Source organism: Streptomyces sp. NBRC 110035, assembly GCF_000829695.1.
Lineage (GTDB): Bacteria > Actinomycetota > Actinomycetes > Streptomycetales > Streptomycetaceae > Streptomyces.
The window spans coordinates 198926-256596 of sequence record NZ_BBNN01000027.1; the positions used below are offsets into that span (position 1 = coordinate 198926).

Here is a 57671-nt window from a genome sequence, read left to right on the forward strand (position 1 = left end):
GCCGGCGAGTTGAACCGTTCGGGGTAGTCGGACAGGTCCCCACCTACCCCCCCCGATGAGCCGGCAGGAACACGCCGTAATCGATCGGGTTCACTCAGTACGGTACGGCGGCAGCCACGGTTGCGCAGCAAGTCCGGGAAACTGACTGCGGAGGAATCGGCTCCGCTGGTCATCTCCACGGCGAGGTCGCTCTTGCACCGGCCCATGCTCCAACGACGCGCTGTTAGCATCGCTCGACCGCGGCCATCCGGGTCGGCCAGGAAACCCGAGCCGACACCTGAACCGCCCCGGCTTCGGCAAAAATCTCATGTGGCGGTGGTGACCTGGCCTCGTGTCCTGCCCGCCGAACCGTGCTGACCGTGGTTGCTTGGGGACGTGATCAGCAAAGTCCGCGCCCGCGTCCTGCCGGCCTCCCAGCGCCGCTCGCTGGACGAACTGAATCAGGACCTGGACCTGTCGACCGGCGACACCACGTCCAAGCGCTCGGCCTTCTGGACCATACTGACCCTGTCGTCGGTCATCGCGGCCGGCGGAGTGCTCACGGACTCGGCGGCCACCGTGATCGGGGCCATGATCATCGCGCCGCTGTCCACGCCGATCATGGGCATCGCCCTGGGCTCGGTGCAGCGCCGCCGGACCGGATCGGCCAGGACCGTCCTCCTCGCGTGCCTGGTGGTGATCGCCATCGGGACGATCATGTCGGTGACCCTGCCCCGTGGCTACGACCTGCTGTCCAACGGCCAGATCGCGTCAAGGACATCGCCCGGCCTGATGGATCTGATCGCCGCCCTGGCGACCGGCTTCGCCGGCGCGGTGGCGCTGGCCCGCCGGGACGTGGCCGCCGTGCTGCCCGGTGTCGCGATCGCCATCTCCCTCGTACCGCCTCTCGTGGTGGCGGGGGTGTGTCTGGGACAGCTCTCGGGCTGGCTGGCGCTGGGTGCCCTGGTGCTGTTCGTGTCGAACCTCTTCGCCCTGGTCTTCGGGGGCATGGTGGTCTTCGCCTCCCTCGGCTACGGTGTGGAGGCCGGCAAGGCGGCCGGACGGCCCGCCCGCAGCGCGTACGCCGCCATGGTCCTGCTGTTCACCGTGGTGTTCGTGCCGCTGACGGCCAACACCGTGCTCACGTTCCTGCTCAACTCATGGACCGGCACCACCAGGGACGCGGCGGAGCGGTGGCTCGCCGACGAGCCGGGCGCGTCCGTCACCAGCGTCGACGCGACCTCCCGGACCATGTACATCCACGTACGCGCGCCCGGAGAACTCCCGCCGGTCACATCTCTGCTCGACGGACTCGAGGGACGGATCCCGGACGGGATTCCCGTCGTGGTGGACACGTCACGTGGCCGGCGCATCGATGCCGGGGTGGTGGGCGGCTGAGTGTCGCACCGGCATGTACGCCGCGGGGCACTCCTGAAGCGGGCGAAGCCGCGGAAAGGACGCCATCCGCAGAATCGAGGAGCTGCGCGTCCGGCTGACCCGCGCGAAGGACTTCGCCGCCGCCCTCCGCGCTCGCCTGGATGCCACAGAGTTCACCTATCCCTGAATTCAGAATCTTGTGTACTCTTAGGATGTGCTGACACTCGCTGCCGACATCGAGGTGCTGGCCCGGTTCGGCCGCGCCCTCGCCGACCCCCTGCGCTGCCGCATCCTGCTGGCCCTCCGCCGAGCCCCCGCCTACCCGTCCGACCTCGCCGACGCCCTGGACGTCTCCCGCACCCGGCTGTCGAACCACCTGGCCTGCCTGCGCGACTGCGGCCTGGTCGTCACCGTTCCCGACGGCAGGCGCACACGCTACGAGCTCGCCGACGAGCGTCTGGGCCACGCGCTCGACGACCTGCGGGCAGCCGTCGTCGCCGTCGAGACAGACAAGAGCTGCCCGGACGCGGACAAGAAGGGCTGCTGCTGAATGACCGCGGTGTCCCTCAGTCCCAGCCCTGCCCGCCGTGACAGGCTCACCCGGCGCATACGCCTGCTCGTCGCCGCGACCATCGCCTACAACGTCATCGAAGCCGTAGCCGCGATCACCGCCGGCACCCTGGCCTCGTCGACCGCCCTGGTCGGCTTCGGACTCGACTCCGTCATCGAGGTCTCGTCCGCCACAGCGGTCGCCTGGCAGTTCTCCGCCCGCGATCCCGCCGTCCGCGAAGCCCGCGAGCAGCGCACCCTGCGGATCATCGCCGTATCGTTCTTCGCGCTCGCGGCCTATGTCACCGTCGACGCGATCCGCGCGCTGACCGGCACCGGCGAGGCCGACCACTCGATTCCGGGCATCGTCCTCGCCGTTCTCTCGCTGGCGATCATGCCCTTCCTGTCGGCGGCGCAACGCAGGGCCGGCCGCGAGCTGGGCTCCGCCTCCGCGGTCGCCGACTCCAAGCAGACCCTGCTGTGCACCTACCTCTCCGCCGTGCTCCTGGTCGGCCTGCTGGCCAACCTGCTGCTCGGCTGGTCCTGGGCCGACCCGGTCGCGGCCCTCGTCATCGCCGTGATCGCCGTCAGGGAAGGCCACGACGCCTGGCGGGGGAAGGGCTGCTGTGCGCCCACCCCTCACGTCCCCGCCGTGAGTACGGCAGCAGCCTGCGGCTGCGCCAGGGGTTGCGATTGCTGCTGAACCGTCGCGAGGGCGCTCGGGCTGCACCGGGCCGCCCTTGTTGAGCGCGCCGGGTAGGTGACCGCCGGCGTATGCGCCCGGGGTGCGCACGTCGACGGGGGTCGGTTCGTGCGGGCGGGTGCGCGCCTCGTCGGTGGCGAGGGTGGTGGGTGCGGTCATAGTCGGCCGCACCCACCGGCAGTACGCCGGCGAGGATCTTCTGGAGGGTGGCGCCGGAGATCTCCGCCGCGAGCCGCTTGCCGTCCCGGGCACCCAGGATCGCGGCTCCGGTGAAGGGTCCGATGATCTCCCGGTGGAGTCCGCCGGCGGTGCCGGTGCGAGCGACGAGGGCGGCCGGCGAGCTGACCGTGATGACGAGCGACGACCACCGCGACCGGGCGGAGGATCCGGGGGGCGACCACCGACGAGGGCGGTCGCGGAGGTGGCTGCCCGCAGGCCGCCGGCGCAAGCGAGGACCAGCCGCGATGTGACCGTGCGGTCACACAGTGCTGCATCGGCCGTCCCTTCGGCGTACAGGACGCGGGTGCCGCCCCGGGGCAACGCGAGGTCACGTCGCGTAGCCCCGCCGCGGGCGGATGGGCCGAAAGGATTGCGAGCGGGCTGTTTCCCCCATGCCGGGGGCCTCGTGACCGAGTACCTGGGGGTGGTCACGCTCGTGCCACCCGTCCCGCCCCCCATCCCGTTCCACGCCGATTCCACGTCCGCTCCCGGGGAGGACGATGTGGCTCTGTCGGCGCGTTGCCGCGTGACCTGCGAGGAACGCCGCTGCTGCCCACGCTTGAGGCAGTACGTACTACGGGCGACGCCGGGGACAGGTGGCGGTGTGAACGCACGAAGGATCGACTATGAGGCGGTCTTCCGGGCCATGCCGAGCGTGGTTGCACTCTTCATCGCGGATCTGGTGTACGCCGATGTCAATGAGGCGTTCCTGCGCAGCATGGGGCGTACCCGGGGCCAGGTGCTGGGTCGTTCCCTGTCCGATGCCTTCCCGGACAATCCGGGTGATCCGTCGGTGACCGGGATGCGTAACCTCGAGGCGTCGCTCCGGTGGGTGGCGGCCACGGGAGAGCGCGATGCCATGGCGTTTCTCCGTTACGACGTGGAGCGCTCGGACCGGCCCGGAGTGTGGCAGGAGCGTTACTGGAGTACGGTCAATGTGCCTGTGCTCGGCCCTGACAGGCAGGTGGAGCTTCTGCTGCACGCGGAGGAGGACATCACCGAGCTGATCCGAATCCGCAGAGGTGAGGATCCGGCCACGGCTGTGGGAGCCGAGCTGTACACCCGGGCCCAGGAACTGCAACAGGTCAACCAGCGCCTGCGTGAGGCGCACGTCCGCCAACGCCGGGTTGCGCTGATGCTGCAGGAGGCGAGGCTGCCCGACAGGGAGTGCGCGAGGCAGCACGGTGCGGCGGTGCGCTACAGGCCGGCGGCAGGACCCCTGAACATATGCGGAGACTGGTACGACCTGCTCGACCTTCGGGACGGCCGCACCATGGTGGCCGTCGGCGACGTCGTCGGACAGGGCCTGGAGGCCGCCGGTGTGATGGGACAGCTGCGCAGTGCCCTCAGTGCCGCTTCCCTCATCGCGACCGGACCCGCCCAGGCGCTGGAAGCCCTGGGACTGTACGCCCGCACCGTCGACGGCGCGGAGTCGACCACGGCGCTCCTGTGCGTCATCGACCCCACTCGCCGCACCATTGCCTACAGCAGTGCCGGTCGCCTTCCGGCGGCCCTGCTGCAACCCGACGGCACCGTGGACTTCCTCGACCGGGCCACCGACCCGCCGCTCGGCGCGCGCCCTGAGCACAGCCCCCGCCCCCAGGCCGAGACCACCTACCCCACGGGCGCCACCCTGGTGCTGTACACCGACGGACTGGTCGAGCGCCGCCGCGAGGACATCGATGCCGGTCCGACCCGGCTTGCCGGCTCGCTCACCCGCCACCAGGGCGCACATCCCGAAAGGCTCGCGGACGCCCTCCTCGCCGATCTGACGCCACCTGCGCACGACACCGACGACATCGCCCTCGTGGTCCTCCCTCTGTGACGGATCCGGCAGCCCGGCAGGCGTCGCCCGTTCGTTGACGACGACCCCACGTTCGTCCGGGTCCTGGGCATGCCGGCCACCCTCGCCGGCCGTCGGTGCGCAGCGGGTGACCGTGGTCGTCACACCCTCGACCGGGTGCCGCCCCCGACGCTGTCAGCCGTGAGAGGGCCTGGGAGTTTCCGGGCGCTCCGCTCGGACGGGGACCGCACCGGGGAGGGGAATCCTGTCGTCGGCGAGGCGGTGGCCGACATCGGCCCGCACCGGTGAGTACGGCGTCCCGGCCGGCGGAGCGAGCGCATACCGCGGACACACCGGCGTCCGGGCGCGGCGGACGCCGGTCAAGCGGGCGGGTCGGCTCCCGTATCCGCCTTCCGGGGCACGACCCGGATCCGCGGGACGCGGCGGCTCCACCCGAATCCGAGCCGATGGTCGCCGGCTCTGATCAGGAGGAGGCCGGTCGCCGTCGCGGTGACAGCCGCCACCGCGCCGGCCGCCCCGAGGCCGGCCCGGGCGCCGTACGTGTCGGTGATCAGGCCGACCACCGGTGCGCCGAGAGGCGCCCCGCCGAGGAGGACCATCATGTACAGCGCGGTGACCCGGCCCCTGAAGGTCGGGGCGGTCGAGGTCTGCATGGTGGCGTTGGTGGTGACGTTGACGACCATGGCGAACAGGCCCATGGGGACCATGAGCAGCGCGAAGCTCCACAGGGTCGGTGCCACGGCGGCCACGGTCTCCAGCGCGCCGAAGGCCAGCGCGGCGAGGAAGGGCAGTCTCCGCCGTGCTCTCTCGTGCCGGGCGGCGAGCAGCGCGCCGGCCAGGGAGCCCGCCGCGACCAGGGTGTTGAAGAGACTGTAGGCACCCGCACCGGCGTGGAAGACGTCGTCGGCGAAGGCGGTGAGGTGCACGGGGAAGTTGAGGGCGAAGGTCCCGAAGAAGCCGACCAGGACGATGGGCCAGATCAGGTCGGGGCGACCGGCGACGTAACGCAGGCCCTCGCGCAGTTGCCCCTTTCCGTGCGGGGCGCGCTCGACGGCGTGCAGTTCGCGGCGCCGCATCAGCATCATGCAGGCCAGCGGTGCGGCGAACGAGACGCCGTTGAGGAGGAACGCCCACCCCGTACCGACGCCCGTGATCAGCAGGCCCGCGACGGCCGGCCCGATCAGCCGGGCGGACTGGAAGTTCGCGGAGTTGAGGCCGACCGCGTTCCGCAGCAGTCCCGGGCCGACCAGCTCGGAGAGGAAGGACTGCCGCGCGGGGTTGTCCAGCACCGTCGCGAGGCCCACGGCGAACGCGGCGGCGTACACGTGCCAGACGTTGACCAGGTCGGTCAGGGTGAGGACGGCGAGCACGAGTGCGGTGAGGGCCATGGCCACCTGGGTGGCGACGAGTATGGGGCGCTTGGGCAGACGGTCGACGAGAACGCCACCGTACAGGCCGAAGAGCAGCAGGGGCAGGAACTGCAGGGCTGTGGTGATACCGACGGCGGTCGACGAGCCGGTGAGACCGAGGACCAGCCAGTCCTGGGCGATGCGTTGCATCCAGGTGCCGTTGTTGGAGACGACCTGGCCGAGGAAGAACAGCCGGTAGTTCCTCACCTTCAGGGAGGACAGCAGAGGCGCCCTGGGGGAGAGGGGGCCGAACGGACCGCGCGTGTCGGGTGCGGGGGCGGAACCGGTTCCGGGTTCCGTAGTCAATCGGGTTCGCCTCCTGGTCGTCGTCCGTCGAGAGTCGGCGGGAATTCGGCTCCGGCTCCGGCACACGGCTCCGGCGCCACCGGGGACGCCGACGGCTCGCCCGTGAACGGCGAAGGCGGCGGCCGGGCCCGCCCGTCGGCGTCGGCGCGGCAGTCGGTCACTGCCCCCTCGGGCGGGGCGGCCGGGCGCGTATGCGGGTGCCGTGGTGAAGAGCCCCGGGTCCGGTCGTGGCGAGAGGACCCGATACGGCTACGTGACCGGGGACATCGCGGGCGCCGAGGTCGAGTCGCGGACCACCAGGGTCGGGCGGTGCAGGATGGACTGACCCGTCTCACCGCCGTCACCGCCCATGACCTGGCGCAGCTTGGCGAACGCGGTGGCCGCCATCTCCTCCACCGGCTGGCGCACCGTGGTGAGCGCGGGCATGGCCATGCCCGCGAGCATGATGTCGTCGTAGCCGGTCACGGAGACGTCGCGGCCGACCACCAGGCCCGCCTCCCTTGCACCCGCGATGACGCCGAGCGCGCACATGTCGTTGACGGCGACGATCGCGGTCGGCGGATGGGGGGCCGAAAGCATCTCCAACGCGGCGGCACGTCCGAGTTCTGCGGCGTTCCGGTCGTCAAAATCCACCGTGTCGGCTCCCGACCACACGATGCCGGCCGACCTGGGGAGGCCGGCGGCGTCGAGGGCCTGCCGGAACCCGCTGTAGCGCTCGGCCCGGTTGACGCTCCCGATCGAGCCGGACACGAAGGCCAGTCGCGTGTGCCCCAGGGCCAGCAGGTGTTCTGTCGCCAGGCGCATGCCGAGAACGTTGTCGGTCCCGATGTTCACCGCGCGGTGCGGATCACCGGGCTGGGCGGTGCGGTCGAAGGCCACGAGTCCGAGCCCGGCCTCGACGGTGGGCTTCACGTGGTCGAGTGAGGGAAGCGACGAGCACAGGACGACCCCGCCGATGCCGTCGCCCCAGAGTTCCTCCACATAGCGACGCTCCCGGTCCGGGTCCCGTTCGCTGTTGCACAGAAGCATGTAGAAACTCTCTGCCAGTGCCGCCGCTTCGAGATGCCGGGCGAACGTGCCCCAGAACGGATTGGCCACCGACGGCACGATGAGGCCGAGCATCTGGATCCGCCCGGTGCGCAACTGCCGGGCGGCGCGGTTGGGGCGGTAGCCGAGGCGCCGGATCGCCGACTCCACCCGGGACCGTGTCTCGGGCAGCATCTTGCCGGTCCGGCCGTTGAGCAGGTTGGAGACCGTACTCGGGGAGACCCCCGCTTCCCGTGCCACCTGGTAGATCGTTACCCCGGCCACTGACCCTCTCCCTGTGAATCGGAAACCAAATGTTTCCGTTGTGTTGACAGCCCGTACTGCCGTTCCTAGTCTCGTGCATCGAAACACCAGTAAATCGATGCACTACTCAAAACGCAAGTTCGTCACCCGCTCAGTACGTACCTCTCAGTCGGGAGTCCCCTATGCGCACACCTACGTCGCCCCTCTCCAGAAGAAGGCTCCTCGGACTGGGCGCCGCCACCGCGGCGGGTGCCGCGCTGTCCGCCTGTGGCGGCCCCGCACCTCAGAAGGAGGGCGGCGGTGACGCGTCCCTGCGGCTGCTCACCCCGATCTTCGACCGCGCGGACGGACAGAAGCTGCTCACCTCGCTGCTCGCCGACTTCAAGAAGGACCACCCGGGCGTCAGCGTCCAGGTGGACTACACCGAGTACGGAAAGCTCAACGAGAAGCTTGCCACCTCGATCGTGGGAGGCCGGCCCTACGACGTCATGCTGATGGGCGTCGGCTGGATTCCGCCCTTCGTCGAGAAGGGCGTGCTCGCCGATCTCGGGACGAGCCAGTCCGAACTGGACCGCCTGTACAACCCGCGGGTGGTGCAGCCGGGGATCTACGAGGGCAAGACGTACGCCCGCCCCATCCTGCTCGACACCCGGATAGGCATCTACCGCAAGGACATCCTCGCCGAGGCGGGGATCGACGCGCCGCCGAAGGACCTGACCGAGCTGAAGGAGATGGGGAAGGAGCTGACCGTCCGCAAGGGCGGCAAGCTGACGCGGGCCGGCGTGGACATCCTCAGCAACGACCTGCGCCAGACCTACCTTCCCGTCATGTGGGCGCACGGCGCCGACCTGTTCGCCGACGGCAAGCCCGTCTTCGACTCGGACGAGGCCGTGGACGCCCTGCAGTGGATGGTCGACATCATCCGCACGGAGAAGATCGAGGACTACGGCTTCACGCAGAAGGGAGCGGTCGTCGCTCCCCTGGTCCAGGGCAGGGCGGCGATGATGGTCGGCCACAACGACATGTGGCGGCAGGTCTCCGAGAGCGCGCCGGAGCTGATCGAGGAGGACAAGATCGCCGGGTTCATGCTGAACCAGCAGCGTCCGGCGCTGTTCCAGGGCGGCACGCTGGCCACCATGTCGGCGAAGACGCGATATCCCGAGCAGGCCAAGGACCTGGTGGAGTTCCTTTCCGGGGAGAAGGTGTCGCCGCAGGCGGCCGAGCAGCGCGGCAACATCCCGGCGGTCCTCAGCGCGGCGGACTCCGACTACGTGAGGAGCAACAAGCTCGTCGCGTTCGCGGTGGACAACCTGGACCACGCCTTCTCCGAGGGTGGGGTGCCGACCTGGCTGGAGATCCGGGAGGAGTTCAAGCCGGCTCTGGAGAGCGCCCTGCTCGGCAAGTCCAGCCCGGCCGACGCCCTGCGGGGGCTGGCCGAGAGCGCCGAGGCCATCATCGCCAAGGGTGCGTGACACCGGTGCCCAGCCATCCGGCCGTGGAAACGGCACGTCGACGCAGGCCGACAGTGCATCGATCTACTGAATTGGCCTCGGCGTCGCGGCAGGACGCACGGCCGCGGCGCCCGCGGAAGTTCGGACGGGAACGGCGCCGGGTCGCCCTCCTGCTGCTGGCGCCCTCGGTCATCCATCTCGTGTGGTGGATCGGCATCCCGGTCCTGGCCACCTTCGCCCTGGCGTTCACCGACTACGACATCCTCGCCGGCACGGTCACCTTCAACGGTCTGGACAACTTCCAGGAGATCTTCGGCGACCCGACCTGGAACGCGTCCATCTGGCATACGGTCGTCTTCACCTTCTTCACCGTGCCGGTGGCCATGGCGATCGCGGTCGTCCTGGCGCTCCTGCTCAACGTGAGGATGCGGGGGTCGGCCTGGTACCGGACGGCGGTCTTCATGCCGCACGTCACCGCGACCGTGGCGATCGCCCTGGTGTGGATGTGGATGTTCGAACCCCGGCTCGGTGTCGTCAACACCATGCTCGGCTGGGTCGGCATCGACGGGCCGGCCTGGCTGGCCGACCCTGACTGGGCGCTGACCGCAGTGATCGTGGTGAGCATCTGGAAGGGCATCGGCATCAAGATGCTCATCTACCTGGCCGCCCTGCAGGCCATGCCGAACGACGTGTACGAGGCGGCGAGGATCGACGGCGCCTCACAGGTGCGGCAGTTCTTCTCCATCACCCTGCCGCTGCTGAAGCCGGCGACGTTCTTCGTCCTGGTGGTGTCGATCATCGACTCCTTCCAGGCGTTCGACCAGCTGTACGTGCTGACGCCCGACGGAGGGCCCGGCAACTCGACGACGGTCATGACGTACGAGATCTACCGCACGGCGTTCAAGGAGTTCAACATGGGCGCGGCCTGCGCGCAGAGCGTGGTGCTGTTCGCCTTCCTGCTGGTGCTCATGCTGATCAGCCGGCGTCTCACCGGAAAGGAAGACGATGTCCGCTGAGAAGCTCTCGGCCGGCGCCGCGCCCGTGAGCGCCCCGGGTACGAGCAGACCGCCGCTCGCCCCGCGTCTGCGGCGCCTGGCCCTGCACCTGGTACTCATCACGGTGTCCGTGGTGATGGCCATCCCCTTCCTGTGGATGATCGTCACGTCGCTCAAGACCGACCCCGACCTCGCCTCCTATCCCCCCGGGCTGCTGCCCCGCATCTGGGACTGGGACAACTATCCGGAAGCTCTCGAGTACGCCCCCTTCGGTACCTACTTCCGCAACAGTCTGTTCATCTCGCTCGGGCACACCGTACTGAACCTGGTACTGGCCTCCATGGCCGGATACGCTCTGGCCCGTATTCCGTTCCGGGGCAGCACCGTGGTCTTCATGGGTGTCCTGGCCACGATGATGATTCCGACCTACACCAAGATCGTGCCCCAGTACCTGATCGCCAAGGGCATTCCGTTCTTCGGCGACAACGACTACCTGGGCAGGGGCGGCCACGGCTGGCTCGACTCGTGGTGGGGTCTGATCATCCCCGGCGCGCTCACTCCGTTCGCCATCTTCCTCTTCCGGCAGTTCTACCTCTCGTTGCCACGTGAACTGGAAGAAGCCGCCCGCATCGACGGCATGGGGGAGTTCGGCATCTACGCCCGGGTGATGACGCCCCTGGTCAAGCCGGCCATCGCCACCGTCGGCCTGCTTACCTTCGAAAGCAGCTGGAACAACTTCCTGTGGCCGCTGATCATCACGACCGACACCGACCTGCGTGTCATCCAGGTGGGACTGTCCGCCTTCCAGCAGGCCGACCAGAACGCCTGGGCCTACATGATGGCCGGCACGACGCTCGCCACGGTCCCGATGGTGGCGCTGTTCCTGCTCGCCCAGCGGTACTTCGTGCAGGGGTTTGCCAACTCCGGCATCAAATAGCCCTGTTGCCCTGTCTCGGACATATCGGATCCGACTTACCGACCGGAGATCTCCTCATGCCTTTTGACCTCACGGGGCGCCGCGCACTCGTCACCGGTGCCGGGCACGGCATCGGCGCGGCCATCGCGCTCGGGCTGGCCCGAGCGGGTGCCGACGTGATCGTTCACCACGGTCGCTCCGCCGACTCGGCGGAGCGCGTCGTGGCCGACATCAGCGCGCTCGGACGGAAGTCCACCGCCGTCGCCGCGGATGTCACGGACGCGGCCGCCGTCGACCGCCTGGTCGACGAGAGCGTGGCCTTCCTCGGCGGCCTCGACATCGTCGTCGCGAACGCCGGCCATCTCGTGGGACGGGTTCCCGTGGCCGACATGACCGAGGAACACTTCCGCAGCGTGATCGACGTCAACCTCGTCTCCGCCTTCCGGACGTGCCGGGCCGCCCTGCCGCACGTGCGGGAAGCCGGACGCGCGGGACGCATCGTCCTGATGGCCTCGCAGGCCGCTCACGACGGCGGCGGTCCCGGCGCGACGGCCTACGCGGCGGCCAAGGCAGGGGTGGTCGGCTTCGCCAAGGGGCTGGCCAAGGAGGTCGGCGGCGCCGGGGTCACGGTCAACGCCCTCGCTCCCGGATACATCGGTGAGACCGCCTTCCACGGCACGTTCACCGCGCCCGAGGCGCAGCGTGGCATCGTCGCGAAGCTGCCCATCGGCCGGGCGGGCACCGTGGAGGACGTCGCGGGCACGGCCGTCTACCTGGCCTCGGACGAGGCCGGGTACGTCACCGGTGCGACCTTCGACATCGGTGGTGGTGCATGGCCGCGCTGACCGTTCCGCGGGAGCCCGGCGGATGGTGGCATGCCTACGTCTGCCCGGCACACGGCGTGGAACTCGACCACGGTGACCTGCTCGGCGGCGTCTTTCCCGCCGGCGGCGCCGCCTGCCGCTACGGCTGCCGCCTGGACACCGACGCCGTACGGGGTGCGTGGACCGTACTGGCGCACCAGGAGATCGCCCGGCGCCTGCGGAACCTGGCCGCCGGCCCGCCCGACGAACGCCGCGAGGCCGTGGCGGTGCTGCGCCGGTACGCGGAGCTCTACGCCGGCCTGCCGCGCACGCACACAGGTGGTGACGACTGGATGCTGCGCGGACGGCTCTTCCACCAGGCGCTGACCGAGGCCATCTGGGCGGTGAACATCGCCCACGCGGCGCGCACCCTCGCGGCGCACACCGATGACCCAGGACTGGACGAGTTCGTCCCCTTCCTCGAATCGCTCCGGGAAGCGGCCGGAGCGGCGCGAGGTGAGCTCCTCCGGAAGGGGGATGCCCGTTCGAACTACGCCGCCTGGCTCGCCGCCGCGGAGATCTCCTGCCGCTGCGCCGCCGACCTGATCGGCGGATCGGAGCCCGACGTGATCGGCCTCGCACAGGAGTACGGCCTCGTCGCCCACATGCGGACAGCGGTCCACCGGGACGGCTGGGAGTGGGAGGCGAGCACCTACTACCACCTGTTCGTCCTGCACGCCTACCTGCTCGCGCTGCGCGGCGCCCGTCCGGAGCGGATGCCTGACGACATGGCGGCGGTACTGGGCGCGATGGTCTCGGCGCTCGCGGGCGTCGCCGCTCCGGACGGCACGCTGCCGGCCCTGCACGACGGCCCCTACCGGCGCGAGGCACAGGCGGCGGAGATCAGCGAGGTGGCCGCGCTGGCCGCCCAGCTGTTCGCGGGCGCCCCGCTGAAGTCCGTCGCCCGGGCCGCCGAACGTGACTCGGCCGCCCCTCTCCCCGGGGACCTCGACGGGTGGTTCGCCGGGTTCCCGCTTCCCGCGCTGCTGCCGCGGCACACCTTCCCCGACGCCGGGTTCGCGGTCTTCCGGTCGGCGGGCGTCCACGCCCTGCTGGACGCCGGACCGCACGGCGGCGGACACGGGCACCAGGACAAGCTGTCGCTCTACCTGTACGCGGACGACGGCACCGCCTGGCAACCGGACCCCGGACAGGTCCCGTACGCCCACCGGAACCTGCGCAGGCACTACGCGAGTACGGTCGCCCACCCCACCTTCCGGGTCGACGGGACGGAACAGCGCCCCTGCGACGCCGTCCTCGACGGCGACACCGGCCGGTGCGAGCAGGCGTACGACGGCGTCACGGCGACACGGCGCGTCGTCACCGACCGGCGCTACCTGCTCGACATCTTCGTCCTCGAGGCCGCCACCGAGCGCCGGCTCACCGCCCAGCTGCGTCCGGGCACCGATCTCGACGTCGTGGCGCAGGGGCCCGACCGGGCCCGCACGGTCTGGGGCGACGGCGAGTCCGCCGTGCTGACGGGTTGCCACGCCTCGCGCCCGCAGGCGGAGTTCACCGTCGTCACCCATCCCGGGCCCGCCGATGACCCGGCGCTGAGCAGGCAGGGCGTCGACTGGTCCCTCACCGGCCGGCGCGCCGTGTTCGTGTCCGTCTACCAGTCCGCCGAGACAGCGCCCCCGGTCCGCCGGGTGAGCCTGTCCGAACGGACCGTCCACATCGATCTGGCCGACGGAACCGTCGCCACCCATCCCATCGGAGCGTGAGAACGCATGCTGCTTCTCGAGGGACGACTCGACTCACTGCGCGGCGAGCTGAACGGCACGCACGCCGCCCAGTGGCGGCGGCTGCACGAGCAGTGCGACTGGTACCGCCGCCAGAACCCGCCCACGGAGCACCCCGAGGCGAGCATCACCTACTTCGGCCCCGCCGCCGCGAACCTGGCGCTCGCCTACCGGCTCACGGGCCAGCGCGGATACCTGGAGGAGGCGTGGCGCTGGATCTCCACCTGCGTGGCCTTCCCCCACTGGGGGCGCGCCCACATGCCCGACCACGACCTGGACGCGGGCTGGCTGCTGCACGGCCTCTCCCTCGCGTACTCCTGGCTGGGAGAGGACCTGGAGCCGGAGCGGCGTGAGATCCTGCGCGCCAAGCTGGAACTCCAGGGCGAGCGGCTGCACTCCTTCGCCGAGGAGACCGCCGGCCGCTGGTGGTCGAGCGCGTACTGGCAGAACCACAACTGGATCTGCTGGACCGGTATCGCCACCGCGGGCTACGCGCTGGGACGCTCCGAGTGGAGCAAGGCCGCCCGGACCAACCTGGAGACCGTCCTCAGGATGCTCCCCGAGGACGGATCGGACTCGGAAGGCGTCGTCTACTGGCGGTACGGAGTGCCGTGGCTCGCCATCCACACCGACCTCGTACAGCACCAGGAGCGCGCCGATCTGTGGTCGGCCGGCGGATTCCTGCGCAACACCACGCGCTGGCGCCTGCACCAGAGCGCGCCGGGCTTCGAGGAGAACATCGACCACGGCGACTGCCACGACCGGCGCAGCGGCCACAGCGTCGCCCTCTACTACCGCCTGGCCTCCGCTTACCGGGACGGCACGGCGCAGTGGCTGGGGAACCTCGTCGCGGAGCGCCACTTCTGGCGCGAGGCGTACGAGTCGGGTGTACGTCCCGGCGTCATGCCCGAAGCCTTCCTCGAACTGCTCTGGTACGACCCGCGGGTGACACCCGTGGCACCGGACCGGGAGCCCGGCACCGCGTACTTCCCGGACCTGGGGCAGATCACCACGCGCACCGGCTGGGACAGCGCCGCGACCTGCGTCAGCTTCAAGGCCGCGCCCGGCGGCGGCCACCGCGCCTGGGACGAGGGGCACCGGCTGAAGGCCGCGGGCGGCTGGGACGCGATGAGCGCGGGCCACCACCACCCCGACGCCGGCGCCTTCGTCCTCCACTCGCACGGCGCCTTCCTCGCCGTGGACGAGGGCTACAGCAACCACAAGCGAGCGGCCCACCACAACCTGGTCCTGGTCGACGGAGAGGGCTGGGCGGACGAGGGCCGCTACCACGTGTACGAGGGGATACCCGAGGAGCGCCGGGCGCGGATGCGTGACGTGCTCGCCCAGGACGGATTCGCCCACGCCACGGCGGAGTCCGCGGCGATGTTCCCCGAACGGCTGGGCGTACAGCGCGTCGACCGTACGCTGGTGGTGACGCCTCTGGGGCGCGTGGTCGTCCTCGACGAACTCGAGGCCGCCGCACCTCGCGCGTGGACGTATCTGCTGCACACCGACTGGCCCACGACCCAGCTGGACCCCGACGGCTGGCGTCTGGAGTCCGGGCCCGGCAGCGCGCGGCTCACCCGGCTGCTGCCCACCGACGCCACGGCAACGTGCAAGCGCACCGAGGTGGAGGCGAACCCGACCTCCAGCACCCCCAGTCTCAAGGTCAGCAAGACGCTGCACACCCTGAGCCTCACCACCCCCAGGACCCGTACGGCCACGTTCATGACCGTCCTCGACAGCGCGGGTTCGCTGGATCCGCTGCCGGGCCCGGCCGTGCTCATGCCGTCGGACCAGGGCCATGCGGTCTCCGTCGGCCAGGGGGACGAGAAGGAACTGATCCTCCTGGCCCCCCGCGCGGGGATCATCGAGACGGGACGGGTGAGCGCCGACGCGGCGGCGGTCGTCCTCTCCGGCACGCGGGTCGCCGCTGTACGGGCACGCCGCGTCGACATCGACGGCGCCGTGGCGCTCGGGTCCGACGAGCCGTTCACCGGCGTACTGCCCACCGAGACCACCGGCGCGTAGGGAGCACACCATGAAGGGCTGGGAGCGAGGTGCACTGCGCGCCATGGAGTTCGTCGCGCAGCCGGCGCTCGCGGGCGCGGCGTTCTGCCTGCTGGCACTCGGCGTCGTCACCTGGCTCCCGGCCCTGGCCGCCGCGGCGGTCGCGTTGCAGGACTGGCGCGGGGACGGCGGTGGGCGACCGTTCACCAAAACTCTGCGTGCCTTCCCGCGCTGCTGGCGCGTCCTGTGGAAGGACGCCCTCGCGGCCAGCGCCCTGATCGCCCTCCTGGCGACGAACTCCCTCTTCCTGCTGGGCCGGGCAAGTCCGGCCGCCTGGACCCTGCTTCCCGTCCAGCTCGCCCTGCTGGCCGCTCTGGCGGTCTACGCGCTGTCACTCGCCGCCTCGGCCGCGGTCGGCACCGAAGACGGGTTCCGCCGCCGGGCGGCCGTCCTCGCCTTCGCCTCGCCGCGACGCAGCCTGGTTCTGCTGCTCGCCCTGGTGCTCGTGCCGCCGGCGATGCTGCCCGTTCCCTTCGGCCCCCTGCTGCTCGGGCCCACCGTCCCGCTCCTCCTGGCTCTGTCCCTGTACGCACCCCTGACTCCGAGGAAACCAGCATGAGACTCATCCGGTACATCGCGTCGGCTGCCGCCCTGTTAGCCGTGACAGGGACGACCGCGCCCGCGGCGTCCGCCGCCGCGCCCCGGGGCGGACACGACATCTACGTGTCGCCACGCGGCAGCGACACCAACCCCGGCACCCGCCGGGCTCCCTTCGCCGGCATCCAGCAGGCCCTGGACGTGGCAGGGCCCGGGTCGACCGTGCACCTGGCACCGGGGCGCTACCTGCAGGACTTCGTCAGCCGGAGCCCCGACGTCACCCTCACCGGGCCCTCCTCCGCTGTGGTCCAGGGATCCGGTGAGGGTCGTGCCATCGGGGAGATCCAGCACGACCGCGTCCGGCTGACGGGATTCACCATCGACGGCCTGATTGGTGATGCCGGCGAGAAAACCGGCTATCGTAAGAAGCTCTTGTATGTCATGAGCCTGACACCTGGAGACGGTGTCGACGGCCTGCGCATCACCCGGATGACCTTCCGCAACGCCGGCGAGGAGTGCGTACGGCTGCGCTACCTGGTCACCGGCGCCGAGGTCGCCCACAACCGGATCACCGGATGCGGGGTGTGGGACTTCCGCTTCGCCGACGGCGGCAAGGTCGGCGAGGGCATCTACCTGGGGACGGCGCCCGAGCAGCAGGGTATGAACGGTGCTCCCGACGACCGGCCGGACGTGAGCCGGGACAACTGGATCCACCACAACACGATCGACACCCAGGGCAACGAGTGCGTGGACATCAAGGAGAACTCCACCGCGAACCTCGTCGAGAGCAACGACTGCACAGGCCAGCTGGACCCCAACTCCGCGGGTCTGGACGCGCGCGGCAGCGGCAACACGTTCCGGGCCAACCGCTCGTACGGCAACGTCGGTGCCGGGGTCCGGGTCGGTGGTGACACCCCCACGGACGGCACCGGCAACAACATCGAGGGCAACGTCCTCCTCTCCAACTCTGCGGGGGGCATCAAGTTCCAGGCCACCCCGCAGGGCCGGGTGTGCGGAAACACCCTGGCCGACAACACCGGCGGCGACGCGACGGGCACGTACGGCAACGAGTACGAGCCGTCGCGTCCCTGCTGACCGCAGAAGAAGACACTCGACACAACCCCACGAATGAGGGAAAAAGACATGAGTATCACCCGCAAGCGCACTCTCGCCACCACAGGCGTGGCCGCGCTCTCCGCCCTGGCCGCCCTGACCCTCCCGCTCGTCACGGGCGGCACCGCCGTCGCCGCCGCCCCGTGCGACTATCCCGCCCAGCAGCTCAACCTGACCAACTGGAAGGTCACCCTGCCGACCGGTTCGAGCGGCTCGCCCACCGAGGTCAAGCAGCCCGCGCTCGCCACCTACTCGGCCAGCCCCTGGTTCACCGTGAACTCCAAGTGCAGCGGCGTCCAGTTCCGGTCGGCGGTCAACGCCGTCACGACGCCCAACTCCAGCTACGGGCGCGCCGAGCTGCGTGAGATGGCCGACAACGGCACCAGCAACGCCTCCTGGTCGGCCACCTCCGGCACCCACACCCTGACCTTCAGGGAGGCGTTCAACAAGCTCCCCAACGACAAGGACCACGTCGTCGGAGCCCAGATCCACGACGGCGACGACGACGTCACCGTCTTCCGCCTCGAAGGCACCAGCCTCTACATCACCAAGGGTGACACCACCCACCACAAGCTGGTGACCAGCAACTACAAGCTGAACACGGTCTTCGAGGGCAAGTTCGTCGTCAGCGGCGGCCAGATCAAGGTGTACTACAACGGCGTCCTCCAGACGACCATCGCGCACACCGCGTCCGGGAACTACTTCAAGGCCGGGGCGTACACCCAGGCCAACTGCGGCAACTCCTCCCCGTGCAGCAGCTCCAACTACGGGCAGGTGAGCCTCTACAAGCTCCAGGTCACCCACAACTGAGAGACGGGGCGGTGCCGGGCCTCGGACTAGGAGGCCCGGCACCTCCCGGCACGGTACAACGAGCGGACCCGGTCTCCCACGCCGCCCGCCCGTCCGGGAGCGGTCGCTCCCGGACGGGCTTCCCCGCGGCCGGCGGGGCGCGGCCTCCTGACGGCCCCCTCCGCCACTGCACACCATCCGCGATCGGCCGCGCGCGGGCCGGTCCCCGAAGCGAAGCATCCACTCCAGAACAGGACATGAAGCGGAAATGACCAGTGCCGACGACCCGGCGCCCGCACGGCCGGAATGCCCGATCACCGCGGAGATCACCTCCCGCGGTCTGATCGCGATCCTGCGCGCCCCCACCGCCGAGCACTTCCCGGCGATCGCCGACACGCTGCTCGACGCAGGGATCCACGCGATCGAGATCACCCTCACCACTCACGGCGCCCTGCAGTGCATCCGCGAGCTCACGGCCGCCTACGGCCGGCAGGCGCTCATCGGTGCGGGGACCGTCCTGACCGCCGGCCAGGCGCGGAGCTGCGTCGATGCCGGTGCCCGCTTCCTGGTCTCGCCCGTCGCGGCGCCCGAGGTCGTTCGAACGGCCCGCGCCGCGGGCGTGGCCGCCTACCCCGGTGCGCTCACACCCACCGAGATCCACGCCGCCGGCCGTACCGGCGCGCCCGCTGTGAAACTCTTTCCCGCCTCGGCCGTCTCGCCCCGGTACGTCTCGGACCTGAGCGGTCCGCTTCCCGGCGTCCCCCTCATCCCCACCGGCGGCATCTCCCTGACCGGTATCCCGGCATGGACCGCGGCCGGAGTCGCCGCCGTGGGCCTGGGCACGCCCCTGATCGGCACGGCGGCGACGGAGGGCGTCGACGACCGCCTCGCGGCCCGCTGCCGACAGGCCCTCGCGGCCGTCTCCGAAGGCAGGGCCGCCCGATGACACGCTCCCCGGCCACCCCCGCACAGCGGGACGACGGCGGCCTGCTCACCTTTGGCGAGACGATGGGCCTGATCACCGCGACGACGATCGGCACCCTGGAGTACGCACGCGACTTCACCTTCGGTATCGGCGGTGCCGAGAGCAACGTGGCCATCGGCGCCGCGCGCCTCGGGGCCCCGGTCACCTGGATCGGCCGGGTGGGGAGCGACGCGGCCGGAGATCTCGTCGGACGCCGCCTCAGGGCGGAAGGCGTCCGGACCATGGCGGTCCGGGACCCCTCGTTCACCGGGCTCATGGTCCGCCACCACCGTGCCGCCACCGTGGTCCACGTCGACTACCACCGTGCCGGATCGGCCGGCTCCCGCCTCACCTCACGCGACATCCCGGTCGACACGGTCCGCCGGGCCGCGATCCTGCATCTCACCGGCATCACCCCGGCCCTCAGCCCCTCCGCCCGCCAGGCAGCCCGGGACGCGGTCGCCGCGGCGAAGGCGAACGGCGTACGCGTCAGCATCGACGTGAACCACCGCAGCAAGCTCTGGGACGCGGACACCGCCCGCCGCGAGCTGCGCCGGTTCGTCGCGGAGGCCGACATCGTCTTCGCCGGGATCGAGGAAGCCCAGCTCGTCCTCGGTTCAGTAGCGGACGATCCCGAACCCCTGGCCGTGGCCCTGGCGGCGACGGGGCCGGGCGAGGCCGTCGTGAAGACCGGTGCCCGGGGATGCACCGCTCACATCGACGGCGCGATCCACGAGGAACCGGCACTGTCCGTCCCCGTCGTCGACACCGTCGGGGCCGGCGACGCGTTCGTGGCCGGATACCTGGCGGAACATCTGCGAGGAGCCGGCCCCGTCCAAAGGCTCCGGACAGCATGCGCCATGGGCGCCTACGCCGTGTCCGTCCCCGGCGACTGCGAACTGCTCCCGACCCGCGGCGAACTGGAGACCTTTCTGAGGACCGGAGACATCCTGCGATGAGCGGATGCCCGTGAAACCGAGCACCCGCTCGGCTCCCGCCGAGACGATCAGCCCATGAGCCGACGCCCGGTGACTCTGCACCGGATCGTGTTCACCGACTGGCAGGCCGTTCACGCGTGGGCCGGCCTCCCCGACGCCTGCCGCTTCCAGCCCTGGGGGCCGAACACCGAGGAGCAGACCCGTGATTTCGTGAGGGCCTCGGTCGAAGCCTGGGCACACGAACCGCCGCGGAGGCTGGCCCACGTGGCGCGCGTCGGGAACGCCGTCGTCGGTATGGGGGTGTTGCATGTCCGCAGTCACACACAGCGCCAGGGTGAGATCTCCTACGTCGTGCACCCGGGGGTGTGGGGGCAGGGCATCGGCACGGAGATCGGGCGGTCGCTGCTCTCGCTGGGCTTCGACCGGTGGGGACTCCACCGGATCCGCGCCACGTGCGACCCCCGGAACCAGGGATCCTCCCGGGTGCTGACGAAGCTCGGCATGACGTACGAGGGGCGCCACCGGCACACGGCGTGGATCCGGGACGGATGGCGGGACAGCCTGGTGTTCGGCATCCTCGAAGAGGAATGGCGTGCCGGAACCCGGAGCGGTGCCGACGCCGGCGCGCAGCAGCCGCCTCCCCCTGCCCCGGGTACCGGGGGAACCTCAGTACGAGCCGAGTCGAAAGGTGGTGGCCCGCGATGAGCGGTGGACCTCCCAGTCGCGTGCGGCACGCTACCGCCCGCACGAGGTCCTGAGCCGGTGCTCACGCACGGAGTCGACGGCACCCCACCGCAGCGTGACTACCGCCGCCCTGCACTGACCAAGAAGGTGGTGCGCTACGGGGAGGGAGGTGCGGCTGACGCCCACCGAGTGGCACCCGCGTGAGAATCTCGTCGAGGCCGTCGACGAACGGGCGCGCGCCGAGACGGTCCCGGCGCGCGCCACCGGGGGAAGGATCACGCTCGATCGTGGGTGCGGCCCGTTAGTTGGGGTCGCGCTCGAAGAGCGACTTCGACCAGAAGTAGCCGAGGGCGGACAGACCCACGCACCAGGCGATGGCAAGCCACCCGTTGTGACCGATCTCGGTTCCGAGGAGCAGTCCGCGCAGGGTCTCGATGGCGGGGGTGAAGGGCTGGTACTCGGCGATCGGCTGGAACCAGCCCGGCATGGTGTCGGCCGGGATGAAGGCGCTCGAGATGAGCGGCAGCAAGATCAACGGCATGGCCATGTTGCTGGCCGCCTCGGCGTTCGGACTGGCCAGCCCCATGCCGACCGCGATCCAGGTGAGCGCCAGGGCGAACAGCGCGAGCAGTCCGAACGCCGCCAGCCACTCCAGCACCGTCGCGTCGGTGGACCGGAAGCCGATGGCCGCGGCGACGGCCCCGACGAGGACCAGACTGATGAGCACCTGCAACACGCTGCCGATCACGTGCCCGATGAGCACCGAGCCTCGGTGGACCGCCATGGTGCGGAAGCGGGCGATGATGCCCTCGGACATGTCGGTGGAGACGGACACCGCGGCCCCGATGACGGTGCTGCCGATGGTCATCAGCAGGATGCCGGGAACGATGTAGGCAATGTACTCGGAGCGGTCGGCGCCGCCGATGCCCGCGCTCATCACGTCGCCGAAGATGTAGACGAAGAGCAGCAGCATCATGACGGGCGTGAGCAGCAGGTTCAGTGTCAGGGACGGATAGCGCCGGGCGTGCAGCAGATTGCGGCGCAACATCGTGTTCGAGTCGCGGACCACGAGGGACAGGGCGCTCATCGGGCAGCCTCCTTGTGCTTGTCGGTGCCGCCGGTCAGGGCGAAGAAGACGTCGTCGAGGTCGGGGGTGTGCACGGACAGCTCGTCCGACTCGATACCGGCCGAGTCCAGCCAGTCGAGAAGGGAGCGCAGTTCGCGCTGGGTGCCGTCGCTGGGGATGCGCAGGACCAGCGCGTCGTCGTCGCGGTTGGCCTCGTGCAGCGTGGCGACGGCGGTCTGGTAGGCCGCCGGGTCGGTGAAGCGGAGCCGGACGTGCCCGCCGGGGATGAGCCGCTTGAGCTCCTCGGCGCTTCCCTCGGCGGCGATCTTGCCGTTGTTCAGCACGGCGATGCGGTCGGCCAGTTCGTCGGCCTCCTCCAGGTACTGGGTGGTGAGGAAGACGGTGACGCCGTCGGCGAGCAGCTCGCGGATGATCTGCCACATGTTGTGCCGGGAGCGTGGGTCGAGGCCGGTGGTGGGTTCGTCGAGGAAGATGATCCGCGGGTCGCCCACCAGCGTCATCGCCAGGTCCAGACGGCGCTTCATACCGCCGGAGTAGGACGAGGCGGGCTTCTTCGCCGCGTCGGTGAGGTCGAAGCGCTCCAGCAGTTCCGCGGCGACGCGCCGGCCCTCCTGCCGGGGCAGATGCTGCAGGTCGGCCATGAGGAGCATGTTCTCCTCCCCGGTGATCAGGCCGTCGACGGCGGAGAACTGCCCGGTGACGCCGATCGCGGCGCGCACGGCCTGCGGCGCGGTGGCGATGTCGTGCCCGCCGACGCGCAGCTCACCCGCGTCGGCGGTGATGAGCGTGGAGAGGATCTTGACGGCGGTGGTCTTGCCCGCGCCGTTCGGCCCGAGCAGGGCGAACACGGACCCGGTCGGGATGTGCAGGTCGATGCCGTCGAGGACGGTCTTGTCACCGAAGGACTTGCGCAGCCCGACGGCCGAGATCGCGGCCGGGGGCGGCACACCCTCACCCTTCCTGGACGTGGGCATGACAGAAGAAGGCATGGAGCGCTCCCTTTCGGAGGCTTTCGTAACAGGGGATGAGCGGGGGCGGGTGGTGCTCAGGTCCGGGCGCGGCGGATGTCGATGTTGCCCCAGTTGGACCGTGCGTGGACCCGGACGGTCTCCTCGGCCTCCTCCGGCGCGTCGGAGGAGGACAGCGTGTTGCGCACCTGCCCGCGCTTGGAGCGGACGTCGAGCCAGGCGGCGGTGCCCTCACGGATGCCGACCTCGATCGGGCCGTTGGAGGTCTCCAGGTGAACGGTGCCGTGCGCGACATCGTTGACGCGGAGGTGGCCGTTGGTGGTGGTGCCGGTGACCGACGACTCGACACGCGCGATGTCGACGCCACCATTGACGCCGTTCACGCGCAGTTCGCCGGTCGCGGCGTCGACGGTGATGCTGCCGTGGGAGTTCTTCAGGACGGCGGGCCCGTCCACGACTCCGATGCGCAGGTGGCCGGAGTTGGTGGTGATCTCGGCCATGCCCTCGACCCGGTCCACGGTGATGGAGCCGTGCGCGGCGGACAGCTGGAGCGGTCCGGTCGTGTCGAGCCGGACGTCGCCGGCCGAGGTCTTGAGGCGGACCTCGCCCAGTCGGCCCTCGCCGAGCACCTCGGCACTGGCGCCGGAGACGTCGATGTGCGAGCCCGTGGGCAGTTCCACCGTCACGTCGACGGTGCCGGAACGCCCGACGAGGTTGGCCTTGGGGGTCTTGATGGTCAGAGTGCCGTTCGCATAGGAGACCTCGGTCTGCTGCACCACCCGCGCGTCCTGGTCGCGCTTGGGGTCGCGGGCCTCCACCGCGACGACGGTGTCGGTGCGGTCGCCGGCGGTGAACCTGATGGATCCGGAGTAGACGTGGGCCGTGACCGAGATGGGCTCGGGCGTGTCGAAAGAAGGCATGGCGGTACTGTCCTCGTGGGTCGTCGGGCCGCCCCGCTGGTGGGACGTGGTGTGGGTGGTGCGGTGCGGACGCGAGCGGGGCTAGCGCACCCAGCCCGTCAGGCTCTGTCCGACCGTGCGGGTTTTTTCCGTGGTGCGTATCGGGGTGCCGCCCTCGACCGCGCCGGCCACCGCCCGGACCAGCCAGGCGTTGACCGAGAGGCCCTCGCGGTTCGCCGCCTCCTCGGCACGCGCCTTGAGGTGGGCGGGCAGACGCAGGTTGATGCGGGCGGGGCCACCGCCCTCGCTGTCGGCCGGCACCGGTGCGACGGGTGCTTCGACGGTCTTGACCGGTTCGGTGGTGTCGTCGGCGGGCGGGGGTGTCACGACGAAGTCGGGCTCAAGACCGCGCAGCCGTACGTCGACCGAGCCGGGGGCGAGCTCACGCGTGATCTCGTCCATCGCGGCGGACAGGACGTTGAGCAGGGTCAGGCGGGTCGCCGACTCCAGCGGGGCAGTGAGACGCTCGGCGAGCTCGCGAGCTTCCTCCCCTCCGGCTTCGGCGGCCACCGCGAGTTCGCGGCGGAGGTTGTCGACATACGGGCTGAGGTCCATGCCGTTAGCATGGCACCACAATGGTGCCGCGTGCAAGCCTGAATGGCACTACAAGGGTGACAGGCCTCGGAACGAGTGCCCTTTCCGTGGTGCGGAAAGGCGCACGGCGCCCTGATGGCGCCACCCGGTGATGCGGGCGCTCCCGCGTGGGTGGCTCGCCGGGTGGCGTCGGATGGCGCCGCATGATGCCATCCGTGTCACCTCGTGACGTCAGAGCGGTACCGCGGGCCGGCGGCGGACCCGGCACGGTCGTGGAGGGGGCCGAAGAGGTGACGGACCGGTGCGATCGCGGGTCAGCGCGATCGCACCGGTCCAGGGTGCGACAGGGGCGACGAGTACCGTCCGGGCCCGCCGCTCACCGCCGCTTGCGGGCAGGAACCACGTAGCGGGCGTAGACGAGGTCCCGCACGATGTCCTCGCCGCCCTCGACGATGGCCACGTACCGCATGTCGCGGACCAGCTTGCCGATCGGATGGTCCTGCGTGTAGCCGAGACCGCCGAACAGCTCCGAGCCGGTCGACACCACCTCCCAGCCCGCCTGGCCGCAGAAGAGCTTGGCGGCCAGCGCGGAACGGAGCGTGCCGACCCGGTGCAGGCCGGTCCCCCCGTTCGCGGCCGTGACGAGCAGCTCGTCGAACTCCGCCGCGGCCGCCCGGCACTGGTTGCGCATCACGTCGATCAGCGTCTCCATCTGCCCGAGCTTCCCGGCGAACACGGCGTTCTCGGTGAGCGGGGCGCCCCTGAGTTCCTTGCCGGCCGCGTAGTCCATCGCCAGGTCCCGGACGCGCCTGGCGATGCCCACCGCGCAGGCGGCGATCAGGATGCGGCTCGCGTTCAGACTCGCCTCGAGGATGCGCAGGCCGCTGCCGTGGAGGCGGTGCGTGGCGGGAACGGCGCAATCGTCCAGACGCACCCGGTAGGTTCCGGCGCCCCGGACGCCCAGCAGGTCCCAGCGCTTGACGATCTCGACCCCGGGCGTGTCGCGCGGTACCGCGACGACGGCGAAGTCCGCTGCGTCGTCGGCGGACCGGGCGAGGACCAGCAGCAGTCCGGCCGCGTCGGTGTTGGTCGAGAAGTACTTCTCGCCGCTGAGCACCAGCCGGTCACCCTCCGTGCGGAAGGTGGTGGTAATCCTGACCAGCTCGCTGCCGGCCTCCTCCTCACTGCCGAGCACGGCGATCCGTCCGCCCTCGGTCACCAGCGACTCCAGGGCCGGGCGGGCCAGCTCCTCGCCGCCGAAGTGCTGCAGCATGACGCCGCCCAGGACCGGCAGGAAGGCGCCGAAGGCGAACCCGGCGTCACCGTAGGCGAGTTCCGACACGACGTCGACGCTGTCCGTCACGGACAGGCTCAGCCCTCCGTACTGCCGGGGCACCCACCAGTTGGCCAGCCCGAGGTCGTGCAGCCGGGCCGCCTCGGCCGTGGGCTGCTCTGGCAGACCGTCGAAGTGCTCGTCCTTCCCGGCCAGCTCGGCCGCGGCGAAGTCCCGTACCCGGGCGAGCAGTTCCGCTGTCATGGCATCTTCTCCCTTCGGGCCGGTCAGACCGGGTTCACGTGGTACATGGGGAAGTACGAGGTGATCCTGCCGTGGGCGTAGTCGTCTGCCAGTTCCGGCACCCGGTCGAAGTCGTAGACGACCTCCGAGCCCTTCGGCGCGATCCAGCCCTCGGCCTCCTGGAAGTCGCGGATGGCGGGCGATTCCTGCAGCTGCCACACGTGGGTGTTCACGAGGATGTGGCGGCTGATGGACTCGGCGCCCCGCAGATGGGTCAGGCGCATCCCCGCCTTCCAGCCGCAGGTGGTGACGACCCCCGCGCGGGCCAGCGAGGCCAGGGTGATGTCGTACAGGGGCTGGCCGATGTTGTCCACGAAGATCGCGACCCCGTGGCCGTCGCTCAGCTCGTCGACCAGCTCCCCGAACCTGCGCACCGAGTCCCGGCGCCGCTGGTGGCGTTCCCGGTCCGTGCGCTGCTCCCGGGTGGGCAGCGAGAGGTCGGGGAACAGGCGGCGGTCCACCGGGGTGATCCCGTTCTCCCGCAGGAAGGCGACACGCTCGTCCGAGCCCGCCGTCATCGCCACCCGGAACCCGGCACGCTTGGCCAGCAGCAGTTCGGCGAAGGCCACACCGCCGCCCCAGCCGAACACCAGGTGGTTCGCCGGGTCGTCGGCCACCTGGGTGTGCCAGCAGCCGTAGGCCTTGTGCCAGTTGTCCCAGGCCGTGTAGTAGCGCCCGTACGTGGCCCACTGGGCCAGCGAGTACGGGGTGCCGTCGGGGATGGGCAGCAGCACCCGCACGTCCATCTTCGACTGCTTGGCCAGCAGGCCGATGGTGTGCGGGGCGTCGTAGGCGTAGGCGAGTTCGGCGCAGCCGAAGCGGTCGAGCTTGCCGAACGGCATCAGCATGCACAGGTCTCCCTCGCGGACCGGGGTGTCCCGGCCGCCCGCGTTCACCTGGAGCACGCGTACCACTCCCATGTTGCCGACGACCACCACGTCCTCGCCGCGGCTGCTGCACACGTCGATCGGTGAACGGGCCAGCGCGTGGTCGACGTTGGCCTCCCAGGAGCCGAGGATCGGCTCCACCAGGGCCTCTCCCTCCTCCAAAGGGCCGAAGGTGAACACGTCGCGCCGCAGCGCGCTGCCGGGACTGCCGTCGTGAGGGCCGGTCATCGCGCCGGAGCGCAGGACCCAGGCATCGGGCGAGTAGATGACAACCTCCTGAGTTCGAGTACGGGTTCGGGACGGGCGCGGTCAGCGGGCCGCGGTGCCCGGCACCCGGTAGTCCACCGCGACCCCGCCCCACGCCTCGCCGGCGCCGTAGGCGACGGCTCCGAGCCGGCCCGAGGCGGGCAGGGAGCCGGAGTCCAGCTCCTCGGCGAAGGCAAGGGGGATGGAGGCGGACGACGTGTTGCCGGAGTGCTCGATCCGGTTCACGAAGGGCACGCCGAGATGGGTGGTGAAGCCGCGGACCTGCTCCAGGATGCGGCCGTTGGCCTGATGGCCGACCAGGACGGTCGGCGCCGGGCCGTGGTCGAAGAGGTACTGCGCGGACTCCGACATGCGGCGCACGGCCCGGTCGTACACCTGCATGCCGTCCAGGTGGATGCCGCCCTCACCGGTCTCCCGCATGAGTGCCTCCTGCGAGCCGTCGCAGCCGGCGACCTGCCGGAAGGGCGCGAACGGTGCGCGGTCCTCCAGCAGGACGGCCGCGGCGCCGTCGGCGAAGATGCACGCCGTCTGCCGGTCCGTGCGGTCCACCAGCCGGGACATGGCCTCCACCGAGCACACCAGAACCGACCGCGCCCGTCCGGACTCGCAGAGCGAGAGCCCGGTGACCAGTCCGTAGACGAACCCGCAGCAGGCCGCGTTCATGTCGAAGGCCAGCACCGCGGAGTCGAGGCCGGCCTGTCGTGCCACCTGCTGCGCGATGCCCGGGACGCGCTGGCGCACGGAGGTGCTGACGACGACCAGGGCGCCGATCGGCGAGGGGTCGGACAGCCGGGTCACGATCGGCGCGCACGCCTCCGCGGCGACGTCCGCCAGCGGCGTCCCGTCCGGCAGCCACGAGCGGGACGCGATGCCGCTGCGGCGCCGGATCCACTCGTCGGTGAGGCCGATCGACGCGAAGTCGTCGTTGGTGACCGTCCGTCCGGGCTTGGCCGTGGCGACATCGACGATGCCGGCGCTCACTGCCCGTTCGCCAGCTTCACGAAATAGCTGCTGAAGTCGTCCAGGAAGGCGAAGGCCGCGGTCTCCTGCAGGTCACCCTTGACCTGGAGTTCACGCTCCAGCTGCTGGTGCAGCTCGACCAGGTCGAGGGAGTCGAGGTCGAGGTCGGCGACCGGCCGGGTGAGGTCGTCGGGCCCCAGCGCCGGGTCGCGCTCGCGCAGTTTGGCCAGCATCGTGTCCGCGATACGGTTCTCGATGTCACTCATGCTCGTTCTCCGTTTGGGGGGAATGGCTCACAGGGCCGGGGTGTCGGGCTTCTCATGCGGGGCCGGGCTGCCCGGCCGCCAGCCGGTACAGGGGCTCACCGGACTTCAGGACCGTGCCGGCCGTCGCGGAGTGGGCCGTGACCCGTCCCGCGAGCTCCGCCACGATCTCCGTGCTGGCCTTGTCGGTCTCCACGACCGCGATCACGTCCCCCCGCTCGACCAGGTCGCCGACGGTGGCGACCCACTCGATGAGCAGGGCCTCGCCGAGGCCGTGGCCGAAGCTGGGAACGTACATGTCCACCGGGGAGTCGGTCATTTCGTCATCACCAGCACCTCGTCCGTGATCTGCTGCACACCGATCAGGTAGTCCTTCTCGAAATCCGCCGGAGGATAGGCCCGACGGGCAGGAGCCAGCCGGCGGACGGGAGCGCGCAGGACACCGAATCCGTGCTCGGCCACGAACGCGGCGATCTCGGCGCCGATGCCGACGTCCTTGGACCCCTCGTGCACGATCAGCAGCCGCCCGGTGCCGGCGACGGACTCCATCACCGTGTCCATGTCGAGCGGGGCCACCCAGCGCAGGTCCACCACCTCGACGTCCGCAGTGGGGGCGAGGGCGTGCGCCGCCTGCAGCACCTCGTGGGTGACCGCGCCGAAGGCGGCGATCGTCAGGTCCGTGCCGCGCCGCACCACCCGGGCCGCGGTCGGCGACTTCGCGGGCCGGGCATCCCGGACGGGCGCGTTCCGCCGCCAGTACAGGCGGATCGGTTCGTACACCACCACGGGCGAACCGAGCCGTACCGCGTACCGCAGGATCTGGTCGGCGTCCTCGCCCGTGGACGGGCACGCCACCGACAGTCCCGGAACGCGGGCGAACAGCGCCTCGTTGGACTCGCTGTGGTGCTCGACGCCCCGGACGCCGCCGCCGCTCGGGATACGCACCACCAGGCTCGGGCTGACCTGCCCGTTCCACCGCTCGCCGATCCGGGCCGCCTGGGTCACCAGCTGGTTCACCGCCGGATAGGTGAACCCGTCGAACTGGATCTCGCAGACCGGGATCAGCCCGCTCATCGCCATGCCGACCGCCTGGCCGACGATCGTGGACTCGGCGAGGAGCGAGTCGCGGACCCGGTCCGCTCCGAAGCGGTCCCGCAGGCCCCGGGTCACCCGGAAGACGCCCCCGAGCCGGCCGATGTCCTCGCCGAGCAGCAGCAGGGCGGGCTCCTGGTCGAGCAGGCCGGCGAGGGTCGCGTTGATCGACTCCGCCAGGGGCGCGGACGCGGTGTTCATCACGTGTACTCCTTCATCAACTGCTCGCGTAGCAGCCGGACTTCCGCCTCGACGCCGTCGAACCACGTGGCGTCCACCAGGCCCGGGTCCCGCAGCCGGGCCGCGTAGGCGGTCACCGGGTCCGCCGCCCTGGTCTCCGCGATGTCCTCGCCGGAGCGGTAGATCTCCTGGGCGTCGGAGGTCGAGTGGCCGTGCATGCGTGCCACCTGGATCTCCACGAGGCAGGGCGAGCGTTCGGCGCGGACGTGGGCGGCGGCCCGCGAGCAGGCGGAGAAGACGGTCTCCGGATCCCTGCCCGGGATCCGCACCGCCTCGATGCCGAAGCCCCGGGCGCGCTCGGCCAGCGAGGTGCGCATCTGCTCCCGGGCCGGCTTCGAGATGGCCCAGCCGTTGTTCTGGCAGACGAACAGCACGGAGGCCGACTCGACGGCCGCGAGGTTCATGGCTTCCGACATGTCGCCCTCGCTGGTGGCGCCGTCCCCGATGTACACGACGACGAAGTCCTCGCGGCCCTGCAGTCGTTGCCCGATCGAGTAACCGACGCCGTGCAGCGTCTGCGCGGCCAGCACCAGGGTGTAGGGGAAGAAGCGCAGGCTGAGCGGGTCCCAGCCGCAGAAGGTCCGGCCGCCCCACTGCGCAACCAGTTCGGCGGGCGTCACGCCGCGCAGGAGGGCGACGGCGTGCTCACGGTAGCTGGGGAAGACGGTCGGGGCCGGGCCGACGGCCAGCGCGGAGCCCACCTGGGCGGCCTCCTGTCCCCGGCAGGACAGCCAGAGGTCCAGCGCTCCCTGCTTCTGCAGTTGCCGGGCCTCCTCGTCGACGCCCCTCGCCACCAGCATGTGGCGCAACAGCGACCGCCGCGTGTCGTCGTCTGGATCTGTCGTGTACTCGGATTCTGACGTCAAGTCCGATCACCAGTCGTAGGTCCGTCGAGGGGCTTTCTTCCGTGATGCGTGCGGAACACACCGGAGGGCTTCCCGCGGAAAGGGAAACCGCACCGCGCGGGCCGGACGCGGAATACCGGTGAAAAGGAGAACCGGTGCTCGCGCGCAGGTGGGGCGTACGTCGGTGCGTATCCACCCCGGTAGTTCCGGTGCGGAATGGTGGAAGAGGGAAACCTTCGGCCGCCCGTTCTCCGGAACGGTCCCGGTCCGTTGCGGGGAAAGGACCGAACCGAATACGGGTGTGCCCGCTCCGGGCCGCTGATCGGTCATGGTGGCACAAGAACCCCGGCGGATACAGATTGCGGCGGACGACCACGAGGCCGGTGTTCTTCCGCCTTGTGAGGTCGGCGGCCGAGACCTAAGTTGGCGTTGGCATTCCAGGGGCGCTGCGGATGCCGGGATGTCCCGTCGACGGGACGACGCCGATCGGTGAACCCGCCCCTGACCCTTTCCCGAACTCGGCCTGGCGTTTATTCCTGCCGAGTCCCCCGCGACGTTCGAGGACGGTGGAATGAGCACGAACCCTTTCGATGACGAAGACGGTCGCTTCCATGTGCTGGTCAACGACGAGGAGCAGCACTCCCTGCGGCCCAGGGCCCCGGCGTTTGCCCGGGTCGTCCGGTTTGATCATGTGATGCCGTAGAGGCTGAGGACGAGGGTGCGTTCGGTGTGGGCTCGGCGTCCGGCGGCGGTGTTGACGTACCCGGCAAGCTTGAGCGCGTCGCGGATCAGGTCGCGGAGGGCGGCGAGGACCGAGGGCGTGTTGTGGGTCCTGACCTGGGACTTGTCCTCGTTGAAGGTCACATCCCGGCACCAGTGGACGGTGTTCTCCACCGTCCAGTGCCCGCGAGCCCAGGACGCGATCTCGGCGGCACTCGCCTCTTCGGCGGGCAGGTCGGTGATGGCGTAGACGGTCTCGCTGGACCACTTCTTCGCCCCTGTAGAGACGGCGTCGGCGCTGGATGCGCAGGACCTGGGCCGCGTGGGGGAAGAGCAGGCCGTCGACGGTGACGGCCTGGACGAGACGCTGTTCGTGGCGGCCGTGGCCGCGGGCGTCGTCGCGGTGGATGACGGGGATCTCCTTCCAGGGCAGGGAGTGGAGTTGACGGGCTTGGCCGCGCTGGTTGTTCTTGATGGTCAGCAGGTAGTGGGCGCCGCGTTCGTGCAGGCAGGTGGCGTGGTCGCGTGGGGCGTGGAGGGCATCGGCGGTCACGACCGCCCCCTGGAGGTCGGCGTCGTCGATCTGGTCGAGGAGGGGTTGGAACTCGGGGATTTCGTTGGTCTTCGCGCCGATCTCGCGGGAGGCGAGGGTGATGCCGTCGCCGTGCCGGACGGCGGAGAGCACGAAGACCCGGCTGCCGTCCGGGCGCCTCGCGCCGCGCGGGCACTTGCCGTCCACCGCGATCGCCCGGCGCCGGGAGCGCACCGGTTCGGCGCGGGCGGCCGCCCGGTGGGCGCGGCGCTGTTCGCGTTCGATGCCGCCGTCGGGCATGAGCGGCTCGGGAGAGTGGGACAGCAGGGGCCGCAGGTGGTCGTAGCCGGCCGCGCTGATCTCACCGGGATCGAGCCGCCCCAGAACGGTGCGCAAGGTCTTCTCGCTCGGGATCCGGTAGCGGCCGCGCAACGGATGGTAGGGCAGACCGAAAGCGGCCAGTTCCTCCGGCGTCGCACGTCGGCACCACTCCGCCGCCGCGGTGATGGAGTCATGGCCCGCCGGGGTCATCGCACAGACCACCAGGGCCAGCAGCGAGGAGACCCGGCAGCGCACCCCGCACGCCCCGCGAGGATCGGTGACCGACTCGAACTCGGCAACCGGGCCGCGGACTTGGCCTCGCGCAGCATCCGAGCCGAGGGCCTCCAGGCGGGGCGCCGGAGAGACGGGAACGACGGCAGGGGATGATGGAGGAACGAACACGGCACCTTCGTGGATCTTGCAGCGTAGAGAACTCCATGATCCACAGGTGCCGTGTTCATCTGCTTCCGGGGCCCGCCAGCATGATCAACCGGCCCAGGCCGGGGCGATCCGGGCAAACGCCGGGGCCCTGGCCTCCAGGATGGGGAGCACGGTCTCCGCCCCCCAGCTGCTGTTGTAGTTGACGGTGATCTGGTGGCCGCCGTCCTGGGTGGTGGCGGCCAGGGTGATCCACCCCGGCATGCCCCCGTCGTGGTACCAGAACGGGACGCCGCAGCTCGTCGTGAACCGTTCGATGCCGAGCCCGTAGGCCGACCCGGGGAAGTCGGGGTTGTCGACTGTGGTCAGCATCGCCTTCAGCTGACGCGGCGGCAGCAGCTTGCCGCCCACCAGGGCCCGGTAGAACCGGTTCAGGTCACCGGCACTGGAGATGATGTCGCCGTCACCCCAGCCCTGGGATCCGTTCATCTCGGTGACGTCGTCGACCCGGTCGGGCTCCGCGGGGAAGAGCCGGGCGTAGCCGCGGCTGCTGGGCCGGGGCAGGCCCGCGTCCTCGCCGGGGTGGGACGTCGCCTTGAGCCCCAGCGGTTCGATGATCCGCTCGCGCACCTCGTCCTCGTACGGCCCGCCCGCGACCTTCTCGACGATCAGCGCGGCCAGGATGTCGTTGGTGTGGGAGAACCAGTGCCGCGCGCCGGGCTGGAACGGCGGCTCATGGGAGAGAGCGACCCTCAGACGCTGCTCGGGCGTCACGGTGTCGTAGCGGTGCCGCAGGAATCCCTCACCCGTGATGTAGGTCGCGACGTACCTCTCGTCGGCGAGGTAGTCGAACAGGCCGCTGGTGTGGTTGAGGAGCTGCCGCACGGTGATGCGGCGGCCGTCGTTGCCGTTCCCCCGCACCACCCCGGGCAGGTGGCGCTCGACGGTGTCGTCGAGTCGGAGCCGCTGCTCCGCCTCCATCTGCAGCAGGACGGTCGCCACGAACGTGTTGGTGATGGTGCCCACACGGAACCGGTCGTGCTTGCCGCGCGGTGCGCCCGTCCTCAGGTCACCGACGCCGGCCGTCGAGGACCACACGCCGTCGGCGTCCCGCGCCTGGGCGGTGACGCCGGGGACACCGGCTGCCACGGCCGCGCTCAGCGCCCGCTGCGTGGCCGTGTGACCAGCCGCCGCGGCACGGGTGTCCTGCGACGCCCGGGCGGGAGCAGTGAAGGCGGTGGCCACCAGCACGGTGGCCGCCGCCAGAGCGACCGTGCCGGCCTTGAGGCGCTTGCGAATCGTCATGCGTGCTCCTGGAGTCGTTCGTCATCGGCTGTGCGGTCCGCTGCTCGACGGCGCCCGCGGGTGGCCGGGCGGGTGGGGGGACCGGGCGGCGTGCTCGGGCCTCGGGCGGCTTCGGCGGCACCGGATCCCGGTGCGTCCACGGCACCGCCCGGCCCGCGTCCGCCGTCCCGCCGGGTGCGCGGCAGGACACTCACGAAGACGCGCGCTCGGAAGGCGGTGGGGCCCTGGGCGATGCCGCGCACGGACGCATGCCCGGCCGGCCGTCGGCGCCCACCGGGTGTGTTCGACCGTGGGCGCGGGTCCGGGACGTGCGGTTGCCGGACCGCCGGCAGCGGAGGGACGACACCGGATGCGGCCGACCGGCGTGTCCGCCCCCGGTGAGCGGCACCAATAGAGCACACCCCGCCTCGCACCGGCAACGGAACCGGGTTCGTCCGGCCGCCGCGGCCTCGTCCCGCCGACGGGACACGGGACGAGGCGGGAACCGGGCCCATGGACGAGCAGCGACAGACGGCAAGAACGTCCGGCAGCGGCGCGCCCCGTGTGGCCCGGCGTTGTCTTGACCGTCTGATCCGCCTTCCGTGACGGTGGTGGTGCTCCGCGGACGTCGGAGGGAGCGCGAGCGGCAGGAGGAGACGGGTGGGGCACAAGGGCAGGGACACCGACGTGGTGATCGCGGGCGCCGGGCCGACGGGTCTGATGCTCGCCTGCGAACTGCGACTGGCAGGCGTCGACGTGACGGTGGTGGACCGGCTCGCGCGGCGCACGGGGGAGTCCCGGGCCGGCGGGATGCACTGCCGCACGCTGGAAGTGCTGGACCAGCGAGGGGTCCTGGACCGTTTCCTGGCAGCCGGTGAACTGACGCCGGTCGGTCATTTCTCGGGACTCATGCTGGACTTCGACAGGCTGGAATCCCGGCATCCGTATCCGCTGATGATCCTTCAGTCAGCGGTCGAGCGACTGCTGGAAGAGTGGGCCACCGACCTCGGCGTACGGGTGCGCTGGTCGGCCGAGCTGGTCGAAGCACACCAGGACGAGGACGGGGTGACCGTCGGTCTGCGCATGTTGGAGGCGGCCTTTGCACCGCTGCGCGCCCGCTATCTGGTGGGCTGCGACGGCGGCCGCAGCACGGTGCGCAAACTGGCGGACATCGCCTTCCCCGGCACTCCGGCGACGATGACCGCGATGATCGGCGACGTCGAACTCCCCGACCTGCCCGAGGAGTACGTCTGGGCGAGGCGCTGTGCGACCGGCGAGTACTCGGCGATCCCCTTCGAGCCGGGCTGGTACCGGGTGATCACGTCCGACTACGACCGTGTCGCGGACCGCGACGAACCCGCCACGTTCGAGCAGCTCCGACAGTCGCTGATCACGCTGGCGGGCACCGACTACGGGATGCGCAACCCGCGGTGGATCTCCCGGTTCGGGGACGCCGCGCGGCAGGCCGCCCGCTACCGGGCGGGCCGGGTCCTGCTCGCGGGCGACGCGGCCCACATCCACTTCCCGGCCGGCGGGCAGGGCCTGAACACCGGAGTGCAGGACGCGGTCAACCTGGGCTGGAAACTCGCCTCGGTGGTGCACGGCCGCGCACCGCAGAGCCTGCTCGACACCTACCACGCCGAACGCCATCCCGTGGGGGAGCGGGTCCTGCAGAACACCCGGGCGCAGGCAGCCCTGACCCGCCCGGGCGCCCAGACCGACGCACTGCGCGAGGTGTTCGCCTCACTGCTGGTCCACGACGACGTCAACCGGCGGCTGCGTGACATGCTCACCGCCATGGACATCCGGTATCCAGTCGGGGGCCGTCACCCGCTGGCGGGCCGCCGGGTGCCGGACGCCGGCCTGAAGACGCCCGAGGGTGCCGCACGTGTCTACGAGCTGCTGCACGCCGCCCGCCCGGTCCTGCTCGACCTGCGAGGAAACGCCGACCTGGGCACGGCCGCCCGGGACTGGGCCGACCGCGTCGACGTCGTCGAGGCGCGGTGCGAGGACGCGTACTGGGCCGTCCCGTCCCACGACGACATCCCGGCTCCCGGCGCCCTGCTCATCCGCCCCGACGGTCATGTGGCCTGGGCGGCCGGGCCGGACAGTGTCCCCGACACCGCCGCGCTCCGGACCGCTCTCACCACCTGGTTCGGCCCACCCCGACCCGGTCCCCAGAGGGCGACGGCGATCCCAGGCCCGGGGGGCAGCTGACGGAACACACGAGTCGTCGTACCCTCCGCACACCACCCAGTACAAAACTTGCTGACGCTCGGAGGGGGTGTCGGGGTACGGAGTGGCGGCTGGCCTGGGACCGCCCTCGGTGCGCCAGAGCGGCAGTCGCTCGGGCAAGGCATCGCCAGCCGTGGGGCCCAGCTCACCGCCCATCGACGCCGAGCGGTTGTACGTCATGACGCTCGTTTGACGCTCTGGTCTCCCGCAGGCGGAACAGCGAACCGAGAAAAGGCATCTGACCTGGACTTTTCCGAGAACCGCTCAGGCCGACATCTTTCCGATGACGCACCACGTGGAGTGCGTCGCGGTTCTTGGGCCGGTGGCAAAGGGGCGCTGACCTGGCCGGGGCCCATGACGATGCCTCACTCTCAGGACGGCGACGCCGACGGGGCGACCCACGAGTCGTCGAGGAACGGGCTGGGCTTTCCGTGCCAGAAGACGTCCACGCTGTCGCGGGCCCGTGTTGCTGCCACGAACAGCAGGGACCGGGCGCGCTGGATCTCGTGCCGGTAGCGGACAGGGTCCCTGTCGCGCAGGCTGTTGACGGCCTCGCGCGGCACGAGTCCGTACGCCACGCCCGCGATGACCATGCGCTGGTACTCCAGCCCTTTGAACCGGAACATCGTGCCGATGTGTACGCCGGTGGAGCCGTTCGGGCCGTCGGAGCGGATCTCCACCGAGTCGATGCCGCGCAGCTTGAGCGTGTAGGCCATCTCGGCCGCCATCTGGTTCGTCGGCACGCAGATCGCGATCTGCTCGTGCGGAACGGCCATGTCCGTGTCGGTGTCCCACTCCTCGATGAGCGCGGCCACGCCTTCCCGCTCGGAAGCCCAGTCCGGGAACGCGTGTCCGACGGGAAGCCCTCCGCTGAGCACTGACCGATAGCCGGCGAGTGTTTCCTCGCTGCCGTCGAGGTCGTCGTACGTGGTGTCGCCCAGCACTCCGAGGGCGGAGCGCAGGATCTGCCGCGTCGTGCGGTAACTGAGGCTCAGCTTCGAGGACCGGCCCCGGATGTTGACGCCGAGGCTGCCCAGCGTCACCTGGTTCTTGTAGATGCGCTGGTGGGTGTCGCCGACCAGGAACAGGTCGTCGGCGCCGCGAGGGACCATCGCACGCAGCATCTTCCAGTGGGCGGGGCGCAGATCCTGCGCCTCGTCCACCACGATGTGCCGGTACCGGTGGCGCACCCAGCCTCCTGAGCCGTCCTGGAGGTGGATGTTGTCAAGGCCGCCCGCTTCCTCCCGCTGTCGGGCGATGTTCTGGATGCGCTGTTCGCGGCCGATCTCCAACCGTGCGGCACGCTCCGCCACCTGGTCCCAGGTCTGCCGCCCGAGCCGGTCCAGCCGCTGGGTGAAGCGCTCGGCGAGCTGCCAGATCTCGGCCCGCTCGGCGCGGCCGATGTTCCTGCCGCGTCCGGCGCGCCGGGCCCTGAAGTAGTCGGTGCGGGTGCCGACGGCCTGGCCGAGGATGACCTGCGTCCACTCGTCGTGCAGGAACTCCGCGTCCCAGCCGCCCTCTCCCAACTCGTCCAGCAGCCCGCGCCATTCGCGTACGGCCTGGCTGTCGTCGATGGTCTGCTTGCCGCTGCCCGGTTCTGCCTCACGGACGATGCGCAGGGCCAGCTGGTCCACGTGGCTCACCTCGACCCGGCTCAGCAGTTCCTCGCCCCCCAGCTCCAGGAGCCGAGCGCGCAGGTCGGCGGCCAGGTTCTTGTTGTACGTGGTCAGCAGGACGGGCTTGTCCCGGCCCGGGGGAAGCTGCCGTACGAGATGCCGTACGCGATGCAGGGCGACGATGGTCTTGCCGGTGCCGGGGCCGCCGCCCACCCGGGCGGGGCCGTTGCAGCGCCGTTCGACCAGTCGGGCCTGGGTGGGGTGGAGGAAGACCTTCCAGCGGCCGAAGTCGCCGCTCTCCAGTGCCTCCTTGAGGGCATCGTCGGTGGTGGTGACGACCGTCGCCGGCCGCTGTGCCGCGGCTTCGAAGTCGTCCGGATCGACCGGTTCGGTGGCGGCCGCCGGCCGGGTCACCTGGTCGAGGACGTCCTCGTACGACGCTCCGTCGAACAGAGCGAGGAGCACTTCCCCGGTGAGCTGCGGCGCGTACTCGACGAGCCCCAGCAACTGGTCCTCGGTGGCGAGGGTACGGATGACGGGCAGCAGGGAGTCGGCGACACCGAGGTCCGACAGTTGCTCGTCGGACCAGTCGGCGAACAGGGGCCGGGTCTGTGCGGGCTGCGCCGGCGCGGACGGCTCGGTGGTCACCGGGGCTGGTGCGGGCGGGGCGGGGAGGCGGCGCAGGACACTGTCCTCGACCACCTCCAGGTCCACGTACTCGATGCCGCCGGTGACCTGGTTGACGCCGTACGACAGCCGGTTGTAGACGTCCTTGCGGTGCTTGACGGAGACGATCAGCCAGTCGTCTTCGGCGAGCCGCAGCAGCAGCGCCCGGTACTCGTCGTTGACGCGCGCCGACCAGAGCCTGCTGTCCCCCTTGAGCTGCTGCAGTTTGAGCCCGGTGGTGTGGGGGTTGCTCCGGAACTTGTGCTGGAAGTCGAAGAACGCGCCCTTGACCGTGCGGGGGAGCTTGAGGATCTCCTTGTCCGCCTTGTCGAGCAGGCGCAGTGTGACGCCCGAGGTGTTCATCGCTTCGGCTCCCCGTCCCTGATGGTGTCGCTGTCGTGCCGTCGTTCCGTGAGCCGGGCGATCATCGTCGCCGGGGCCCATTCGGCCGCGGTGCGGACCGTCCAGCCTGCCGCCGAGAACACCTTGTCCCGGTCCTGGGCCTCGTAGTCGGGCTCGTCGCCGTCCGTGCGAGGGGCGAGGACCACTCCGATCCGGGCCGTGGGCCATGCCAGTTCGGCCTGCCAGCCGTGGCCGTCCAGCTCGTAGCCGTCCTGAGGCGCGGGCACCGCGGCGTCGGCCAGTGCGCGGGCGAGATCCGTGAGCCCCGGCTCCTCCGGGTCGAGGTACTCGATGACCCGGTCCCAGCCGGGGTCGCGCCCCGGTGCTTCGCCGCCGTGTGCCTCGTCCACGGAGGCCCTCGGCGCGACCGTCTCACCACTGCCCACAGCAGGCACCGCGGGAACCGGGACGACCCCGACGGGCGCGAGCTCGTCCGCGGGCGAGAGCACCGGCGTACGCGTCGACGTCAGCCAGCCCTCCCCGCCGGTCAGGGTGAGAACCTCGGGAGTGAAGCCGTCGAGCATGCTCGTTGTCAGCTGGGCGCTGTCCCCACCGCCGTGCTCCAGGAACTGCAGCACGTTGCTCCAGTACAGCCAGGCACGCCAGCGTCGCTTGTGGGCCGGCTCGTCGGCGAGGGCCGCGTCACCGTCGTCCAGGACGGTGAGTCCCGTCCACACGGGAGGGGTGCGCCTGCCGTCCGCGGCCAGCACCAGACGGCAACCCGACGCGTCGGGACCCGAGAGCAGGCGTACGGGTCCGGTGACCCCGGCGGACATGCCGCCGCGCAGCGCTGCCCCGATCCCCTCGCCGATCCCCTCCCCGGTGAGCGCGGCGGCGCGGACCCCGTCCGCCCCGCTGAGCCCGGCGGCAGCCGCCTCCGTTCGCCGCCTCCAGCGCTCCGGGTCGGGAGAACGCAGATAGGCCAGCAGCAGCCGGGCCGGGTTGACCCATACCGTCTCGGCGAGTTCACCGGGCAGGCCCCGGCCCACGCGGTCGTAGTAGTCGCGGGCCCGCTGCTGTCCGGCCGCGCCGTACGGCTCCCACACGGGGGCGGCGGGGCGGGCTCCCGCGTACCCCGTGTCCTTGATCCGCTGACGCCACTCCTTCACGTCGTGGTAGGTCAGCTGGAACACGCGAAGGCCGTCCGCCCGGAGCCGGGTGCGCTTCGTCGCGTCGTCCGCCAGCCGGTTGTGCTCGCGGGTGGCGTGGTACGCGTAGCCGTCGAGGTACAGGGCCACGCGCGGGCCGGGGGCGTCGAGCCGTTCGAGGAGTATGTCGGGCCGGGTGCCGTCCAGGGCTCGCTGCTGGGAGACGCGCCAGCTCACGGTGGCCCCGTCGGGCGCTGTGAGCCGCAGGTCGAGGGCGTACGTACCGGCGGAGGTCGTGTACGTGTCCGCCGCGGCCCTCGACTCGGCCAGTTTCGCCCAGTCCTGGAGGGTGTCGATGAAGAGGATCTCCAGGTCGCTCTCGGCCTGTCGTTGGAGCGGGATGTGACGGGTCGTCGCCACCGGCGAGGTGCGCCACCCCTCACCGTCGGCGCCCAGCAGCTCGTCCAGCATCTGGCGGACCTCGCCCCGGCTGACCTTGTCGTAGTCGGCGGCCGGTACGCGCCGCAGCAGGCACTGGTGGCAGCCGTCGAGCCCCTTCTCGCGGCATGCGCAACGCTCGATGACGTCCCGTGCCTTGAGCAGTACCTCCCGGAAGCCGTCGGCGGAGGACAGCCGGTGCAGGTAGCCCGTGCCGCCCGGCAGCCGGTCGTAGACGACGAGGAAGCGCCTCGGCCAGTCCGCGTCCAGGTCGCCCGCGTGGTCGGGCATGGTCGCCTCGGCGATGTCGATGTGGTCGGGGTCGCCGCCGTACCGAGCCGCGATTCCCACGAACAGGGCGGCGGTGAACGACGCGAGCCGCTCCTTGACGCGTGCCACCGACGCGGGCAGCAGAATGCGCACGGCCTCGGTGGTCAGTTCGTGGGCGAGCAGCAGCGGTACGTCCTGGCCCCTGCCCCGCTGCTCACCCGCACCGGTGACGGGCTTTCGGGCACGGCGGCGCGGGCACCACAACTGATGGTGCTGGGCGGCCGGAGTGCTCGCCGCGACCGACTCGGTGAGCGCGTGCTGCGGCGTGTCCACCACCGGCCGGCCGTCGGCCGTGGCGCCGCCGCACTCGGTGCAGACGTAGAACGGGTTGAGCCGTACGTCCTGGCCGGCGAGCGGTACCGTGCTGCTGCCGTCCTCGCGGTCGAGCCCGAGGTTCAGTGTCCGGATCGTGGCGTGGCGGGTGAAGTCCACGCCGAACACGGCGCTGTCGTGCCGCCAGGAACCGGGTGCCAGACGGTCGGGGTCGATGTCGACGGTGGTGAGGACCGCGTAGCGCCTGCGGTCCCGCTCGTCGTGGTCGTCGCGGACCCGGGCGTCGTCGCGTTTGTCGCGGGACAGGACCCGCCTGGGCCGCAGTACGCGCTGGACGCAGCCCGCATCGGCGATCTCCCGGCCGTGGCAGCGCGGGCACGGGGCGGTGTTGTGCTCGGCGTTCTGCTCCTCGGTGCGGACGTAGCCGCAGGCGGGGCAGAGCCGCCACACCGACCAGGCGCGGCGCTCGGGACTGCCGACGTCCAGGGCGCGCACCACGTGACGGTAGCCGTTGACGTAGAAGCTGTTCCCGGGGGCGAGTTCGGTCAGGGCCAGCTTGCGGGACCGCTCGTAGTCCCGCGTCTCACTGCGGTACGCCTTGCGGACGGCGCCCTGCTCGGCGGTGCCGGCCCCGGCGGTGTCGTCCTCCTCGCCCGGGGTCTCCGTCCAGTACAGCGTCGCCTCCAGCCGGGTGGTGGTGTCCGTCAGGCTGTAGTTGGGCAGCAGCCCCAGGTCCACCAGGGTGGCGTGGGCGCTGGACTGGCTCAGCTCCCGCAGCAGGTCGCCGGCACCCCGCCGCTCGGCGAGCAGTTCGCGCCGCTCCCGGGCCTGCGACTCGTCGGACTGGGCCAGTTGCTCCGCGGCCTCGTCGATCGCCGCGATCCTGCGGCGCAGCTCCTCGCGCCGCCCCGTCCAGTCCTCCTCGGCCTCCTGCAACGCCCGCGCGATCCCGCTGGTGGCGTACGCCCGGAGTTCCTCCGCCGCGTACGCGGAGACGCCCGCACCGTCAGGACTGTCGGGGTCCCGCACGTCGCTGCCGCCGGGGAACAGGGCCAGGAACTCCTCCACGAGTGCCGCCCCGTGTGTTCGCGCGGCGTCGGCGAGGTCCTCGCACCACCCGCTGGTGCCGAACAGGGCGGAGGACAGCCGGGGGAGCGGCGCCAGCACCTCGCCGTCGGAGGTCCGCAGCCCGCCACGGGCCGCCAGGTCCAGCAGCCGCGCCGTGTACTGGCGGCGCAGGATCTCCACCGCCGACAGGTAGCAGCCCGGCGGCAGAATGGTCCCGGCGATCATCTCGCGCGGCTCGTCCAGGTAGTACAGGTCGCGTGCCTTGCGTCCGCCGAACGCGACGACCAGCGCGTTGCCCGTGCGGCGTCCGGCGCGTCCGGCCCGCTGCACGTAGTTGGCGGGACCGGCGGGCAGGGAGCCGAGGAGCACGGCGGACAGGTCGCCGATGTCGATGCCGAGTTCCAGCGTCGGGGTGCACGACAGCACGTTGGGGTCGGTGTAGTGCGTACCCGCCTTGAAGGCGCGCTCCACGCGCTCCCGTTCGGGGCGGCTGAGCATGCCCGTGTGCTCGGCGGTCACCACGCGGAACGTGCCGCCCGTCAGGTAGAGGCGGCGGTAGTAGTCGCGGGTGTAGTCCCGCTCCGGTGCGAGGGGGCCCGATCCGAAGCGGGACACCTCGGCCTCGGCCGCGGACCGGTCGGTCCGGGGCGCGGTCAGCCGGCCCCTGCACCGGTAGCGGGGGCATGGGTGCCCGTACCAGCGGGTGCGGCGCTCGGGCGTCACGACCTGCTGCCAGCGGCAGTCCTCGCAGGCGACGAAGGCCTTGTTGACGACGGCGTCGTCGAGCAGCCGCACCTCGATGTGGCCGGGCTGCAGCCCGTAGACGCGGCTCTGGCGGTCGCGTGCGGCCCGCACCGAGAGGACGCCCGCGTCGGCGAGGGCGGGCAGCAGCCTGCGCAGGTACTCGGTGGCCCCGGCGGCGTCCAGGTCGAGGCACCTGCGGGTCCAGTCCTGGTACCACCCCAGGCGTCCGGTGAGCGAGTCGAACTCGGTCCTGTCCTTCTGCCCGTCCAGCAGGAACCTCGGCGGGGCGATCCCTTCGGGGAAGGCGGGCATGCCGTCCGGCCTGCGCCCGGAGACGAGGTAGCGGTCGGCGCCGGCTTCCTTGATCCACGTGTCGAGCCACCGGTGCCGCACCGCGCCGCGCAGCCGCAGCCGCTCCAGCAGGCCCCGCACGTACGCGAGGTACCGCTCGGGTGTGGGCAGCCCGCCGACCGCCAGCAGTTGGCCGGGCAGGGCAAGGTGCAGGTCCCGCGCCAGGTCCGTGACCCGCTCCGGGTCCGCCACGGCGACCTCGGCGGCGGCGGTCCGGGTCAGTTCCAGGGTGCGGCCCATGCGGCTGCGCAGCCCGAACTCCATCACCGTCGCGAACGCCAGCCGTTCACCGATCAGCCGCCAGGTCCGCGCGTCGCCGGTGCCGCGGCCGGACAGCAGCCGGTCGACGCCCGGTTCGTCATGCAGATCGGGGGGAACGACGGCGGTCAGCGCCTCCGGGTCGTCCACCGAGTCCAGGACATGGCCGATCAGGTCGTTCAGCGCGGTCGGCGCACCGGACCCGTCCAGGTTGTGGGCGAGCAGTGAGCGGAGCGAGAACTTGTACGAGGCGTTGGCGACGTATCCCGCCCGGTGTGCCGCGTCCTGCGTGGAGTCGTTGAACAGCAGCGTCTTGCGCTCCTCCGGGACGAGCGCGATGTCACCGCCGGTGAACAGCTGGGTGACCGTCGCGGAGGCGAGGGCCGCCCCGGCCGTGCCGAGGAAGCGGATGCTGTTGTCGGTGTGGCAGGCCGGGCACCGGTCGTCCTTGGCGGCCCGGTCGGCGGTCTTCTTGTCGAGCACGGCCAACGCGAACCAGGCGTCGACGAGATCTGCGTCGTCCCCGGTGGTCGGCAGTCGGTAGGTGCCCTGCCCGCCGTCCAGCACCACCACCGACAGCGGGTCGACGCCACCGTCCGAGGGCCGTGCGCCGGTCAGCGCGTCGAGGGCCTGCCGTCGCTCGCGGGCGGTGGCGGAGATGAAGTAGCGCAGGCGCCGCTTGTCCCGGCCCACCCCGGCCCGCCAGATCCGGTCCTGGGCCGTCACGAGTTGCTGCGGGTCGGTCTCGGGGGACAGGGCGGCCCAGCCGGAGCGCCCGCAGTTGCGGCAGTACACGGCGGGCAGGTGCACCTGGGATGGGCGCGGGGCGGTGTCGGTGCCCGGCAGGGGCTGTCCACTCGCGGACGACGGATAGCCGCCGGACGAGGCGTCCGGGTCCTCGTCACCGGGCGGCGCGGCGTTGAGGGCGGCCCGGCGGGCGGCCGTGCGGTCGTCCTCGTACCAGCGGAACTCGGGGGTGCGGCCCACCCCGCGCAGCACCCGGGTCACGGGCCGCACCCACAGGTGTGCCTCGATGTGCAGCAGTGGCCGGGGCCGGCGCTCGTCGGAGTCCGGGTCGCGGGCGGCCGACAGCAGCGCCACGAACCGGGAGAGAGCCTGGAGCACCAGCCGCGGGTTCTCCCGCGCGGTGCGGCCCCAGGAGTAGCCGAACCGGGCGAGCCGGTCCCGCAGCGACCACTCGTCCACCGGATCCCCGCCGAGCAGCGACAGGGCACCGTGGGTGAAGTCGTGCCGTTTCAGGAGCCGCCCGACGCGGAAGGCGTCCAGGCCGGAGCGGCCCAGCATCCGGGCGGCGAGCGCGTCCAGGTCCAGCAGGTCGGGGCGGGCCTCCACGTCCGGTCCCCCGGACACCGCCACGACCTCCTGGGGGCTCGGCGGTTCCGGCAGTTCGTAGTCGACGGCGCCGGTGAACTCGTCGGCGGTCATCCGCTCCTCGCCGATGACGGAGTCCGCGGGGAACGGCATCCCGAACACCCGCGCCGCCACGTCGAGGACGCCCCCGCTCTCCTCGGCCTCCTTGCCCGGCGCACCCTCACCCAGCGTCGCCGAGGTCGCCACCGGGCAGACCGACCCCAGCGGCCTGCCGGGCCGGGACGCGCCGGTGGCGGCGGCCAGCCGGCGCAGCAGCATCGCCACGTCGGTGCCCTGCGCGCCGTCGTACGTGTGGAACTCGTCCAGTACGACGTACGCGGGCTCGGCGCCGTCCCACAGGCCGCGGTCCTCGCCCCGCTGCAACAGCAGGTCGAGCATCTTGTAGTTGGTGATCAGCACGTCGGGCGGCGAGACGCGCATCTCCTCGCGTCGCGTCATCACCCGCCGGAAGTCGGTGTCGGGCCGGTCGCCGATGTACAGGCCCGCCGTGACCTGGGCCAGCTCCGGCCGTGCCAGGTACTCCCCGATACGCCCGGCCTGGTCGGTGGCGAGCGCGTTCATCGGGTACAGCAGCACGGCCTTGATCCCGGCCACCCCTTCGGCCTTCCGCCTCCGGCAGTGGTCCAGTACGGGGATCAGGAAGGACTCGGTCTTGCCGGACCCGGTACCGGTGGTCACCAGCGTCGGGCGGGCGGGGCCGTGGAGCGTGGACAACCGCGCCCATGCCTTGGCCTGGTGCCGCCACGGGGCGAACCCCGGGAAACCGGCCGACGACTCCAGCTCCCGCTGCCAGCCGTCGTCGGCGACGTGGAACGGCGTCCTGATCCGCAGGTAGGGCCCGCGGAAGATACCGGTCTCGGGATGCCCGAGGAACCGTTCGAGCGCGCTGCGGGTGTCTTCGTCGGCGAGGGCGTACGTCGTCGTGAGGTACTGCGTCAGACTGCCGCGGAGCTGCGCGGCGGCCATGGTGGGCTTCACGACGGTCCCCCTTGCGATGCCGGTGCCCTGGTGATCGATACCACCGTATAGGGGGTGGCCGACAGCCCCGGTCGGTGGTGGATCGGGGCCCTCGTCGTCTCAGGCGGGTAGCGGTTCCCTATCTCTTCTTCCATGAGACCAACTGGTCCGCGAAGTCTCTGAACGACCTGTTGTTGCCGGGCGGACGCGGGCTGACCTGGCCGAGTTCCACGACCTCCGCCATGATCTTCGGAGAGTCCGAGACTCGATACGTGGGCTTGCCCAGGTGCCTCTGGAGGTGTTCCTTGGGATGCGCCAGCTTGGTGAAGTCCTTTCGCCGGTCCTCGGACCGCATGGACCAGCCCCGCCGCACCTTCGGAAACGCGTCGGGGAAGAGCATCAGCCACGACTCCATCTCGACGGCGGACAGGGCCAGTGCGCTGTGGCAGGGCAGGGTCTTGCGCAGCTGGGTCGTGATTCTTTCCCGCACCTGGTCGTACCTCTTGTCCGAGACCTCATCCAGGTCGGCGGGGACGACGAAGCCGACGAGCTCTGCCTCACACCCTGCCGTCCTGCGCAGGGCGTCGACCGTCAGGGAGCCTTTGGCCAGCTTGACAGACGTTTTCGCGCCGCCTGCCGGATGCTGGGTGAACCGTTCCTGACGGTACGTCGTGTACGGCGGTCGACCACGGTCCGTCGAAGCCAGCCGACGCCGGGGGATGCGCAGTTCGTAGCGGTCCGGGGTTTCCTCCGAGGCGAAGTCGGAGCAGATGCCCTCGACGCCGACCGAGATCCGTGACACCTGCTTCGCGCCGCCGCGGAACGCCAGAGCATCGAATCCGCCGCGCTCCCCGAAAGCCGACTCGATCCCTTTGCGAGTCACGTCCCCCAGGAAATCCAACGCGTGCAACACGTTCGACTTGCCCGCCGCGTTGGGGCCGACCATGACGGTCAGGGGCCCGAGCGGCAGCTTCGTGTCGGTCAGGGTGCGGAAGTTGCGCACCGTGAGACCGAGTATGCGGTGGTTCAAGCCTCGCGCCCATCGTGGAACGGCCGGGGCGACGACGACCCGGGCATCGAACTGGTCGGCGCACGGCGGACGGTCCCTGAGGCATGCCTGAGTGCCACTCAGTTCCCCACGTGTGTCGTCCACTTGGTACGTCCGACCACCGAGCATCACGAAGCGTACAACTTGCGTCACACCGTCACCAGGTACTTGCGTACTTCAGCCATCCGGACCGAAAGGGCTCTCTTTCACACGCCGTGACGTTCGCGGACCCTGACGGGAAGGGAAAGCGCGCGGGCAGTGCCGAGGGGGAGCCGCGATGTCCGAACCGCTCTACGTTCCCGTGCTGCCGGTCCGGCAGCATGCCCGGATGGCTTACGAGCGCCTTCGGCCCGACATTCAGGCGGCGGTCGCGCCCCTCTGGAACCTCCCGCCCTCCCCGGGGACGACTCCGGCGCAGCTCGGGAAGGCCCACTGGCAGAAGGAACTGCGCCGCGTGAGGGGCGTGCACCGGCGCCATCCGGGCTGGATCGACGCCCCGTTCGCCGAGGCCGCGCAGGCATCGGCACTTGCCGAGATGCTGGCCGAGTACAGCGCACTCAACCACCTGCTCCGCCCGGTGACCGGTCCGGAGCGGGGCGGGACCCAGCAGACGGCCGCGCTGGAGACCGCCCGCCGCTGCGGCTGCGGGGTCGGTGTCCGGGTCCGCATGCCGGGAGAGTGGGACGGAGCCGTCGCCGAGGCCGTCGGGGCCCTGCTGGACCGGGCCGGCCCGGAGGTGCCCGTCGACCTGCTGCTGGACCTGGGCGCCGTCCTGCCCGGCCGCCCAGACGCCGGAAAGGAGGCGCTGCGCGCTCTGGACGCCCTCGTGACACCGGCCGGCGCCTGGCGGACCGTCGCCGTACTCGGCGGGGCGTTCCCCCACGTCACCGACGACATGACGCGGTTCGGCGAGCCGCACGAGGAGCCCCGCGCCGACTGGGACATGTGGCACGAGGTACGGGCCGCCCGCCGGGAACGCCTCTCCCGGCTGGGATACGGCGACTACGGAGTGCAGCCCCCCGCAGCCCTGGCCGCGGAGCCGGGAGGCGGAGGCCCGCCGTGGGGCGTCCTCCGCTACACCACCGACCGCTCGTACGTGCTGTGCAAGGTGCTGAACGGAGGGCCGGACCGAACGGCGGGCATCCGGGCCGCCGCCCGCCGGATCCGCGAGCTGCCCGACTTCCGGACGGCGGTCGCGAGCGCCGGGGAGACCTGGCTGCGCGACTGTGCCGACGGGCCCGTGACGGACAGCGAGGGCACCGGCACGCACACCCAGTGGCTCTGGGCAGGCAGCGTCCAGCACATGACGCACGTCGTCCGGTCCCTGCCCGGAACCTGAACCGACCCCTGGTGCAAGGGGCCTCCCCGGCTCAGTCGAACACCGGTGCCAGGATGTCCTCGCCCGCCAGGATCCGCCACGCGGGCACCCGAACCACACGGCCCACCGGGCACGTCTTCGCCCCGTAGCCCCCGGACGGCAGCCCGGTCAGGAGGTCGCCCCGCGCGTGGGTCAGCCGCAGGTGCCGTGCCGGGTCGATACCGGGCGGCGGACCGAGGTCGATCAGGGCCGCCGTGTTCTGCCCGGCCTCGGTGAACAGCAGGTCCACCGGGTGGCCGCCGACCACCGCCGCCCGCTCCAGGTCGGTGATCCCGCGCTCGGCGAGGTACTGCTGGAGCCGGTCGGCGAGTTCCTCGCGGAACCCGGTCGCCGGCGTGGCCGTCACCACCGGCCCCTCGGCCTCGTCGGTGTCCGCCCCCAGCAGCGCCGAGCGGTCCGCGAGCAGGGTCGGCAGACCGCTCTGCCCCTGCCAGAACGCGTGCGCGCCCACGGTGATCAGCTGGGACTTCGCCCGGGTCACCGCCACGTTCCACAGGTTGACCTGGCTCGCGACCCAATGGGTCGTCCTCGGCGGGGTGTTGTGCGCGGCCACGGGGCTCAGCACCATCACGTCGCGCTGCCCGCCCTGGAAGGCGTGCACGGTGCCGACCCGGACGCGGTCGTCGTCGCGCCACATCCGCGCCAACGCCTCCTTCTGCGCCCGGAAGGGAGTGACCACCCCCACCCTGGCCTCCTGCGGCAGCCGCTCCAGGAGTTCGTCCACCACCCGCCGTACGGCCTCCGCCTCCGCCCGGTTGCGCCAGGACCTCCCGTCGCCGCCCGGCGCCGACTCGCCGCGCGGCACGTCGACCCAGCCCAGCGCCGGCGCCGGGTCGGCCGCCCCCACCGGGTCGAGGGCCGGGACCTGCCGCCGTACGTCGGTGAGCACCTGCAACTGGCCCGCGTAGCAGTAGCCGTTGACGACGTCGGCGATCCTCGGGTGGCAGCGGTAGTGCTCGTCGAGGAGCAGCGCGGAGTCACCGTGCTGCTCGGCCGCGTGGTACGAGGAGTAGACGTGGTAGGTGAGCCGGTGGTCCTCCAGCTGCGCCGCGCTCAGCCCGGCCCGGACCCGCGCCTGCTGTTCCTGCTGCGGTGACACGCCGGGGATGTGCCCCAGCTGCATCGGGTCGCCGATGATCAGCGCCCGGCGGGCCCGGAACAGCAGCGGAAGCACCGACGGGATGGAGCACTGGCTCGCCTCGTCGATGACGACGAGGTCGAACAGCTTCGGGGTCAGTTCCAGCTGCCGCACCGAGTGCGTGCTGACGGCCCAGCCCTTGATGTGCGCCATCAGGTTCTTCTGGCTGCGCTGGAAGCCCGAGCGGCTCCGCAGTGCCTGGAGCCGCTGCTGTATGAGTGCCCGCCCCCGCGTCAGCGCCTCTGCGGACAGTGCCCGCGACAGCTCCGCCGCCAGTTCCGAGAGTGTGCCCGCCGCCTCCAGCCGCGACCGCCGCAGCCCGTCCTCGTCCCATCCCGTGTGCCGGGGGACGAGCGCCCGCACCTCCTGTTCCACGGCCACGGTGTCCGCCAGCGACTCCAGCAACTCCGCCGGCACCGGCCGCCCGGTCGCCCACTCCGGCCACGACGGCAGGTCCGGACGGTCCGGTACGTCCGGGCGGTCCTCCTGCGCGTCATCGGTCGCCGCCGCTACGAGTGCGGCAAGGGCCCGTCCCCGACGCCACGGGCCGAGCAACCACCAGGGAGCACCGGCCACCTTCCGCGCCCGGTCCTCCCAGTGGCTCAGAGCGGCCGAACCGTCGTCACCGGTCGCCGCCCACACCCGTTCCAGGAGCGGCAGCGGCAGTTCCAGCGCTTCCGCCCGTTCCGCGCGGTCCCGGAGCAGCTCCAGCAGGCGCCCCTCCTCGCCGACGTGCCGCGCCGCCTGTGCCCGCAGTCCGTCGGCCGTGTTGCGCGCACTGCGCAACTGCCCGCCCACGGTGGCCGATCCGCGTCGCGGCGCCTGGGCGGGCTCGCCCAGCAGCCCTTCCAGCTTGGCCGCCTCCCGCACCAGTGCCTCGGTGTTGCCCGTCCGCATCAGCAGCCCGGGAGCGATGTCGTCGCAGCGTTCGGCGACGACGTTCACGGCCTCGTTGTTCGTCGAGGCGACCAGCACGGACTGCCCGGCGGCGACGCAGGTGGTGACGACGGCCGTGACGACCTCGCTCTTGCCCGTGCCGGGCGGCCCGGTCGCCACCGTCAGCGGCCGCGTCATCGCCGAGGAGATGACCGACTCCTGGCTCTCGTTGCACGGCCCCGGAGCCACCACGACGACGGACGCGCCCCGCGCGCCGCCCTCGCCGCCGCTCAGCAGCGCGTCCAGGGCGGTGCCGGGGATCTGCCCGGTCCGGGCCGACATCTGCAGCAGGTTGTCCACCAGGGCCTCGGTGGCCTTGGCCTCCACCCCCGAGGGCACCAGCAGGACGGCCGCGTTGTGCGCGCCGGGCCGCAGCGCCTGCATCACCGTCCGCTCGCTGAGCGCGGACGGGTCGAGCGGCTCCAGCTCCGGCAGCCCCAGCGTCTCCAGCAACTCCCGTACGGCGCGCAGCATCTGCGCGTCGTTGCCCTCCTGCCAGGACGGCTGCCAGTGCGCGATGAGGTCGGCCGCGTCGCCCGCGTCCAGCAGTTCCGAGACGACACCCGTGTGCAGGGAGGGAACGCCACTGGGCCGGAGCACGTCCCGGCCCTCCTCGTCCGGGGCCAGTTCCATCTGCTGGATGAGCAGCGGCGCCAGCTCCACCGTCGTACGGCGTCCCCGGGCCCCGCCGTCGTGTACGGGCAGGGTGATCGCGGGATATCCGTACCAGTACTCCTGCTGCGCCCCCGTGTCACCGCCGCTCGCACCGGCCGACCTGCCCTGCGGCTTGGGCAGTGTCCCGGGAGCGGGAAAGACGGCACCCCGACCGGACTGGATGGTCTCCTCGCCCTGGCCCAGCAGGAAGTACTTCGAGCCGCGCCCGCTGTCCCGGTCGGGCCGCATGCCGGCCGCCGACTGAGCGGTGAGGCAGTGCGCGTAGTACCGCAGCAGCCGCTCCCGGTCGACGCCGTCCCGCGCGTCCAGCGCGGCCAGTTCCCGTGCCTTCAGCAGGGCGGGGGACCGCCGGGCCGCCCCGGCCGCGTCGCGCGGCGGTACCGGGAGGCGCACCGGGCGGGCCACCGACCGGGCGAAGGGCAGCTGGTTCGTGGCCCGGATCGTGGACTTGGTGGGGCGCTGCTCCTCCGGTACGCCGTCGCGCCTCATCTGTGCGGTCAGGTACTCGAAGAGGTCGTCGGGTGTGATCCAGCCGCCCTCCTTGATCCGCCCGTTGCGCAGCCCCTCCACGATCTCCCCGGTGAACCGGGACGTACCCAGGCTCGACCCGTCCGGCGCCATCGCGGAAGCGGACTGGAGGGCGTCGGAGGCGGTGATGAAGTACACGCCGGTGGGCCGCAGCAGCGTGCTCGGCGCGGGCCGCGCGGGCTGCTCCGCCGGCCCCTTCGCGGTCCATCCCTGGACGACGGAGCCGCTGGAGCAGCAGTCCAGCAGCACCAGCTTCGAGGCGGCCCGGCACGACTGGAGCATCCGCTCCAGGAACTCCGCCGGGACCGCCGTACCCGGCAGATCGGCCGGGTCGGTGTCCCGGGTCAGGAAGTACAGCTGGTTGTCGTCCTCGCAGAACTCGCCGTGCCCGCTGAAGTACAGCAGGGCCGTCTCGCTGGGCTGCCGCGCGTCGAGGAACGTCTCGACGGCGTGCAGCATCTCCGCGCGGGTCGGCTCGGCGACCATCGCGCAGTCGTTGTACATGCCGATCTCGGTGTTCTCCAGCACCGCCCGCATGTAGTGCAGATCGGCGCGCACGGGTGGCAGGTCCGGGTACGCGTCACTGTCGTACGTGGACACGCCCACAAGCATGGCGAACCGGTCGTTGTCGGTCATGCGGGCTCAGCCCGCCGCGGGGCTGTCGCCGGGGCCGTCCAGCTCCGTGCGGCGGGGCGTCTCACCACCGCCCGCGAGAAACCGTTCGATCCGCTCGTCGTCCTCGCGGGCCTCCTTCCCGGTGATGTGCAGGGTCGCCCCGTCCGGCCGCTTCACGACGATCGTCCGCTGCGGCACCCGGGCCAGCCAGATCTGCACCCCGGCGGCGACCAGAGACCCGGCGCTGATCAGCACGCCGATGGTGTCGGCCGTGAGCCCGCCCTTCAGTGACCCGTCGGCCGGCGCGCCCGTGTCCCGCCGGGGAACGTCCAGCGCCGCCTCGGGATCGGCGTCGGCGATCTGTGTGAGCAGCTCCCGTGCTTCCTTGCGCGCCCGCAACGGGTCCTCGTCGACGACGGAGATCCGGAACCCGGTCCGTTCCTCGGGCGTGGTGGTCACAGTGCGTCCCCTCGATCTGCGGTGTGCCTGGTGGAGGCGTGAGCGGACGACGATAGTTGGCGGGTCCGACAGCGGGCGCGCGTGTTTCCGAAAACCCGTCAGGCGTTGGCGGGAAAGTGGCTGATCGGAGGCGGTGCCTGTGCCTCTGCGGGCAGGCACAGCTCCGCCCACACGGTTTTGCCGGGTCCGTCGGTGCGCGGTGCGACCGCCCAACGGGTGGCCAGCTGGGACACGATGAGCAGGCCCCGCCCCGACTCCTGGTCCCCGGGTGGCTCCTGGGTGGTGAGCAGCGGTACGCGTTCGGTGCGGGTGTCGGTGACCTCGACGCGCAGGGTGCGCGGGCCGCCGGTGGTCTCGGAGAGTCGTAGGTGGAAGTCCCGCCCGGCGACATGCCCGTGCCGTACGGCGTTGGCGGCCAGCTCCGAAGTGATCAGCGACAGCGTCTCGTTGACGTCACCGGTGTAGGGGTGGCCCCACGAGTCCAGCCGGTGGGAGACGAGACGGCGGGCGAGGCGCGCGCCGCGGGTGGACGAGGTGAAGCGCATCGCGAACTCGCGGCGGGTCCGGCGCGGTGCGACCCCCGATGCGGGGGAAGTTTCGGTGTTCATGTGGTCCACGCTGACGTGCCGGTTTTACCGTGACGAGATACGACGTGCACACGGGCGGTAGCTGTACATGAGGTGTCGGTGTGTGTAAGCGAGGCGGTGCGTGACGGTCGGCGCGGGGGCGCGTTGGCCGGGGAGGTGGTGCGGAGCATGAGCGAGGTGGCTGGGTTGGCCGAGGAGGAGTCCGGGGCGGAGAGGGAGGAACGGGAGTCGGGGGCGGGCTCCGGCATCCTGCGGGTCTTCGGACGCCAGTTGAAGAGGTTCCGGGTACGGGCGGGGCTGGAACGGGCCGAGTTCGGGTCCGTGACGGGCTACTCCGTGTCGACCATCGCCGCGTACGAGCAGGGGCGCCGGGTGCCGCCGCCGAAGTTCATCGACCAGGCGGACGAGGTGCTGGACGCGGGTGGGGTCCTCCAGGAGATGAAGGAGGAGGTTGCGCGGGCGCAGTTTCCGGCGTTCTTTCGGGATGCGGCCAGGTTGGAAGGGGAGGCGGTTGAGCTTCACGTGTACGCGACCAAGGCTGTGCCGGGGCTCTTGCAGTCCGAGGATTATGCACGCGCGGTGTTCACCATGTGGCGGCCCTTGCTGCCGGACGAGGTCATCGACGAGCGGGTGACGGCTCGCCTCGCCAGGCAGGAGATCTTCGCTCGGTCGCCGCAGCCCACCCTCAGCTTCGTCATCGAGGAGGCAGTGCTTCGGAGGCCACTCGGGGGCCGGGCGGTCATGCGGGGCCAGTTGGAGCACATCTTGCTCTACGGGCAGCGCCGCAATGTCGAAATCCAGGTGCTGCCAACGGAGCTGGAGGAGCACGCTGGACTTGAGGGCCCCTTCACCTTGATCGAGACGCGGGACGGGCGGAGGATCGCTTACGTGGAGGGATACAAGGACAGCCGCCTGCACACGGAGCGCAAGGCAGTCCGGGAGATCGAGGAGCAGTACGGCATCCTCAGGGCTCAAGCGCTCACCCCGCGCGCATCACTGACCTTCGTCGAGAAGTTGCTGGGAGAACAATGAACGCCGAGAAGTCCTCCGCCGCCGTGCCTGCGTCGGCTTGGTTCAAGAGCAGCTACAGCACGGGCTCGGGCGGCGAGTGTGTCGAGGTCGCTGTCTGCCCCCGCACCGTCCGCGTGCGCGACTCCAAGGACATAGCCCGCCGTGGCCTTGCGGTCGATGCGTCGGCCTGGACCGCGTTCGTCGGCTTCGCCGTCCGGTAGGGCGCTGGATCTGCCCCTGACGAAAAGTCAGGGGCAGATCTGTGTCCGGCGGGCCCGCCGACTACACCTGTACGGCTTCGCGGACGGGTGGTGCCCAGCGCCCGGCGGCGATCTCCGCGTCCAGTCGGGTCTGGAAGTGCGCGTGCGCGGCCCTCATCTCCGCCTCTCGGTCGGCCTTGTAGAAGGGGGCCTGGTAGCCCTCCGGGGGAGGGGTGCGCTCCGGGTCTTCCAGGTGGGCGAGGAGATCGAGGTAGTCCTGCTTGGTCTGGCCGTGACCGTACGTGTTGAAGTCGGCCGCGATCTTGCGGCCGTTCGCGTCGAAGTAGGTCGCCGACTCGTAGTCGTACAGCTGCGGGTAGCGGGACTTGAAGATCGCGGCGAGCTGGTCGGCGGTGATGCCGAGCCAGACGGCGACGAGAGCGTCGAGTTCGACGAGGGCGGCGCGGCGCTCGTGCTCGGTGCGGAGAGGGGTGCTGTACTCCCAGGTTGGCTTGAGGTCGGCGGCGAGGGGCTTCAGGTGGGGCCAGTAGGGGTTGGCCCAGTCCTCGTAACCCGCCCAGCGGGGGTCGAACAGCTCCGTCCAGAGGGGGGCGTAGTGGGTGGTGAGTGCGCTCAGGCGAAGGGTGCGCAGTAGTAGGGCGGGTACTAGGGGGTGCGCCGGGTCAGGGGCGGGCATCTTGCGGGCTTCGGCAAAGTGGAGGTTGGCGTTGCCGGTGATGCGGAGTAGGTAGTCCAGGGGGAGGGCGGCCCAGAAGCCCGCATTGAGCGTAGTTAGCCGGTTGTCCGCCAGGGCCAGGGAGTTCACGGCGTCGATGTGGGCGGGGCCAGGCGGGATCAGGGCGGCTTGCAGGCTGCGGCTGGTGTTGTAGGGGATCAATTTTCGCCAAGCGAGCCGGAAGTACGACGTGGAGGGCCTTTCGAGCCAAGAGTCCTGTGCCGCTAGATACGTTGCTTCATCGGTGGCTCGCACATAGTTGGTTACAGGGACGCACGTGAAGGAAAGCTCCGTCGGTACGAGTGTGTGCCAGTGCCTTTGGTTACGGCAAGGGATCATCGGCTCTTTATAGAAGGGGTTAGCACACGAGAAGTGTGGTCCTTGAAAGATGACATCGTTGAGCGCGGGGACGGCCTGATTGCCCCAGCGGATCAGTCCGTCCTTTTTGGCGCCGCTTTCGTGGTATCCACTTGAGGTCATCGGGTGATAATCGGCCAGGCTGCTGCGATAGGCAGCCAGTGCCTCGATTGCTCCTTGTTCGCCGACGAGGACCGGATACAACAGAGTGGTTTGTGTGGCTCCCCCCCTTGAGCCTGTCAGGGCATGCCAGCTGGCCAGCAAGGCCATGTCGACATGTACCACACGCTCACGGTGTGGCCGGATGTCCCATGAGCTGTTGTATTTGATGCCGGGTGTAGCGCCTCGTCCGTCGTGGTCAAGCGAGTCGGGCAGCACGTCCGCGTCGCGGAGTTGGCTGACGTGCAGAAAGTCCGGTTCCTGCGACGTGCCGTAGATGTGCATTCCGAACTCCTGTGAACGAGAAAGGTCCTCGAATGCCCAGTTCGCCGAGTTCACAAAGTGTGCGTGGACCCGGAGATGCTGATAGGCAGCTGCCCGGATGGAGCCCTCGCGTGCGCCGCCGAAGTGCGTATCCGGGTGAATCATGCCAGCGCTTCCGCGCGGTGCGATGTGCTGCCAAACTTGCGCCATGAAGGCGCGGTAGAGATCGCCTTGGGTCCCGAGGAGAAGCGGAAACGCGACCGGGCTGCCCAGTACGGCTACGGACCCCGCATGGGTGGCCAGTTCGCTGAGGAGAAACCTCATATTTTCGACACAGGTATCCCGCAGGTCTTCTTTGCGTAGCCGCCATTCAGCGGTACTTGGTCTATCGGCTAGAGCGAACCACGGTTCCATTTCAGCCAGAACCAGGTCTTCCTGCCAAGTCGGCCGAACCCAAGGCGGATTCCCCACCTGCAAGTCAAACCCACCCCGCGCAAATACCTGCGCGAACTCCAACTCCCAGTGGAAGAACCCCTGAGCCTTGGCCACATCCCTCGCCGTGGCCGCCCACAGGAACCGGTTCTCCAGTCCCTGGAACCGTTCCATGCCCATCCACTCGGGCAGCTCGTCCTCATAAACAGACAGGTCGTCCAGCGTCTCGAACGCCGACACCAGCGACTCGCCCGGCACATCCTGCGTCCCCAGCAACGCCTCCGCGAAGTCGAGCCAGTCGTCCAGCCCCGCCAGCGGAATGACCTCCCGGCGCTGCCCCTTGACCTGCTCCGCGCGGCGCCCCGTACGGCGGCGCGACACCGAATCCCGCGTCAGCGTCATCTGCTGGGGCTCAGCAGCGAACCCCGGGAGCGCATCCGCCTCCCAGGCCATCAGCACTCCGGAGTCCTCCTCGCCGGCCGCAGCCGATACCCCGGCCGCCTCGAACTCCGCCGCCCGCTCCGCCAACGCCTCGGCCCGCGCGTACCGCTCATCCGTACCGTCCAGCAGCGCGGCGCCCTGCACCGGCCAGAACCACAGCGCACACCACGCGTCCATGAGCGTCTTCAGCCGCCAGTACGGCGTGTCCTCGGCCTGGAGGTCGGCCAGCACCTCGTCCCGCTGCACCGCGACTTCCGGCCGCCGCAGCCAGTCGTCCTCCGCGCCCCACACCCCGATGCGCCGCGAGATGTCCCGCTCCGACAGCTCCAGCCGCCGTACGACCAGGCCCCACAGGTACTCGGCCCGCCGGGCGAGTCCCTGAAGCCGGGCGGTCTGCCGGGCGGTCGGCGATTTGGTGATCGCCTTCCGCCACGCACCCAGCGCCTTCGCGGCCTCCGGAGCGAGCGCCTTCGCCTCCTTCTCGGCGGCGACCGCACCCCACTCCTTCGCCGGGAGCAGGAAGTGGTGCACCGAGCCCTCCGGGAGCGCCGCACCCCCCACCGCGTCCGCCAACGCGAACCGCTCCGGAGTGGTCCCGAGCCAGCCGCCCTTCTTCAGACGGTCGGGGCCGTACACCTCCCGCCTTCCACCGATCAGCGAGTTGCCGCGCCGCAGGTGCAGGCCGAACCAGGGCGCTTCCATACCGGGGTGCATCGTGTTGAGCCACAGCGACACCTCGGCCAGCTCCACGGCCGTCTCGTTGAGGTCGACGCCGTAGGAGTTGTGCAGAGCGATGTACGCCTTGGCCTTCTGGAGCTCGACGGCGTACTGCTCGGTGTCGATCGACCGGCCCCACTCGCTCTGCCGGCGCCGCAGATACTCCGCGGCGACCTGGTTGATCGCCTCGTTGAGGAACGCGCCCGAGCCGAGTGCCGGCTCGCAGATCCGCCAGTTCAGCAGCTCCTTCGCCCGGGTCTCCTCGGTGAGCAGCTGCTGGAGGGCCAGCTGCACGGTGACCTTCGTCAGCGACTCCGGTGTGTAGTACGAGGCGGAGGTCTGCCGGTCGCGGCCGGAGAGGCGGTACACGAACGAGCCCGGGGCGTGGCGCACCCGGACGTCCTCGCCCGTGCGCCGGTCCCGGCGCCGTACGAACACCGAGTCCGGATACTCGTCGATCTTCGACTTGGGGACCAGCCACGAGCCGTCCTTCGGATCGCCGCCCTTGGCGACCTCGTACAGTTCCTCGCCCGCGATGAAGCCGCTGTACGACATCAGTCC

The 57671-nt window shown here is 70.9% G+C and carries 42 protein-coding genes and 3 pseudogenes (2 of these 45 running past the window's edge); 21 read left to right on the top strand and 24 right to left on the bottom strand.

Going from position 1 to position 57671, the window contains the following annotated elements:
* Nucleotides 1-206 carry the 5' portion of an integrase core domain-containing protein gene (locus tag TU30_RS34200; RefSeq protein WP_158719335.1) on the bottom strand. It extends 262 nt beyond the left edge of the window, so 206 of the gene's 468 nt are visible here — the first part of the coding sequence; its start codon is at nucleotides 204-206; its stop codon lies beyond the left edge, outside the window.
* A 169-nt stretch (nucleotides 207-375) separates the two neighbouring features.
* On the opposite strand from TU30_RS34200, the gene TU30_RS17870 reads away from it, so the two are divergent.
* The 3 genes from TU30_RS17870 to TU30_RS17880 all read left to right on the top strand — a co-directional run bounded on the left by TU30_RS17870 (nucleotide 376) and on the right by TU30_RS17880 (nucleotide 2608).
* Nucleotides 376-1377: a TIGR00341 family protein gene (locus TU30_RS17870; protein WP_042171148.1), complete on the top strand. Its 1002-nt coding sequence runs from the start codon at nucleotides 376-378 to the stop codon at nucleotides 1375-1377.
* Nucleotides 1378-1570: 193 nt separating this feature from the next.
* The gene (locus TU30_RS17875; protein ID WP_042171150.1) at nucleotides 1571-1906 is read left to right on the top strand and encodes a helix-turn-helix transcriptional regulator; all 336 of its coding nucleotides are present in this window, start codon (nucleotides 1571-1573) and stop codon (nucleotides 1904-1906) included.
* Nucleotides 1907-2608, top strand: a complete 702-nt coding sequence (locus tag TU30_RS17880; RefSeq protein ID WP_042171153.1) for a cation transporter — start codon at nucleotides 1907-1909, stop codon at nucleotides 2606-2608. It begins immediately after the preceding gene.
* Between the two features lie 163 nt (nucleotides 2609-2771).
* Here the strand turns inward: TU30_RS17880 and TU30_RS37330 are convergent.
* Nucleotides 2772-2972 (bottom strand): annotated as a pseudogene (locus TU30_RS37330) (sulfite exporter TauE/SafE family protein); the annotation flags it as partial.
* A gap of 459 nt (nucleotides 2973-3431) precedes the next feature.
* Between TU30_RS37330 and TU30_RS17885 the strand changes: the two are divergent.
* Nucleotides 3432-4652 carry a PP2C family protein-serine/threonine phosphatase gene (locus tag TU30_RS17885; protein ID WP_370626668.1) on the top strand — a complete coding sequence of 407 codons (1221 nt, stop codon included), beginning with the start codon at nucleotides 3432-3434 and terminating at the stop codon, nucleotides 4650-4652.
* Nucleotides 4653-4990: 338 nt separating this feature from the next.
* Here the strand turns inward: TU30_RS17885 and TU30_RS17890 are convergent, their stop codons facing one another.
* Both TU30_RS17890 and TU30_RS17895 read right to left on the bottom strand, forming a co-directional pair.
* Nucleotides 4991-6346 (bottom strand): MFS transporter, encoded by a 1356-nt coding sequence (locus tag TU30_RS17890; protein WP_042171155.1) that lies wholly within the window; start codon nucleotides 6344-6346, stop codon nucleotides 4991-4993.
* Between the two features lie 249 nt (nucleotides 6347-6595).
* Entirely contained in the window at nucleotides 6596-7657 is a 1062-nt protein-coding gene (locus tag TU30_RS17895; RefSeq protein WP_042171158.1) for a LacI family DNA-binding transcriptional regulator, read from the bottom strand.
* Nucleotides 7658-7818: 161 nt separating this feature from the next.
* On the opposite strand from TU30_RS17895, the gene TU30_RS17900 reads away from it, so the two are divergent.
* From TU30_RS17900 to TU30_RS17955, 12 genes are all read left to right on the top strand, one after another.
* The gene (locus TU30_RS17900; protein ID WP_042171159.1) at nucleotides 7819-9108 is read left to right on the top strand and encodes an ABC transporter substrate-binding protein; all 1290 of its coding nucleotides are present in this window, start codon (nucleotides 7819-7821) and stop codon (nucleotides 9106-9108) included.
* A 71-nt stretch (nucleotides 9109-9179) separates the two neighbouring features.
* Entirely contained in the window at nucleotides 9180-10103 is a 924-nt protein-coding gene (locus tag TU30_RS17905; RefSeq protein ID WP_234307894.1) for a carbohydrate ABC transporter permease, read from the top strand.
* Complete coding sequence (locus TU30_RS17910; protein ID WP_042171164.1) at nucleotides 10093-11019, top strand: carbohydrate ABC transporter permease; 927 nt, start codon at nucleotides 10093-10095, stop codon at nucleotides 11017-11019. Before TU30_RS17905 ends, TU30_RS17910 begins: the two co-directional genes overlap by 11 nt.
* Before the next feature lie 56 nt (nucleotides 11020-11075).
* Entirely contained in the window at nucleotides 11076-11843 is a 768-nt protein-coding gene (locus tag TU30_RS17915; protein ID WP_042171166.1) for an SDR family NAD(P)-dependent oxidoreductase, read from the top strand.
* Nucleotides 11831-13585: a heparinase II/III family protein gene (locus TU30_RS17920; RefSeq protein ID WP_078878339.1), complete on the top strand. Its 1755-nt coding sequence runs from the start codon at nucleotides 11831-11833 to the stop codon at nucleotides 13583-13585. The genes TU30_RS17915 and TU30_RS17920 overlap by 13 nt, the downstream gene beginning before the upstream one ends.
* A gap of 6 nt (nucleotides 13586-13591) precedes the next feature.
* Nucleotides 13592-15634, top strand: coding sequence for a heparinase II/III family protein (locus TU30_RS17925; protein WP_042171168.1), 2043 nt, complete (start codon nucleotides 13592-13594; stop codon nucleotides 15632-15634).
* Between the two features lie 10 nt (nucleotides 15635-15644).
* On the top strand, nucleotides 15645-16232 hold the full coding sequence (locus tag TU30_RS17930; RefSeq protein ID WP_042171170.1) for a hypothetical protein: 588 nt from the start codon (nucleotides 15645-15647) through the stop codon (nucleotides 16230-16232).
* Nucleotides 16229-17305, top strand: a complete 1077-nt coding sequence (locus TU30_RS17935) for a DUF1565 domain-containing protein (RefSeq protein WP_052479842.1) — start codon at nucleotides 16229-16231, stop codon at nucleotides 17303-17305. The genes TU30_RS17930 and TU30_RS17935 overlap by 4 nt, the downstream gene beginning before the upstream one ends.
* Nucleotides 17306-17353: 48 nt before the next feature.
* Complete coding sequence (locus TU30_RS17940; RefSeq protein WP_042171172.1) at nucleotides 17354-18133, top strand: polysaccharide lyase family 7 protein; 780 nt, start codon at nucleotides 17354-17356, stop codon at nucleotides 18131-18133.
* A 247-nt stretch (nucleotides 18134-18380) separates the two neighbouring features.
* On the top strand, nucleotides 18381-19058 hold the full coding sequence (locus tag TU30_RS17945) for a bifunctional 4-hydroxy-2-oxoglutarate aldolase/2-dehydro-3-deoxy-phosphogluconate aldolase (RefSeq protein ID WP_042171175.1): 678 nt from the start codon (nucleotides 18381-18383) through the stop codon (nucleotides 19056-19058).
* Nucleotides 19055-20035 (top strand): sugar kinase, encoded by a 981-nt coding sequence (locus TU30_RS17950; protein ID WP_042171177.1) that lies wholly within the window; start codon nucleotides 19055-19057, stop codon nucleotides 20033-20035. The genes TU30_RS17945 and TU30_RS17950 overlap by 4 nt, the downstream gene beginning before the upstream one ends.
* A gap of 54 nt (nucleotides 20036-20089) precedes the next feature.
* Nucleotides 20090-20719, top strand: coding sequence for a GNAT family N-acetyltransferase (locus TU30_RS17955; protein ID WP_042171180.1), 630 nt, complete (start codon nucleotides 20090-20092; stop codon nucleotides 20717-20719).
* Nucleotides 20720-20999: 280 nt separating this feature from the next.
* Here TU30_RS17955 and TU30_RS17960 read toward each other — a convergent pair whose 3' ends face one another.
* The 11 genes from TU30_RS17960 to TU30_RS18010 form a co-directional block, all read right to left on the bottom strand.
* Complete coding sequence (locus tag TU30_RS17960) at nucleotides 21000-21785, bottom strand: ABC transporter permease (protein ID WP_042171182.1); 786 nt, start codon at nucleotides 21783-21785, stop codon at nucleotides 21000-21002.
* Nucleotides 21782-22774: an ATP-binding cassette domain-containing protein gene (locus TU30_RS17965; RefSeq protein ID WP_234307895.1), complete on the bottom strand. Its 993-nt coding sequence runs from the start codon at nucleotides 22772-22774 to the stop codon at nucleotides 21782-21784. The genes TU30_RS17960 and TU30_RS17965 overlap by 4 nt, the downstream gene beginning before the upstream one ends.
* A 56-nt stretch (nucleotides 22775-22830) precedes the next feature.
* Entirely contained in the window at nucleotides 22831-23673 is an 843-nt protein-coding gene (locus TU30_RS17970) for a DUF4097 family beta strand repeat-containing protein (protein WP_042171187.1), read from the bottom strand.
* An 81-nt stretch (nucleotides 23674-23754) separates the two neighbouring features.
* Nucleotides 23755-24267 (bottom strand): toxin-antitoxin system HicB family antitoxin, encoded by a 513-nt coding sequence (locus tag TU30_RS17975; protein WP_042171190.1) that lies wholly within the window; start codon nucleotides 24265-24267, stop codon nucleotides 23755-23757.
* A 355-nt stretch (nucleotides 24268-24622) separates the two neighbouring features.
* Nucleotides 24623-25783 (bottom strand): acyl-CoA dehydrogenase family protein, encoded by a 1161-nt coding sequence (locus tag TU30_RS17980; protein WP_042171193.1) that lies wholly within the window; start codon nucleotides 25781-25783, stop codon nucleotides 24623-24625.
* A gap of 23 nt (nucleotides 25784-25806) precedes the next feature.
* Nucleotides 25807-26937, bottom strand: a complete 1131-nt coding sequence (locus TU30_RS17985; RefSeq protein ID WP_042171195.1) for a zinc-binding dehydrogenase — start codon at nucleotides 26935-26937, stop codon at nucleotides 25807-25809.
* An 81-nt stretch (nucleotides 26938-27018) separates the two neighbouring features.
* On the bottom strand, nucleotides 27019-27957 hold the full coding sequence (locus TU30_RS17990; protein ID WP_042171197.1) for a ketoacyl-ACP synthase III: 939 nt from the start codon (nucleotides 27955-27957) through the stop codon (nucleotides 27019-27021).
* Nucleotides 27954-28202, bottom strand: coding sequence for a phosphopantetheine-binding protein (locus TU30_RS17995; RefSeq protein ID WP_042171200.1), 249 nt, complete (start codon nucleotides 28200-28202; stop codon nucleotides 27954-27956). Before TU30_RS17995 ends, TU30_RS17990 begins: the two co-directional genes overlap by 4 nt.
* Nucleotides 28203-28254: 52 nt before the next feature.
* Nucleotides 28255-28518, bottom strand: coding sequence for a biotin/lipoyl-containing protein (locus TU30_RS18000; RefSeq protein ID WP_042171202.1), 264 nt, complete (start codon nucleotides 28516-28518; stop codon nucleotides 28255-28257).
* Nucleotides 28515-29492 (bottom strand): alpha-ketoacid dehydrogenase subunit beta, encoded by a 978-nt coding sequence (locus tag TU30_RS18005; protein ID WP_042171205.1) that lies wholly within the window; start codon nucleotides 29490-29492, stop codon nucleotides 28515-28517. Before TU30_RS18005 ends, TU30_RS18000 begins: the two co-directional genes overlap by 4 nt.
* Nucleotides 29492-30397 (bottom strand): thiamine pyrophosphate-dependent dehydrogenase E1 component subunit alpha, encoded by a 906-nt coding sequence (locus TU30_RS18010; RefSeq protein ID WP_234307896.1) that lies wholly within the window; start codon nucleotides 30395-30397, stop codon nucleotides 29492-29494. The genes TU30_RS18005 and TU30_RS18010 overlap by 1 nt, the downstream gene beginning before the upstream one ends.
* Before the next feature lie 550 nt (nucleotides 30398-30947).
* Here TU30_RS18010 and TU30_RS34215 point away from each other — a divergent pair.
* Nucleotides 30948-31052: pseudogene (locus tag TU30_RS34215) on the top strand (MbtH family NRPS accessory protein); the annotation flags it as partial.
* 11 nt (nucleotides 31053-31063) lie between these two features.
* Here the strand turns inward: TU30_RS34215 and TU30_RS33225 are convergent.
* Nucleotides 31064-32351, bottom strand: a pseudogene (locus TU30_RS33225) (ISAs1 family transposase).
* Nucleotides 32352-32435: 84 nt separating this feature from the next.
* Nucleotides 32436-33632, bottom strand: coding sequence for a serine hydrolase (locus TU30_RS18020; protein ID WP_042171209.1), 1197 nt, complete (start codon nucleotides 33630-33632; stop codon nucleotides 32436-32438).
* A gap of 639 nt (nucleotides 33633-34271) precedes the next feature.
* Between TU30_RS18020 and TU30_RS18025 the strand changes: the two genes are divergently transcribed.
* Nucleotides 34272-35828, top strand: coding sequence for an FAD-dependent monooxygenase (locus TU30_RS18025; protein ID WP_234307897.1), 1557 nt, complete (start codon nucleotides 34272-34274; stop codon nucleotides 35826-35828).
* Between the two features lie 389 nt (nucleotides 35829-36217).
* Here TU30_RS18025 and TU30_RS18030 read toward each other — a convergent pair whose 3' ends face one another.
* From TU30_RS18030 to TU30_RS37335, 3 genes are all read right to left on the bottom strand, one after another.
* Complete coding sequence (locus TU30_RS18030) at nucleotides 36218-38491, bottom strand: UvrD-helicase domain-containing protein (RefSeq protein WP_042171211.1); 2274 nt, start codon at nucleotides 38489-38491, stop codon at nucleotides 36218-36220.
* Complete coding sequence (locus tag TU30_RS18035) at nucleotides 38488-45450, bottom strand: DEAD/DEAH box helicase (protein ID WP_042171215.1); 6963 nt, start codon at nucleotides 45448-45450, stop codon at nucleotides 38488-38490. Before TU30_RS18035 ends, TU30_RS18030 begins: the two co-directional genes overlap by 4 nt.
* A 118-nt stretch (nucleotides 45451-45568) precedes the next feature.
* Complete coding sequence (locus TU30_RS37335) at nucleotides 45569-46459, bottom strand: AAA family ATPase (RefSeq protein ID WP_052479846.1); 891 nt, start codon at nucleotides 46457-46459, stop codon at nucleotides 45569-45571.
* Nucleotides 46460-46754: 295 nt separating this feature from the next.
* Here TU30_RS37335 and TU30_RS18050 point away from each other — a divergent pair, with 295 nt between their 5' ends.
* Nucleotides 46755-47816, top strand: coding sequence for a beta family protein (locus TU30_RS18050; protein ID WP_042171219.1), 1062 nt, complete (start codon nucleotides 46755-46757; stop codon nucleotides 47814-47816).
* 31 nt (nucleotides 47817-47847) lie between these two features.
* Here the strand turns inward: TU30_RS18050 and TU30_RS18055 are convergent, their stop codons facing one another.
* The 3 genes from TU30_RS18055 to TU30_RS18065 form a co-directional block, all read right to left on the bottom strand.
* Nucleotides 47848-51768, bottom strand: a complete 3921-nt coding sequence (locus TU30_RS18055) for an AAA domain-containing protein (RefSeq protein WP_042171222.1) — start codon at nucleotides 51766-51768, stop codon at nucleotides 47848-47850.
* A gap of 6 nt (nucleotides 51769-51774) precedes the next feature.
* Nucleotides 51775-52206: a hypothetical protein gene (locus TU30_RS18060; protein ID WP_042171224.1), complete on the bottom strand. Its 432-nt coding sequence runs from the start codon at nucleotides 52204-52206 to the stop codon at nucleotides 51775-51777.
* Between the two features lie 98 nt (nucleotides 52207-52304).
* Nucleotides 52305-52814 carry an ATP-binding protein gene (locus tag TU30_RS18065; RefSeq protein ID WP_042171436.1) on the bottom strand — a complete coding sequence of 170 codons (510 nt, stop codon included), beginning with the start codon at nucleotides 52812-52814 and terminating at the stop codon, nucleotides 52305-52307.
* A 147-nt stretch (nucleotides 52815-52961) separates the two neighbouring features.
* Between TU30_RS18065 and TU30_RS18070 the strand changes: the two genes are divergently transcribed.
* Both TU30_RS18070 and TU30_RS18075 read left to right on the top strand, forming a co-directional pair.
* A complete protein-coding gene (locus TU30_RS18070) occupies nucleotides 52962-53825 on the top strand; it encodes a helix-turn-helix transcriptional regulator (RefSeq protein WP_042171438.1) in 864 nt (287 codons plus the stop codon).
* A complete protein-coding gene (locus tag TU30_RS18075) occupies nucleotides 53822-54025 on the top strand; it encodes a DUF397 domain-containing protein (RefSeq protein ID WP_042171227.1) in 204 nt (67 codons plus the stop codon). The genes TU30_RS18070 and TU30_RS18075 overlap by 4 nt, the downstream gene beginning before the upstream one ends.
* 61 nt (nucleotides 54026-54086) lie before the next feature.
* On the opposite strand, the gene TU30_RS18080 is transcribed toward TU30_RS18075, so the two are convergent.
* Nucleotides 54087-57671 carry the 3' portion of a restriction endonuclease gene (locus TU30_RS18080; RefSeq protein WP_042171229.1) on the bottom strand. Its footprint extends 1572 nt past the window's final position, so the window shows 3585 of its 5157 coding nt (coding positions 1573-5157); the start codon falls outside the window, past its right edge; its stop codon occupies nucleotides 54087-54089.

What these genes read in the sequence shown, in the direction of transcription:
- TU30_RS17880 (WP_042171153.1), top strand. Translation starts at nt 1,907, where the DNA reads ATGACCGCGGTGTCCCTCAGTCCCAGCCCTGCCCGCCGTGACAGGCTC.
- TU30_RS17900 (WP_042171159.1), top strand. Translation starts at nt 7,819, where the DNA reads ATGCGCACACCTACGTCGCCCCTCTCCAGAAGAAGGCTCCTCGGACTG.
- TU30_RS17910 (WP_042171164.1), top strand. Translation starts at nt 10,093, where the DNA reads ATGTCCGCTGAGAAGCTCTCGGCCGGCGCCGCGCCCGTGAGCGCCCCG.
- TU30_RS17915 (WP_042171166.1), top strand. Translation starts at nt 11,076, where the DNA reads ATGCCTTTTGACCTCACGGGGCGCCGCGCACTCGTCACCGGTGCCGGG.
- TU30_RS17920 (WP_078878339.1), top strand. Translation starts at nt 11,831, where the DNA reads ATGGCCGCGCTGACCGTTCCGCGGGAGCCCGGCGGATGGTGGCATGCC.
- TU30_RS17925 (WP_042171168.1), top strand. Translation starts at nt 13,592, where the DNA reads ATGCTGCTTCTCGAGGGACGACTCGACTCACTGCGCGGCGAGCTGAAC.
- TU30_RS17930 (WP_042171170.1), top strand. Translation starts at nt 15,645, where the DNA reads ATGAAGGGCTGGGAGCGAGGTGCACTGCGCGCCATGGAGTTCGTCGCG.
- TU30_RS17935 (WP_052479842.1), top strand. Translation starts at nt 16,229, where the DNA reads ATGAGACTCATCCGGTACATCGCGTCGGCTGCCGCCCTGTTAGCCGTG.
- TU30_RS17940 (WP_042171172.1), top strand. Translation starts at nt 17,354, where the DNA reads ATGAGTATCACCCGCAAGCGCACTCTCGCCACCACAGGCGTGGCCGCG.
- TU30_RS17945 (WP_042171175.1), top strand. Translation starts at nt 18,381, where the DNA reads ATGACCAGTGCCGACGACCCGGCGCCCGCACGGCCGGAATGCCCGATC.
- TU30_RS17950 (WP_042171177.1), top strand. Translation starts at nt 19,055, where the DNA reads ATGACACGCTCCCCGGCCACCCCCGCACAGCGGGACGACGGCGGCCTG.
- TU30_RS17955 (WP_042171180.1), top strand. Translation starts at nt 20,090, where the DNA reads ATGAGCCGACGCCCGGTGACTCTGCACCGGATCGTGTTCACCGACTGG.
- TU30_RS17960 (WP_042171182.1), bottom strand. Translation starts at nt 21,785, where the DNA reads ATGAGCGCCCTGTCCCTCGTGGTCCGCGACTCGAACACGATGTTGCGC.
- TU30_RS17965 (WP_234307895.1), bottom strand. Translation starts at nt 22,774, where the DNA reads ATGCCTTCTTCTGTCATGCCCACGTCCAGGAAGGGTGAGGGTGTGCCG.
- TU30_RS17970 (WP_042171187.1), bottom strand. Translation starts at nt 23,673, where the DNA reads ATGCCTTCTTTCGACACGCCCGAGCCCATCTCGGTCACGGCCCACGTC.
- TU30_RS17975 (WP_042171190.1), bottom strand. Translation starts at nt 24,267, where the DNA reads ATGGACCTCAGCCCGTATGTCGACAACCTCCGCCGCGAACTCGCGGTG.
- TU30_RS17980 (WP_042171193.1), bottom strand. Translation starts at nt 25,783, where the DNA reads ATGACAGCGGAACTGCTCGCCCGGGTACGGGACTTCGCCGCGGCCGAG.
- TU30_RS17985 (WP_042171195.1), bottom strand. Translation starts at nt 26,937, where the DNA reads ATGACCGGCCCTCACGACGGCAGTCCCGGCAGCGCGCTGCGGCGCGAC.
- TU30_RS17995 (WP_042171200.1), bottom strand. Translation starts at nt 28,202, where the DNA reads ATGAGTGACATCGAGAACCGTATCGCGGACACGATGCTGGCCAAACTG.
- TU30_RS18000 (WP_042171202.1), bottom strand. Translation starts at nt 28,518, where the DNA reads ATGACCGACTCCCCGGTGGACATGTACGTTCCCAGCTTCGGCCACGGC.
- TU30_RS18005 (WP_042171205.1), bottom strand. Translation starts at nt 29,492, where the DNA reads ATGAACACCGCGTCCGCGCCCCTGGCGGAGTCGATCAACGCGACCCTC.
- TU30_RS18020 (WP_042171209.1), bottom strand. Translation starts at nt 33,632, where the DNA reads ATGACGATTCGCAAGCGCCTCAAGGCCGGCACGGTCGCTCTGGCGGCG.
- TU30_RS18030 (WP_042171211.1), bottom strand. Translation starts at nt 38,491, where the DNA reads ATGAACACCTCGGGCGTCACACTGCGCCTGCTCGACAAGGCGGACAAG.
- TU30_RS18050 (WP_042171219.1), top strand. Translation starts at nt 46,755, where the DNA reads ATGTCCGAACCGCTCTACGTTCCCGTGCTGCCGGTCCGGCAGCATGCC.
- TU30_RS18055 (WP_042171222.1), bottom strand. Translation starts at nt 51,768, where the DNA reads ATGACCGACAACGACCGGTTCGCCATGCTTGTGGGCGTGTCCACGTAC.
- TU30_RS18065 (WP_042171436.1), bottom strand. Translation starts at nt 52,814, where the DNA reads ATGAACACCGAAACTTCCCCCGCATCGGGGGTCGCACCGCGCCGGACC.
- TU30_RS18070 (WP_042171438.1), top strand. Translation starts at nt 52,962, where the DNA reads ATGAGCGAGGTGGCTGGGTTGGCCGAGGAGGAGTCCGGGGCGGAGAGG.
- TU30_RS18075 (WP_042171227.1), top strand. Translation starts at nt 53,822, where the DNA reads ATGAACGCCGAGAAGTCCTCCGCCGCCGTGCCTGCGTCGGCTTGGTTC.